Below are 57,671 nucleotides of genomic sequence, written 5' to 3' on the forward strand. Positions count from 1 at the left end.
GAATAAACCAAGCGCCTGCACTGTACGCGATTCTCGTTTCGGCGTTAATAAAAGCAAGAGAATTCCTAAAAGTGGGGAAAAAATGAAGAACGTTAATAGCAATCCATTCATCGTAAATCCCCTCCCGTATATAACAAAATAATTAGGAGCACTGCGAGCGAAACTGCTGTTACAGTTCCATACACTTGTACATTCCCGTTTTGAAGCCGTGATCCTAGGCCACTCATACCTTTAACGAATCCAGCAATTAAAACTGCGATTCCTTCTACAACGTATACTTCAAATAAGCGAAGCACATGAGCGATTCCTTTCGTAATAGGAAGCACCGTCACATTGTATAGTTCATCCACATAATATTTTTCTTTCAAAAGGTTATAAAGAGGCGTCCCTTCTCCGCCGGCCCAATCTCTAGAGATTGATTTCTTACCATATATGAAATATGCGAGGGCAATTCCCGCAAATGAAACGAGCGTCGCAACAACCATAATCCAAACAGGTCCATGCACTTCCTTCACCTTGAATCCTATATCCTTCGTCAGCCAATCCCCAAGAAACGTCCCGAACCACGGTGTATTTATATAGCCTGCCACTACCGCAAGAACACCAAGGACAATCATCGGATACGTCATGGTGCGAGGCGATTCATGCACCTCTTCCTTCGTCTTCGTTTCCCCTGTAAAGACAAGAAAGTATAGACGGAACATATAAAATGCTGTTAGAAATGCCGCAATTACTGCTAAAACGAATAGAAAGTAATTGCCATTCATCCAAGCCGCCGCTAAAATTTCATCTTTACTAAAAAATCCGGAAAGAAGAGGAACACCACTAATTGCAAGTGTGCCTATTAAAAATAGTGCACCGGTTACTTTCATCTTTTTCTGTAAACCGCCCATTTTATTAATGTTTTGCGTATGGGCTGCATGAATTACACTTCCTGCTGCCAGAAACAATAATGCTTTAAAAAAGGCGTGTGTCGTTAAGTGAAAGATACCAGCTACATAACCAGCAGAGCCTAGCGCAAGCATCATATACCCGAGCTGACTAACTGTAGAATAAGCAAGAACCCTCTTAATATCTGTTTGCACTAGACCAATAGAGGCCGCAAAGATTGCGGTGAAAGCCCCAACGATTGCCACAGTTTGCATCGCTACCGCACTTGCTGAAAATAGCGGAAACATCGTCGCTACTAAATATACGCCGGCTGCAACCATCGTTGCCGCGTGAATAAGTGCCGAAACAGGCGTCGGTCCTTCCATTGCATCTGGCAACCATGTATGAAGCGGGAACTGACCCGATTTCCCCATCGCACCGATAAAAATTAATATCGCCGTTATTGTAATCATAGAAGGAGAGAGGTCGCCCGTATGAATCGCTTTAAAAATCGCGTCATATTCAAAACTACCTGCGTGCCAAAAAATTAAAATCATCCCAACAAATAGCCCAACATCCCCAATGCGTGTCATAATAAAAGCCTTTTTCGCAGCAGCCTTCGCTTCTTCTTTAAAGAAATAAAAACCGATAAGTAAAAACGAACCAAGGCCGACTAACTCCCAAAATATATAAAGCTGTAATAAATTCGTCGATATAACTAGCCCAAGCATCGCAAATGTAAAGAGCCCTAAATATGCATAAAAGGTTGATAATCTGGCGTCACCTTTCATATAACCTTTTGAGTACACATGTACAAGAAAACTCACAAGCGTAACGATAAACAACATTAAAGCTCCTAATGCGGTAACTTCAAAACCAAATGATATATCTATATCTCCTACCCTAAGCCATACCCACTTATGCTTCACTGCCTCGGATGAAAACCGTTCTATTAGTACCACTACCGCGGATATAAAGGAGAGAAAGGTAAAGAAAATACCTAGTACACTACTTCCCTCTCTAATTTTCTTCCCGAACACAATAAGTAACAAAAACGAAACAAGCGGGAAAAGCGGTATGAGCCATGCATAATCGATCATTGTTTCCTTCCCCCTTTTCGGTCACAATGCTATCCTTTGAGCGTATCCATCTCATCTACATGAACTGTCGGGCGATTACGGTACAAAGCAATCAAAATTGCAAGACCTACCGCTGCCTCCGCTGCCGCTACAGACATCGTAAACAGCGAAAAAATTTGTCCTGTTAAATTCGGAAACAAGCCTAATTTACTAAACGCTACTAAATTTAAATTGGCCGCATTTAGCATCAATTCGATACAAACTAATACAATTACTGTATTTCGCTTTGTTAAAGCTCCAAATAAGCCGATGCAAAACAAAATAATCGCAAGTGTTAAATACGCAGAAGCTGGAACGCTACTCATGGGGAATCCTCCTCTCCCTCATCCTTCTTCGCAAGGATAATCGCTCCTACAAGTGCTACAAGTAAAAGAACTGAGGTTAACTCAAATGGAATAATATATTTTGAATAGAGAAGTGTACCGATTTGAAGTGTGTTGTTTTCATGGAGAGGTAAACTTCCTTGTGTGCTTTGATTTGAAAAATCGATACTATTAACAGCGAAATACATAACTGCTCCAAATGCTACAACCGCAAAGAAGATAATCCATTTTCGAAGAGTAAGGCGCGATTCATTTTCCGCGTTATGTTTCGTTAACATAATGCCAAAAATCATAATAATAGTGATCGCACCAGAGTAAAGTAAAATTTGTGCAACTCCGATAAATTCGGCTGATAAGAGAAAGTACAAACCCGCAATGCTAAGGAACGTAAGCACAAGGGCCAGCATCATATGCATTACTTTCGTTAAATTCAGCATAAGAACGCCGCCGATAATCGCAGACAAGGATAATATAAAGAAAGCTACAAACTCGCCATTCATGCTTTATTCTCCTTCCTGACGTTCTCGTCGTTCTCGTCAAGCCACTGCAAATTTTTAAATAAATCATCACGTGAATACTCTGCGAGTTCAAAGTTATTTGTCATTACAATCGCCTCTGTCGGGCAAACTTCTGTACATAAATCGCAAAGAATACAAATTTCAAAATTAATATCATACGTGTCGATAATTTTTCCTTTTTTTGTAGGATCAGGATGTTTTTTTCCTGTTAATTGAATGCAATCTGTCGGACAAATGTTGGAACACTGATTACAAACAATACATTTCTCTGGATAAAACTTTTGAATACCTCGAAAGCGGTCTGGTAATGGCAACGGTTGATTTGGATAATCATACGTCACCTTTTTCTTACTCAAATTACTAAGCGTATATTTTAACCCTTTAAATAGTCCTTTCATCTCTTGCTGGCACCCCCTTCATAGATTAGAAGAATAGCTCCTTAATCAATGCCGTTAAGAAAATATTTGCAAGTGCGATTGGTAATAATACTTTCCATCCAAACTCCATTAACTGGTCACCTCTTATACGCGGGAACGTAACGCGGAACCAAATCAATAGAAAGACCACACTGCTAAATTTCAAAGCAAACCATACGGCTCCTGGAATAAATCCAAGGAACATAACTGGATTCCATCCGCCTAAAAAGAGTACTGTAATTAAAGATGCCATTCCGAAAAAATATACATACTCTGAAAGCATGAAAAACGCCCAGCGAAACCCTGAGTATTCCGTATGGTATCCTGAAACAAGTTCTGACTCCGCTTCTGGTAAATCAAACGGCGTCCTATTTAACTCTGCAACTGCCGCGATTAAGAAAATGACGAAACCGATTGGCTGTGCGAAAATGTACCATACCTTCTCCTGCGCCGCTACAATTTCATTCAAGTTAAGACTACCAGCTAACAAAACGACACCAATTACACTCATCACAAGTGGAATCTCATAAGAAATCATTTGTGCCGCCGCTCGCATCCCTCCTAAAAGGGAATATTTATTATTTGATGCCCATCCCCCAGTTACGACGCCGATCGTCGTAATCCCAGAAACAGCAATGTAATACAGTAACCCTACGCCAATATCCGCGAACTGAAATTTATCAGTAAACGGGATAACCGCAAGCACCATAAATGCTGGTGCGAATGCAATAACAGGTGCTAATATAAACAACGGTTTATCAGCAGCTTTCGGAATGCTATCTTCTTTTAATAATAGTTTCAAAACATCAGCTACCGTTTGGAGTAAACCGAACCGGCCCCCAACTTGGTTTGGCCCAATCCGTCCTTGCATAAATCCCATCACTTTCCGTTCTGCCAAAATACCGTATGTAACGAAGCCAAGGACTGCAAATAATAGAAGCACCGCTAACCCGAAAAAAATGAAGAAATTCGTCCAGCTTGAAGGTGATTGTAAGAGCGTCTCAATCATTAGCCGTCAACCTCCCCAAGTACAATATCAACCCCACCTAAAATCGTAATTAAATTGGCGATATTTTCACCTTTCAATAATTTCGGTAGGATTTGCAAATTATAAAAAGACGGTCTACGAAATTTCAAACGGTACGGCTCTTTCTTTCCATCACTAGCAATATAACAGCCAATCTCTCCACGCGGTGACTCTATACGGACGAACGCTTCTCCCTTAGGTGCCTTAATAATTTTCGGGACTTTCGCCAGCACAGCGCCGTCTTTCGGGAACTGCTCGGCTGCTTGCTCAATAATTTTCAATGACTCCTCAATTTCCTCCATCCGGCAAACGTAGCGATCCCAAGCATCTCCCACGCTCCCAACAGGAACATCAAAGTCAAAACGATCATAAATAGAATACGGCTCATCTTTACGAAGATCCCATTTTACCCCCGTGCACCGTAAATTCGCTCCGCTTAAAGAATATGAAATCGCCTCTTCCGCGTTATATATACCAACGCCTTTCACACGATTTAAGAAAATTTCATTTCCGCTAACGAGATCGTGGTAACCTGCCAATTGCTCTCTCATATATGGAACAAACTCTTTCACCTTTTCAATCCAGCCGTCTGGCGCATCCCACTTCACGCCGCCAACTCTCATATAGTTAAAAGTAAGCCTTGCACCGCACAATTCAGTTAATAAATTTATAATCATCTCTCGTTCACGAAAGGCGTATAGAAACGGGCTAACCGCTCCTATATCAAGCAAGTTCGTTCCCCACCAGACGAGATGGCTCGCAACTCTCCCAAGCTCCATCGCAAGCACCCGTAAATATTCAGCACGCTCTGGAATCTCAAGATCCATCATCGTCTCTACAGCATGGCAAAGGACGTAATTATTCGTCATCGCTGATAGATAGTCCATTCGATCTGTATACGGGATAATTTGCGTATATTGTAAGCTCTCAGCGATCTTTTCTGTTCCGCGATGCAAATATCCGATAACCGGTGTAGCCTCTTTAATAATTTCCCCGTCAATCTTAATTACAAGCCGAAACACACCATGTGTACTCGGGTGCTGCGGTCCTACATTTAAGAGCATCTCTTCCGTACGGATCACAAGCTACACCTCCACATCATACGGTTCATAATCTTTCCTAAGCGGATACCCTACCCAATCATCTGGCATTAAAATGCGAGATAAATTAGGATGACCTTCAAATACAATACCGAGCAAATCATACGCTTCACGCTCCGGCCAATCTGCCCCTTTCCAAAGCGGCGTCACCGATTCTACTTGCGGCGCTTCCCTATCCAGCTTTACCTTCACTGCTACTGACTGTTTCTTTCCATATGAAAATAAATGAACATACACTTCCATATGTGTCACAAAATCCGTCGCATGTAGCTCTGACATATAATCAAAAGCAAGTCCCTCATGGGATCGTAGCAATTCCATCACTTCATAATATTTTGAAGGCTCCACCACAAGCGTTGGAACATCTTTTGAAAGCTTATTAATATAGGAATCTACTAATGCATATTCCCCTATCTTCTCCTTAACAATCTCCACATAGCGATTTAAATATGGTTGGTTAACTGATGGTTCTTCCTGCTGCGGTTCATCTTCTATCTTATTTACAGCTCCCTTTGCCCTTGCCGCAGCAGCGGCTTTCGCTTTCGCGGCTGCAATTGCCTTTGCTTTCTCATCTCCAGAATCCCCATCACCTTGCGAGGATTTCACTTTCGCCAACGCTGCCGCTTTTGCTTTTGCAGCTGCTACAGCCTTTGCCTTCGCTTTGACTTTTTCTTCGTCCGTTACTTCTTCGTTTCCTTCTCGCTTCTGCTTCGCTARTGCCGCCGCTTTTGCTTTTGCGGCTGCTGCGGCTTTCGCCTTCGCTTTGACTTTTTCTTCGTCCGTTACTTCTTCGTTTCCTTCTCGCTTCTGCTTCGCTAGTGCCGCCGCTTTTGCTTTTGCGGCTGCTGCGGCTTTCGCCTTCGCTTTGACTTTTTCTTCGTCCGTTACTTCTTCGTTTCCTTCTCGCTTCTGCTTCGCTAATGCCGCCGCTTTTGCTTTTGCGGCTGCTGCGGCTTTCGCTTTGACTTTTTCTTCGTCCGTTACTTCTTCGTTTCCTTCTCGCTTCTGCTTCGCTAATGCCGCCGCTTTTGCTTTGGCTGCTGCTGCGGCCTTCGCTTTGACCTTTTCTTCGTCCGTTACTCCTTCGTTTCCTTCTCGCTTCTGCTTCGCTAATGCCGCTGCTTTCGCTTTTGCGGCTGCTGCGGCTTTCGCCTTCGCTTCTTCTACATTAATCCCCTTATCTTTTGGTAGCGCTTTCTCTTCTTCTCGATGTTCTCCTTCAAGTTTAGACATTTCCGCCTCATGTTTCGCAGCAAGACGTTTTCGCGCTTCCTCTTTCGCATGACGGGCTGCTTCTCTTTTCATACTTTCTAAGTCTTTATTTGGATCACTCATTTATTCGTCACCTGCTTCCCGGTCCTCGCCTCGTAACGAATTTTTTCTTTTAATTTATTAATTCCATAAATTAAAGCAGCAGGATTTGGAGGGCATCCAGGAATATACACATCAACTGGTACAATTTGATCTACACCTTTCACAACAGCATACGAATTCACATACGGACCACCGGCTGTTGCACAAGACCCCATCGCAATTACCCACTTTGGTTCAGGCATTTGATCATATAAGCGCCGAACAATAGGCGCCATTTTCTTCGTTACCGTTCCTGACACAATCATGACATCCGATTGTCTTGGTGAAGTCCGAAAAAATGACCCAAATCGATCTAAATCGTAATGTGATGAGCCTACTCCCATCATTTCAATCGCACAGCATGCCAGTCCAAATGTCATCGGCCATAAAGAGTTGCTCCGCGCCCATCCCTTCAACTGTTCCAATGTAGAAAAAAAGATATTTCTTTCTAATTCCGCTCGATCCCGCGGGTGTAATTCCTCAAAATTTATAACCATTGTAACACCTTCTTTTTCCAAGCATACGCTAATCCAACTAGCAACATCACAACAAAAATGAGCATTTCAATCAGTGCAAATAAACCCAGCTTGTCATATGCAACAGCCCATGGGTATAAAAATAAAGTTTCTACATCAAAGATGACGAACAATAAAGCGAAAATATAATAACGAGCATGAAACCGAATATTTGCATCATGAAAAGGCTCAATTCCACTCTCATACGTCGTCGCTTTCGCTGCACTCGGTTTATTTGGACGCAGCATTTTTCCTAATGTAAGAGCCACTACCGGCAGCAATATACCTAATAGCAAGAAAATCAAAACGATCATATAACTATTTTCATATACACTTGCCATTGTGAAACCCTCCCCCCTGAATTAAGAACAAGTTCACATAGTAAACAATATGTCTTACTTGCATTATTTATTATTTTTAAATTTTTCTAAATAATGCAACTATTTAGTCCATTATAGCAAACTTCAAATTCCTATGTCGATATATTGGGAACAGAAACAACAATTAATACTTACTGAGCAAATCTATTTTTACAACTCATAATAAATGTGTAAAATAAATATAGAAGTTCTATATGTTTTTCAAGCAATCCTAAAAAACATAAACTACAAAAAGGTGGTTCTTATGTATATACAGTGGGTGATATAAATGAAAAAACAAACACATGTAAGTATTCTAATAAGCATTGCATTGTTGTATATAACTATTCATTACGTATCAATGCCCTTTTTATATGAATACGCACTTCCATTTCAAATATTAACTGGAATAAGTACCATATTAATTGATATTACAATTTGTAGTTATATATTTTACTTTTCCAATATGAAACAAGGGTTAGCTCGTTTATTTTGGATGATATTAACTATCGGATCTTTCTCTTATTTCATCGGCGATATAGTAGTTGCTTATCAACGCTTAATTTTGCATGACTACTATACATTCGTTGACCCATCAGACTTTTTTTACTTATTATTTTTAATTAGCTTTACATTTGCCTTTCTATATGAAATTATTTATGGCCGAGACTTATTGGAGCAGCTTTTTACGATATGTGATATTTGTATTATTGTTACAGCTCAATTTACTTTAAGCTACTATTTGCTTATTGAAAGAACCATTCATATTTTTACAACATCATATATCGACATGTTTGTTCAACTCACGTATCCCATGGCTGATTTACTCTTTCTTTTAATAGGAATCAACCTCTTATTCAGGCCATTATTCTTACTACCAAAACAAGTTGGCGCTCTTCTTGGCAGCTCTTTAATTTTGTATGCTACTACGGATGCTATTTATGCTTATATCAAATACTTCCAGCCCGAGCACTCTATGTTCACAGTTGCTCCATTATATCAAGTAACCCTAGTATTAGTAGCAATCGCTTGTATACTTCACACAAAAGAGCCTGAAAAACAAGAACAAGTATTACTAACACCTCAAGTGGGTGAATCCATCCGATTATCATTACCGTATATTTCTGTAGTGATGCTTATTGTTTTTCTATTGGTCGAAAATGTTTTTGCACCTATCGTAGTAATTGGACTTATAGTAACTTTCGCATTCGTTCTCATACGCCATACGTTAGTTCGAAGACAAAATAAAATATTATTGCTAGCACAAATGCAATTCAGCTTAGAACTCGAGAAACAAATCGAACTACGTACAGAAGATTTAGTAGAACAAAAAAATGAGTTATATCATAACCAACAAATGTTTAAATCTTTATACGAGCATCATCCAGATCCAATTTTCACATTAGATTTGTACGGTAATTTCCTCAATGTGAACAACGCTGGAACTACTTTACTCGGTTATCAAACGAATGAATTATTAAACCAACCATACTATTCACTTATGTATAAAGAAGATTTGGAAGAAATCATTAATGCCTTTCGTCACGTTAAAAAAGGGAAATCTATTTCTTTAGAAATACGGGCATATCATAAAAATAGAGATATTTACTACTTGCATGTTACAGCTGTTCCCATCTTTTTAAAGGAACATATTTCTGGGGCCTATTTAATGATTAAAGATATTACAGAAAGCAAGCATCAACAAGAACAAATTAATTTCCTAGCATATCACGATACTTTAACGGAACTTGCAAATCGCCGTTCATTTCATCAGCAGTTAGAAGAAGCACTTGCACGAGCAAAAATATCGAAAAGACCTTTTGCTGTTATGTTTCTAGACCTAGATCGCTTTAAAGTTATTAATGATACACTCGGTCACCGGGTAGGAGATCTCTTATTAATTGCAGTAGCAAAAAGGCTCGAACGAATATCAACACAGAATATGAAACTTGCTCGACTAGCTGGGGATGAGTTCACAATCCTTATCGAAAATTATCAAAAAAGGACAGATGTAAAAAGGATAGCTGATATGATTGTAGTAGCCATGAACGAACCATTCGAAATCGAAAATCAACATTTACGAATCTCACCGAGTATCGGGATTGCCATATACCCTGAAGCAGGAGAAGACCCGCTGTCTATTTTACAACATGCCGATATGGCCATGTATGAGGCAAAAAATAAAGGGAAAAATCGTAGCTCTCTTTACACGAAAGAACTATACAAGAAAATGGAACGTAAGGCTCGAATCGAAAAAGATTTGCCACTCGCTTTAGTAAACAACGAATTTTATCTCGTCTATCAACCACAAATTGATACGACAACAAATAAAATTATCGGTGCTGAAGCATTAATACGTTGGAAACATCCACTATTAGGTGACATTTCACCATGTGAGTTCATTCCAATTGTGGAAGAGACTCCGCAGGTCATCCCACTTGGACATTGGGTGCTACAAGAATCTTGTCGTCAACTAAAAATATGGCAAAGTTTTGGATACACAAACTTAAAAATGAGTGTCAATTTATCAGCGAAAGAATTTACACAAAATCAATTCATCGAAAATATTTCACGAATACTAAAGGACGTAAAGATTGACCCGAAAGATGTAACACTTGAACTAACAGAACGAATTGCGATGATTGATGAAAAGGAAACATTATCGAGACTAAAGCAATTAAAAGAATATGGTATTCAAACGTCCCTTGATGACTTCGGTACCGGCTACTCTTCTCTTGCTTATTTATCAATTTTCCCTATCGATACATTAAAGGTACCAAAAGAATTTACACAACTAGCCGATCATCGACCTGAAGAGAGAGCCATCGTTTCCACTATCCTTTCTCTTGCAAATACTTTAAATCTCTCTGTCGTTGCTGAAGGAATTGAAACAGAAAAGCAGCTTAAGTTTCTGCAAAAAAACAACTGTAAATACATGCAAGGTTACTATTTCAGTAAACCTCTAACAAGTAAACAGTTTATAAAATTTTTACAAAAAACACCCAGTATGAACCAATAGTTCACACTGGGTGTTTTTTTAAAGTGTTGGAATTTTTTTTTCGTAATATTCCTCTGCAATCTCTTCGTAAAAAGCTGCTGCCGTTGTATAAAAATATGGAATCAACCATAAAAATCCAATCCCTAATGTAATACAACTTAATATAAACCAACCAATAAAACTTAAACATAAAATGAAATACTCCATCTTATGTCCAGCCATCATACGACGACTTTCTGTAATAGCTTGATTTATTGAATACTCAGGATGATCATTTATAATAAAATACGTCATCGCATAAGAAAATGATTTAATAATGCCTGGAATAATAAATAGTAAGCACCATAAGAAAATATAAATGTTTACTACTATATATAATAAAAATGATTTTATAAACTTACTTCCTGCTGTAAACCATCTGAATATATGCCCAATACGCGCTTCTTTTTCACGAATTATATGTAGCGCTAAACAATACCCCCCTAGCGTTAAAGGCCCCAACAGCAATATTGTAATAACCTCTATTGAAAGTGAGCTATTCACTTCTTTCCACTCCCAAACCTGAGAGAGAATGAACTGAATACTAAAACTAAAAACTGAAGTAAGAATCGAAATAAGTAATGTTGCCCCAACAGCTAAGCCCCATTTTCCTTCTAGTGAATCTAGCGCTTCTCCTTTTAAATCACTAATCATAATTAGCCTCCTATACGTAACAATTCCATTAGTATAGCATGTTCCTACTGCAATTCACCTTTTGCAATATAGCGATAAAAATGTGCTGTCGTTGTACCTACATATGGACTAAGCCAAAGAAACCCTATTCCAAGAGTAAGAATCGCTAAAATAGCCCACCCTATGAAGCTAAGCCATAGAAGAAATAAATCTAGTTTATGTCCCTTCATAAGATTCTTACTTTCTTTCATCGCCTGTGAAACGCTATAATCTGGATTTTCAATCATCACATAATACGTCATCGCATAAGAAAAATACATTACAATCATGCCGACAATTGAAATAGCTAATAATACGAAGAAAGCAATTGCAAACGACGTATTCCCTTCTTCACCCAAAAACGCGAATAAACCTAGTAACAACATCGGAATCCATGTACCTGTATATAACAAAATCGCAAGCATTGCCCACATTGTTTTCATCATTCTTTTAAAGCCGCGAAATCCTTCAAATAAATAATCTACTCTAGCATCTTCTCGTTTACTAATTTGTAGCAACACATTCGTATAACCGTACGATGTAATACCATAAGATGCATTACTCAAAATGATCATTATGCAATAAAAGATCCCAAATGTAACACCTGCTCCGATTGATATTGTTTCCTCTTCAAGTGAGCCTGTTAAACCAGCAAATAAGAAAAATATAATAAGTCCTGGAATTAAAAGTATGAGCATTGCGGCCATTGAAACAACATAACTTAAAATAAAATATAAAATCGTTGATCCAACACCTAGTCCCCATTTTCCCTTTAAAGAGTGCAACGCTTCTCGTTTCATTTCACCGATCATTGATTCATCTCCTTTATGAAATATAAATTGTTGTACATTCTCTACTTATACAAACATCAATATAATTATACCGATTTTTCAAATTTATTCCATCCATTAAATTCAGTTCCAGTTTCGACATTTAAATAAAACACAGCTATGCATAACAAATAACTAACCTGCAGTTCTTTTTATTTCTTGATTTTCACCTGGCATGGGGCAGAAAAAAGCCCTGACCGCTTCTATACATGGCTAGATGCTCTCTCCTACCTAAAAAAAGGCGTTTTTTCCTCTTTTAATTTATATCCATAACAAAAAAACCGTAAAGGCAAAGCCTTTACGGTTTTTTTACTTCATATCAGAAACGTTTAAACGGTTCACAGCACGCTGTAATGCCATTTCTGCACGTCTAAAGTCAACATGTGCTTGTTTCTCTTGCATACGTTGCTCAGCGCGACGTTTCGATTCATTTGCACGATGGATGTCGATATGGTTTGCTTCTTCAGCAGATGATGATAATACAGTTACTTTATCTGGACGAACTTCGATAAAGCCACCGCTTACTGCTACATAATCAGTGTGCCCATCATGTTTCAGACGAACTGCACTAATTTTTAACGGTGCAACAGTTGGAATGTGACCTGGTAAGATCCCCATTTCCCCACTCTCTGCTTTTACACTTACCATTTCTACTTCTTTTTCGTAAACCGGTCCATCAGGAGTTACAATACTGACTGGAAATGTCTTCATAATTCGTCCCTCCTAAGGCCTTACGCCATCATTTTCTTCGCGTTTTCAATAACATCTTCAATGCTACCAACAAGACGGAATGCATCTTCTGGAAGGTCATCATATTTTCCTTCTAGAATTTCTTTGAAACCACTAACTGTATTTTTTACAGGTACGTAAGAACCTTTTTGACCTGTAAACTGCTCAGCTACGTGGAAGTTTTGAGATAAGAAGAATTGAATACGACGAGCACGATGTACAACTAACTTATCTTCTTCAGATAACTCATCCATACCTAAGATAGCGATGATATCTTGAAGCTCTTTATAACGTTGTAAAGTTTGCTGTACTTGACGAGCTACTCCATAATGCTCTTCTCCTACGATTTCTGGAGAAAGTGCACGAGATGTAGATGCTAATGGATCTACGGCTGGGTAAATACCCATTTGTGTTAAACGACGCTCTAAGTTTGTTGTTGCATCTAAGTGAGCGAACGTTGTAGCTGGTGCTGGATCCGTATAGTCATCGGCTGGTACATATACCGCTTGGATAGACGTGATAGATCCTTTATTTGTAGATGTAATACGCTCTTGTAATTGACCCATTTCTGTTGCAAGTGTTGGTTGGTAACCTACCGCAGATGGCATACGACCAAGAAGGGCAGATACTTCAGAACCTGCTTGCGTGAAACGGAAGATGTTATCGATGAACAATAGTACGTCTTGTCCTTGCTCATCACGGAAATGTTCAGCCATTGTTAAGCCTGTTAATGCAACACGTTGACGTGCTCCAGGTGGCTCGTTCATTTGTCCGAATACCATCGCAGTTTTCTTAATTACGCCAGAATCGCTCATTTCGTGGTATAAGTCATTACCCTCACGAGTACGCTCACCTACACCAGCGAATACAGAGATACCACCGTGTTCTTGTGCGATGTTGTTAATTAATTCCTGAATTAATACTGTTTTACCTACACCGGCACCACCGAATAGACCGATCTTACCACCCTTAATGTAAGGGGCAAGTAAATCTACTACTTTAATACCAGTTTCAAGAATTTCTACTTTAGTAGATAACTCTTCGAATGCAGGCGCTTGACGGTGAATTGGATCACGACGTACATCGGCAGGAACTTCACCATCTAAGTCAATTGCATCACCTAATACGTTAAATACACGACCAAGTGTTGCATCACCAACTGGTACAGAGATTGCTTTACCAGTATCTTCTACTTCTGTGCCACGAACAAGTCCATCTGTGGAAGACATCGCAACTGTACGAACTGTGTCATCACCTAAATGAAGTGCAACTTCAAATGTTAAGTTAATGCTTGCTCCGTTTTCGTTGCTTTGTTTTACCGTAAGGGCGTTGTAGATTTCTGGTAGCTTTCCGCCATCAAACTTAACGTCTACAACCGGACCCATGATTTGCGTAACGCGCCCTTTATTCATCGGGTTCCCTCCTAGCTTTCTTTTAATTAGCCAGCTTTCTAAGAGAAGTCGGCTTTTAATTTTTATTAGTTTATAGCTTACGCGACTCTCCTGTTTTGGACGAGCCGCCTACGCTTTTTATTGAATCTAGCTCCAGCGGTTAGAATGTTCGGTGGCTTCGCTTTTTCCTGCGAGGCACAAATCGCCTCTATGTCAAAAGCTCCATTCCCCTCTCATTCTGAACGAACCGCCTACGCTTTTTATTACTATTCTAACGCTGCTACTCCACCAACGATTTCCGTAATTTCTTGCGTAATCGCTGCTTGACGTGCACGGTTGAATGAAAGTGTAAGTGAATCGATAACTTCCATTGCGTTGTCTGTAGCACTCTTCATTGCTGTCATACGCGCCGCGTGCTCACTTGCTTTACCGTCTAGTAATGCACCGTACACTAAGCTTTCTGCGTATTGTGGCAATAATACTTTTAAAATTTCTTCTTCAGAAGGTTCGAATTCATAAGCTGTCGTCGGTTTGTCAGACGCCACATCCGTAAGCGGTAAAATTTTATTCTCCGTTACTTCTTGTGAAATTTTACTTACATAATGATTGTAGTAAATGTACAGCTCATCATAAGCACCATCTGCGAACATCGCAATTGCTCGAGAAGCAATATCTTTAATATCAATAAATGATGGGTGGTCAGATAATCCAACTACTTCATCAATGATGTTAAAGCCGCGACGTTTTAAATAATCACGTCCTAGTCGTCCAAGCACAATAATTGAATATTGGTTTGAATCCATATTATGACGTTCACGAATTACGTTACTTACTGTACGTAATACGTTACTGTTATAACCACCTGCTAGTCCGCGATCAGATGTAATAACGATGTATCCTGTACGCTTTACAGGACGCGCATTTAGCATTGGATGATTAATCCCTTTACTTCCTTGCGCAATGCTCGCTACTACTTCTTGAATCTTTTCCATATACGGAACGAAAGATTTAGCATTTTGCTCTGCACGGTTTAACTTAGATGCAGATACCATCTCCATCGCTTTCGTAATTTGACTCGTTTTCTTTGTCGAGTTAATCTTCGCTTTTATATCGCGTAAAGATGCCACAGGTTTTCACCACCTTTTTTCCGGAAGTTGGCACGATTAGTAAGAATCCTCTTCCTAATCTACGTTGCAAGATATTCTTGCTCATGATTGAAGGAAAAGAATAGGTGCACCTACTCTTTTCCTTTACATAACCGTCAGCAATCTCAAAAGCTGAGATGCCTTTATATGATCTAGCTAAGCCACAGTCGACTTCACTTTTATTTATCTAGCTCCAGCGGCTTGAATGCTCGGTGGCTTCACTTCTTCCTACGAGGCAAAAACCGCCTCTTCGTCAGAAGCTCCATCCCCCTCACATTCAGGACGAGCCGCTTCCGCTTTTATTTATTATTCAGAAGCTACGAATACTTTTTTAAATCCGTTAATTGCTGCTGCAAATTTGTCGTCATCCGCAAGTTTCTTAGTTGTGCGAATTTCGCTTAATAAGTCAGCTGCATTTGAATCTAACCAAGCATGGAATTCTTCTTCGAAACGAGTGATATCTACTACTGGGATATCATCTAGGAATCCACGTGTTAAAGCATAAAGAATGATAACTTGTTTCTCTACACGTAACGGTTTGTGTAATCCTTGTTTTAATACCTCAACTGTACGAGCACCACGGTTTAATTTCGCTTGTGTTGCTTTATCAAGGTCAGAACCGAACTGAGCGAACGCTTCTAACTCTCGGTAAGATGCAAGGTCAAGACGAAGTGTACCTGATACTTTACTCATTGCTTTAATCTGAGCAGATCCACCTACACGAGATACAGAAGTACCCGCATCGATCGCTGGACGTACGCCAGAGAAGAATAGGTCAGATTGTAAGAAGATTTGTCCATCCGTAATAGAGATTACGTTGGTTGGGATGTAAGCTGATACGTCCCCTGCTTGTGTTTCGATGAAAGGTAGTGCAGTTAAAGAACCGCCGCCTCTTGCATCACTTAATTTTGCTGCACGCTCTAATAAACGAGAATGTAAGTAGAATACATCCCCTGGATATGCTTCACGACCTGGAGGACGACGTAATAGTAATGAAAGCTCACGGTAAGCCGCTGCTTGTTTAGATAAGTCATCATATACTACTAATACGTGTTTACCATTGTACATAAACTCTTCACCCATTGTTACACCAGCATAAGCAGCTAGGTATAATAATGGAGCTGGTTGAGAAGCTGATGCAGTTACAACGATTGTGTAATCTAATGCACCGTGCTTACGTAGTGTTTCTACTACGTTACGTACAGTTGATTCTTTTTGTCCGATAGCTACATAGATACAAACCATATCTTCATCTTTTTGGTTAATGATTGTATCAAGTGCAACTGCTGTTTTACCTGTTTGACGGTCACCGATGATTAACTCACGTTGACCACGGCCAATTGGTACAAGAGCATCGATCGCTTTAATACCTGTTTGAAGTGGCTCATGAACAGATTTACGATCCATTACACCTGGTGCTGGACTTTCGATTGGACGAGTGTTTGTTGTATTGATTGGGCCTAAACCATCAACTGGTTGACCTAATGGGTTTACAACACGACCGATTAGTTCTTTTCCTACTGGTACTTGCATGATGCGACCAGTACGACGAACTTCGTCACCTTCACGGATTTCTGTGTAAGGTCCTAAAATAATGATACCTACGTTGTTTTCCTCTAAGTTTTGTGCTAGTCCCATAACGCCGTTAGAGAACTCTACAAGTTCACCAGCCATAACGTTATCAAGACCATGAGCACGCGCAATACCGTCACCAACTTGGATAACTGTACCAACATCACTAACTTCGATTTCAGACTGATAGTTCTCGATTTGTTGCTTTATCAGTGCGCTAATTTCTTCAGCTCTGATGCTCATGTGCTTCACCCCTATCTATTCTTCATTAATTCACGCTGAATACGTGCTAATTTTCCTTGTAAGCTTCCGTCGTAAATGCGATTTCCAATACGTACTTTAATGCCGCCTAGTAAATCTTCATCTACAACATTTTTCACGCGAATTGCATCTTTTCCTGTTTTTTTTGCAAATGCTTCTGCAACGTTAAGTTTTTCTTCTTCTGATAGAAGACGAATAGAATATACAGTTGCATCCGCTACGTTACGTTCTTCATTAGCAAGAACAACATATTCATCTGCAATTTCAGGTAGAATATCAATACGCTTGTTATCAATTAAAATATATAACGTATTTAAAATAGATTCAGAAACAGATGCGAATACGTTTGCAAGAAACGTTTTCTTCTGCTCTTTTGAAATGTTCGGTTGCGTTAAAAAGCTATGTAGTTCTCCGTTCTTTACATAAACGTTTTGTACAAGGCGTAATTCCTCTTCAAACATTTCTAATACGTGTTTTTCTTTTGCAATTTTGAAAAGAGCGACAGCATAACGTTTTGCTACAATCCCATTGCTCATCGCGCTTCTCCTACTTCTTTAATATAATCGCGAATTAACTTCACTTGATCTTCTTCTTTTAACTCTTTTTCAATTACTTTAGAAGCAATTTGAACAGATAAAGAAGCGACTTGTTCTTGTAAAGCAGCAATCGCTTGCTCTTTTTCGCGTTGAATTTCTTGTACAGCAGATGTTTTAATTGATTCTGCTTCTTCTTTCGCAGCAGCAACAATAACATCTTTTTGATCCACAGCTTGTTTTTTCGCTCTTTCGATTAACTCTTGTGCTTCAACACGCGATTGTTTTAACATTTCACGTTGTTCTTCTACTAACTTCTTCGCTTCAGTGTTACTTCTTTCTGCAGCGTCGATTTCATTAGTAACATGCTCTTCACGTTCTTTCATAATTCCCATTAAAGGACCCCACGCAAATTTGCGTAGCATTACTAATAGAAGTAAGAAAATGAACAATGTATAAGCAATCGTTCCAAATGGAATGGAAGCACCTAATAATAAAGTTGGCACAAGGATTCACTCCCTTCAAAATATCTAAATTGATCCTATGAAAAAAAAAGACATACATTTCGTTCATAAAGCAATGGCGAAGAAAGTTCGGAAAAACACTCTTCGCCATCTATGTAAGGGGAGTCTCCCTTATTTGTTCATTACGATGAAAGCAATAACTACACCGATAATTGGAAGTGCCTCAACTAATGCAACCCCGATGAACATAATTGTTTGAAGTGCGCCTTTTAATTCTGGTTGACGAGCAACACCTTCGATTGTACGTGATACGATAAGACCGTTACCAATACCTGCACCTAATGCTGATAAACCAATTGCAATTGCAGCTGCGATTACACCTAAACTCATTTAATTTGTCCTCCTTTGTATTATAAAAAAATAAATTTTTTCTTACTTAAATTATATTAATGGTCATGGCTTACTTTATGAGCCATATAAACCATCGTTAACATTACGAAAATAAATGACTGGATTGATCCAACGAATACACTGAATCCCATCCATGCTAACATCGGTACAAGTGCACCTAATGCTCCAAGGAATGATGCTCCGCCTAACTTAGCAAGTAATCCTAATAAGATTTCACCTGCATAAATGTTACCAAACAAACGAAGACCTAACGTTAATGTGTTAGCAAACTCCTCAATAACCTTTAATGGGAATAAGAATTTCATAGGTTGGAAATAACCTTTAGCATATTCTTTCGTACCCTTCATCTTAATTCCATAATAATGGGTGAGGGTAACTACCATCACGGCTAATGTTAATGCAACTGCTGGATCAGACGTTGGTGATCTCCACCATGCAATATGTTCGCCAGCCTCAACTGTTGAATACATGAATGGTAAACCAAGGAAGTTCGATACGATGATAAACATGATAAGCGTAACGCCAAGCGTTAAGAAACGTCCACCTGTTTTCCAGTCCATCGTACTATTGATAATCCCTTTCACGAAGTCAAACACCCATTCCATGAAATTTTGCATTCCGGTTGGGCGAAGCGCTAAGCTGCGAGTTCCGATAACAGCGATTAAGAAAACAATAACTGCTGCTACAGTAACCATCATAACTGATGACAAATCGAACGTTAAACCTAGAAATTCAACTAATTTACCGTGTTCCACTAGTAATTCACCTCTCTTCCCTGCTCGTATACTCTAAATAAAGAAAATCTATGATCATGACAAGGTATCCTGTCAGCAATCCTACACCTAAGCCCCACATCGCAATTAACTCTTGATATTTGGCTGCAAATAAAATTAATAACCCAATCGTGGCGAATCTTGAATATGTACTTACCGCTGTCGCCTTAAACTTCACGTTTTCTCCATTTGTTACGCGATCTAATAGCTTGTCTGTTCTACGTGCAATGATGCGCAAACTAAGAAAACTGAAAATCGTTCCGATAATCAGCCCAAGAAATACATCCTTGTAAGAGGTAATTCCCCATCCTAGCACTAGAAGCGCAAGCAAGTAGTACATATATTTCTTTTGTCTTTGGACAAGTCCATGTACGTCTATCATCATTGCTCTCCCGAATAGTAATGTTGAATGAGTCGAATCATTGCGTATACCCCTGTTCCTAACCCGAGTAATAACCCTATAATAAGAAACAACGGAAACGTTCCAACCTTATTATCAATCCATTGCCCACCAAAGATTCCAATAAGAATAGAACCAACTAACTGAGCAAGTATTCCTGACATTAAAGCATACGCTTTTATATGGCTGCGATCGTTTTTTTGCAAGGATTCATCCCTCCAATATGTAACCCTCATTCACGATGTGTTAATAATAACTCATTTTTCTGCATAAATTCTATACAAAATAAAAAGTTTACATTTTCGTCACGGAATAGATGCATTTTTGTCACTGAAAGCCCTACCATCTATCCCCGTTGTTAGCATACAATAGGGTATTAACAGTGTCAACGAGAAATCGTAAAAAATCAAAAAATTTGAGTATTAGGCATTTCCTCCCAAAAATGAAAACGTTCCCCTTCTAAATACTGGTTAGAGATATGCAATTTCTAACAGATCTCTCTTTATAATAGAAGAAAATGTTCACAAGTTTGTCACTATTATATTTTTAAGATATAGCGCTTTCCTTCCATAATATAGTGTTCTCTAGACGTAAGACTTCTATATTATATGTGATGTGTATATAACTTATGTTGTATATACCCTGTATATTTATCTCCCCCTCCCCCGTGCGCTGAGGGCGAAAAAAAAAACGAGAGGGGAATCCCCCTCTCGTCTGTTGTCTTACTTCGTTCCGAATAAACGGTCACCAGCATCACCAAGACCTGGAACTACATAACCATGGTCATTTAACTTCTCATCTAATGCTGCTATATAAATATCAACATCAGGATGCTCTTCCTGTACTACTTTTACTCCTTCTGGAGCAGCTACGATACACATTAATTTAATGTGCTTTGCACCGCGCTTTTTCAGAGAATTAATTGCTTCAGCCGCAGAACCACCTGTTGCTAGCATTGGGTCTAGTACGATAAAGTCACGCTCTTCTACATCCGTTGGAAGTTTCACATAGTATTCTACCGGTTGCAATGTTTCAGGGTCACGGTATAAACCAACGTGTCCTACTTTTGCTGCTGGAATTAATTTCAGAATTCCATCAACCATTCCTAAACCTGCACGTAAAATCGGAATTAAACCAAGTTTTTTACCAGCGATCACTTTTGTTGTCGCTTTGCTTACAGGCGTTTCAATTTCAATGTCTTTAAGTGGAAGGTCACGAGTAATCTCGAAAGCCATTAAGCTTGCTACTTCGTCCACTAATTCACGAAAATCTTTCGTACCTGTATTCTTATCGCGAATATATGTAATCTTATGTTGAATTAACGGGTGATCAAATACATACAGTTTTCCCATGTGAATCTCTCCTTTAGATGATATTCATGCGTTTACACGCTTTTTTACACTATTTACGATTGTAAAGAAAACGCTACTAATATTCAAGGGCAAATTTGGTAAAATCATGATTTTGCGATGAATCTATCTAGTATCTTTACCAATTATGGGAGCTGTATCCTTCATTATATCGCCAAAATTTATTCATCATTTGTATACATACTTTAAAAGCAATATATGTCCACAAAAAAAGACTACTAAAACAATTACGTTTCAGCAGTCTTTTTTAATCTATTATAGATTTGTATACATTGGGAATTTGCTCGTTAACGCTTCTACACGTTTGCGCGCTTCTTCTAGTTCAGCTTCATTCTCATGATTTTTTAATGTATGAGCAATAATTGCTGCAATCTCATCCATTTCTTCTGAACCGAAACCACGAGATGTTACCGCTGCTGTACCGATACGTACGCCGCTTGTTACAAATGGGCTTGCTGTTTCAAATGGAATCGTATTTTTATTCACTGTAATACCAACTTCATCTAATACGTGCTCTGCTACTTTACCTGTAATTTCTAAGTTACGAACATCAATTAAGATTAAATGATTGTCTGTTCCACCAGAAACAAGTGTAAGTCCTTCTTTTTGAAGGCCTTCAGCTAAACGATTCGCATTATTAATGATATTTTGTGCATATGTTTTAAAATCATCTTGTAGTGTCTCACCAAATGCAACAGCTTTTGCAGCAATTACATGCATAAGCGGGCCACCTTGAATACCAGGGAAGATTGATTTATCAATTTGTTTTGCAAATTGTTCTTCACATAAAATCATACCACCACGTGGGCCGCGTAATGTTTTATGTGTTGTTGTTGTAACGAAATGTGCATGCGGTACTGGATTTGGATGTAAACCAGCTGCTACTAAACCAGCGATATGTGCCATATCAACCATTAAGTATGCTCCCACTTCATCTGCAATCTCACGGAATCGTTTGAAATCGATAACACGAGGATATGCACTTGCACCTGCAACGATTAATTTTGGTTTATGTTCTTTCGCTTTTGCTAATACATCATCGTAATTAATACGATGAGATTCAGCATCCACGCCATATTCTACGAAATTATATTGTACTCCACTGAAGTTAACAGGGCTTCCGTGTGTTAAGTGACCACCATGAGATAAATTCATACCAAGTACTGTATCGCCTTGCTCTAAAATCGTGAAGTATACTGCCATGTTCGCTTGTGCACCAGAATGTGGTTGAACATTTACATGCTCTGCGCCAAAAATTTCTTTCGCGCGATCACGTGCGATATCTTCTACTACGTCTACGTGTTCACAACCACCATAGTAACGTTTTCCAGGATATCCTTCAGCATACTTATTCGTTAAAACAGAACCTTGCGCCTCCATTACTGCTTCACTTACGAAATTTTCCGAAGCAATTAACTCAATCTTTGAACGCTGTCTTCCTAGTTCTGCCTCAATTGCAGCAAATACCTTTTCATCTTGACGTTTTAAATGATTCACCAAAATCCCCCTTTTCTGAACGAATTACATCAATTCCCAATAGTTTTTTCTCATTTATTCAGAAAAAACGAAAATTCAGGTTGTAATTCTTTCGAACCTTCATGTTTTCAACTACATTCTAACATGACTTTCTATATCATAAAAGAAAAAAAAAGACCAAAATTGGTCTTTTCTTTCTTCTATTATAAAGTCAGACTACATACCTTTTACCTTTCGATATAAAGCTGTTATAAGACTTTATAATTTTTCATGTTTAACGACAAGGAATAGCTTCTTCATTTGCCGCATAAACAGCACGTGCTCCACCTATTAGTTTCCCACGTGTTTTCGCCATCGTTACATGCGCACTTCCTATTTCCTTCACACTTGTACGAACCGGTACAGCTACATGCTTTAAATGCATACCGATAAATGTATCACCGATATCCATTCCTGCATCTGCTTTAATAAACTCAATTACTACCGGATCTTTAAAATTGTGATACGCATACGTCGCTAATGCACCACCTGCTGATCTAACAGGCGTAACTGTTACAATTTCAAATTGACATTTCATCGCTACATCTCTCTCAACTACTAAAGCACGATTTAAATGCTCACAACATTGAAACGCCAATTCAATACCTGTTCGTTCTTGAAATTGTTTAAATTCAGAAAAAATCGCCTCTGCCACTTCCATCGTTCCTGATGTTCCAATTCTTTCACCTAGCACTTCGCTCGTGCTACACCCCACTACAAAAATTTGGCCTCTTTGCAGTGAAGCTTGTTCTTGGAAATCAGAAAGCGACATTTGCAGCTGTTCTCTTACCTTTACGATTTCTGTCATTACGCCTCTTCCTTTCACAGGTTGGTTCACCAAATTATATTTCATACTACTTATAGTTAGAATCTATTACTTTGTTTCGTACGTTTTAATTTTTCCTACGCGGTTTTCGTGACGGCCACCTTCATAGTCAGTTGTTAGCCAAATTTTTGCGATATCACGAGCTAGACCAGCTCCAATTACACGCTCGCCCATTGCTAACATGTTAGTGTCATTATGCTCTCTCGTCGCTTTCGCACTGAAAGTATCATGAACTAATGCACAACGAATACCATTTACTTTGTTTGCTGCGATTGACATACCAATGCCTGTCCCGCAAACTAAAATGCCACGATCCACTTCACCATTTGCGACCATTTCTGCTGCCGGAAACGCAAAATCAGGGTAATCAACAGAACCAGCTTCACATTCACAACCTAAATCAATATATTCAATATTTAACTCTTCTAATAAACTTACAAGTTCTTTACGGATATTCATACCGCCGTGATCAGATGCTACTACTACTTTCATTTTTACCCCTCCAAAGTTTCAATCAATTATCTTCATTTCACACTCGCTACCTTAATGGAACGAAGCGATCTCCAATATCGTATTATACACGAAACATCAACCTTCTGAATGTTTTTTCAGTAAAGTTTGTACAAGTTTTTCCATCTCTTCTAACGTTTCTTTATAAATAGAAAGCGATCCGCCAAATGGATCTGAAATATCCTTACTTACACCCTCAGTTAATCCATATAATGTATCCAATTTCTTTTCAACACTTGGATAATGCCCAAGTACAATTTGCTTATGGTTTTCCGTCATTGTTACTACAATATCCGCCCAATCAACCAAAGTATCGTTTACCTGCTGTGCAGCATGATCGATTACAATTCCTTTTTCAGCTAAAGCTTCCTTTACATGTACCGACGCATCGCTTCCAGGATAGGCAAAAACACCAGCAGATTGCACTTCAAATTTACCTTCTCCATAATGACGAAGCAAAGCCTCAGCCATCGGACTACGGCATGTATTTCCAGTGCAAACAAATAACACCCGTTTCATCTAAACCCACCCCTTTTTTTCTGTTTCCTACCATTTATCCCCGATTGGTGAAGGCTAATAATCAGCAGGGGATGAACACCCTCCACTGATTAAAGTTTCACTTTATCATAGCGTACATTAGAATAGAACAAAAGAAATGTGAATATACGAAAGGCGCATTTCTCTTATATTTTTTCTAAGAAAAATGCGCCTTATCCACATATATGTGAAACCCTATTTCCAAGCGCCCAAAGTATTTACCATACATAATGAACACACTACGAAACAAAATAAGGAATCCATTTCATACGAAACAGATTCCTTTCATACAATAATTATTTCATTGTAACTTTCATTACTTCTGTTGAACCTTTTGTAGCTGTTACACCTATAGTTGTCTTAATAGACTCAGCTGCATCTGTGTTTGTAATAACGATTGGAGTAATTGTGCTTTTCGCTTTTTCACGAATTAATTCTAAGTCGAATGAGATTAATTTATCTCCAGCTTTTACAGATTGTCCTTCAGAAACGTGAGCTTCGAAACCTTCACCTTCCATTTTTACAGTTTCTAATCCAACGTGGATTAAAATTTCTGTACCGTTTTTCGCTTTAATTCCAATAGCATGTTTCGTGTGGAATAATTGTACGATTTCACCATCAACTGGAGATACAACTACACCTTCAGTAGGATCGATTGCAACACCGTCACCCATCATACGACCAGCGAATACTGGATCTGGTACTTCTTCAATATTTTTCACTGCTCCAGTTAATGGAGCTACGATTGTTTCTTCATTTGTTTTTGAACCAAAACCGAATAATTTTTTAAACATAGGATAGTCCTCCTTATAATTTACCTAAAAGTTTATAGGGCAATCTCTATTCAAGATCGAAATACACGTAAGACTTCATACTTCGAATGTTATACTGTAAAAACGCTTTCGAAATAAATCATGTCGTTACTACTAGACTCTTATTGTAGCGCCTCACAAAATTCCAGTCAATTCTGATTGTCTGAATAACAATAAGAAGTTAACTTCTACTTATATTTTCTCTTTTTTTCACTTACTTGTCTAGAGGTCTTTACTACATTTTATTTTTTGTTGTTAATTTATAAAATTTCTTTCAAATTTTTATTGAAATCCACTTGACTAAAGTAAGTAACTATTTTATTATTACTTACATAAGATAAGTTAATAACTTTTAGGGGGTTTTTGAAATGATGGATATCGGTCTTCTTATTATTCGTCTTATTATAGGAATTACATTCATGGGTCACGGTGCTCAAAAATTATTCGGTTGGTTTGGTGGCTACGGGCTGAAAGGAACAGGTGGCTGGATGGAATCAATCGGCTTACGCCCTGGTGTATTTATGGCATTTATGGCTGGAGCAACTGAACTATTAGGTGGTTTCTTATTCGCAGCAGGTATTTTCACTGTAGTTGGTTCATTATTTATCGTAGGAACAATGTTAGTAGCAATCTTCACAGTTCACGGAAAAAATGGTTACTGGGTAACACAAAACGGATTTGAGTATAATTTAATGTTAATCGCTGTTGCAGTTGGTGTAGCTTTAATCGGCCCTGGTGCTTACGTTTTACTTTAATATTTATCTCTATTTCGAGATATTTACCAAAAAAGAGGTTACTTCAAATTGAGGTAATCTCTTTTTTACATCATCAAAAAAATATTATTTTCAGCAGGAGATTCCCATTGATATCTTGTAAACAAACAATAAGTATTCATATTTAGAAAGGGGATTACAACATGTTATCCATTAATCCAAACGAACAAACCGAAAAAGATAATTACAAATTACTAACAGGAAGTATCATTCCACGTCCTGTTGCATTCGTTACTTCTGTAACTAAAGATGGTGTATTGAACGGTGCGCCATATAGTTATTTCAATATCGTCGCTGCCAATCCACCACTTATCTCGGTTTCCGTACAACGCAAAGAAGGAAAACCGAAAGACACTTCCCGAAACGCAATCGAAAAAGGGGAATTTGTCGTACATATTTCTGATGAATCTTACGTAGAAGCGATCAATGAAACAGCAGCCAACCTACCTCCTAATGAAAGTGAAATCGAATTAGCAAAACTAACACCAATCGACAGTGATGTCATTTCAGTACCAGGGGTGAAAGAAGCAAACATTCGAATGGAATGCGTATTAGAACGCGCTATCCCGCTCGGCGGAACCGAAGACTCACCAGCTTGTGATCTACTAATTGGCCGCGTCGTTCGCTTCCACGTCGCAGAACACTTATACGAAAACGGTCGAATTCACGCCGAAGAACTAAAACCAATAAGCCGCCTTGCAGGACACAACTACGCAAAACTAGGAGAACAATTTGAATTAGTGAGGCCAATTTAAAAGTGGAGGCGGCTCATTCAGCTCTGACCAGCTAAGGTTCTTTCGCCCTAAAGGCGCTTTTTGCCTTTCGGGCGGAAGGTTCTTAGTGGCGAAGAGCTAGCCGCCGGAACTAGATATCAACCTAAAGGCGGAAGCGGCTCGCTCAGAATGAGAGGGGATGGAGCTTCTGACGTAGAGGCGCTTTTTGCCTCGCAGGAAGACGCGAAGCCACCGACCATTCTAGCCGCTGGAACTGGATACAACTAAAAGTGGAAGCGGCTCGTTTAGAATCGTAGGACACTTCAAGCTCTCGACCTTGAAGCGCTTTTTGCTTCTAGTGAGAGAGCGAAATGGCCGGAGATTCTAGCCGCTGGAACTGGATACAACTAAAAGCGGAACCTTAGACGCAAGGGCCTAGGAGGTGGAGCTAGATATCACCCTAAAAGCGCGACCGGCTCGTTCAGAATCATAGGGCATTGGAGTCTTTCATCATTCAAATATAAAATCCCCCGCTTAAAGCGGGGGATTTTTTCACTGTAATTCTTCCTTCTTCTCCTCTAATGCAGGTAATTTCTCTTTTTTAGATCTACCCAGCTTTATTACAAAGAAATATAAGGAAAGTAACGTAATAAGGAAAACAATTAAAAATGGATACGGTGAATAAAATGCACGCGCCGCCTCCGATTTTCCTGCAATAAATTTTAATGATTCGATATCTAAAAACTCAGCAAACATTTGTACACCGAGCATACTAAACCAAAAAACAAAAAAACTAATAATAATACCAAAAACTTGCTTTAATCTCGTCATTTGTACCATCCTTTCTATATTTGCGGAGTATTGTATTCAAATGCATAGAAAGGAATTAACTCACCATTCACGAATCAATTTAACCCAACCTAAAACCGCAATTTGCAAAATAACGCCCCAAAAGATAAGCCTACGTAACCACCTTGGAAAAAAAGTTATAAATACGACATACCATTTCAGCAACCTATTCATGTTCTCCACCCTCATATAAAATTATATAGGAAAAAGGAGATACAATCCAAACCCAACAAGAATAATACCACCTACTATTTCACCGTATGTACCAAGCATATTTTTGGCATGGCTACCAAGCAATAAACCCATCCAAGCTAGTAACATACTTATTAGTCCGAACAGTAATATCGTAATAATTGTCTCTGCTCCGTAAATTCCAAGACTAAGACCTACTGAAAAACTATCTATACTGACACCAAATGCAAATACAAATAAACTAATTCCAATTGGAGCAGTTCTAGTCTCTTCCCCTTCTAAAATAGACGAATATACGATATAAAACCCTAGCCCAATTAATAAAATAGCTCCTGCAAAATTCGCGACATCCCCATACCTCTCTGATAGAAAACGTCCTAGTACCATTCCGATAAATGGCATAATAATATGAAATATCCCAATCGTCATACCGATATAAAGGATTTGTCTTAACTTTAATGTTACCATCCCCATACCGAGGCTCACTGAAAATGCATCCATCCCCAGGGCGAATGCCATAATTATTAAAGGTATTAATTGTTCAAGTGTCATTCATATCCCCCCTCGGACGTGCTACTTCACAATATGCTTATCCGAGGAGAAATATTCTGTTTGCTAAAGGTACATTATCATTCAATAATAATCTGATGTCCCGCAGCTTTTGTTAAACGATTCATAATTGCATTTCCTATGCCTTCATCCGGGAATGATTCACTAAAAATAACATCTACTTCACTTGCATCAAACGTTCTAAGTACATCATATAACTTAGTCGCAACGCTGGCTAAATCGCTTCGCACACCACAAGACAATACAACATCTGCACTATACACATGCTGATACTCTTCTGTCGTTAATACACCTACTTTAAACCCTTCTTTCTTCCTCTCATCCACAATACGTTGAATAAACTCACGGGACCCTTCAACAATACTAAGTGGCGCTTTCGGTGCATAATGTGTATATTTCATTCCAGGTGATTTTGGTTTTTCTTTCTCATCCTTTAAAGCTGGATCTAAAGAAACATTTCCTATCACTGCTTCTAATTGCTCCTTCGTAATCCCGCCTGGACGTAAAATCGTCGGAACCTCGCTCGTACAATCAATTACAGTTGACTCAACGCCTACTCCTGTTGCCCCGCCATCAACAATACCAGCAATTTTCCCGTTTAAATCTTCATACACATGAGAAGCTAACGTTGGACTTGGGCGTCCTGAACGATTCGCACTCGGTGCCGCAACAGGCACGTTTGCCTCTTCAATAAGAGCGAGCGCTACTGGATGATCCGGCATCCTCACTCCGACTGTATTAAGTCCGGCCGTAACCCTCTCTGAAATCCCTTTTTTTCTCGGTAAAATAATTGTTAATGGTCCTGGCCAAAAATGCTCCATTAACTTTTCTGCAACCGGCGGAATTTCTCTTACGATACCATCTAACTGAGATTTTGTTCCTATGTGGACAATCAGTGGATTATCGCTCGGTCTCCCTTTCGCTTCAAAAATTTTCGCTATCGCTTCATCATCCATTGCGTTTGCTCCTAACCCATATACCGTTTCCGTTGGGAAGGCCACCGCTTCATTTTCTCTTAATAATCTCGCTGCTTCTTTTAATTGTGGATAATATTTTTTTCTTTCCACAACATTATCCACAACCCACATATTTGTATGCATTTTTTCCCACGTCCTTTTCTACCATGAAATACTTGTCTATTTTTAGTTTACTATGAGATTTATACAAAAGACAAACAAGGTTTATCCACAAAATGTGGATAAACCTTGTTAATCCGTGGATAACTTTGTGAATAGCTGACAATTTAGTATTATTGCATTTAGCTCTTTTATATTTTTACAAAAGTGTTCTAACTGTCGAATTTCCTCTGGCACTTCCTCTTTCTCTATAATGACAAAGTTAAAAAACTGAAAGATTGTCACAGATTGTGGATGATTTGTGAGTAAGTACAATTGTCGAATATCTTTTTCTTTCATATACTGCAAAAACATCTCAAAAAAATATAAGAAAGTCTGTTTATCCACATTAGGTGTGAATAAACAAGAACGGATAAGTGCATTTTCCCCACCTTGTTCATATCCAACTACCGCTCGTATTTCTCCCGCCTCTTCCAAGATCATAAATTGTGCGTACAACTCATTTATTTTATCATCTTTTTTATTAGCTTGTCCGAAAAAAGAATGCAATCTTTCTACATCTGCTTTCGTAGCAAAATACACGTTCTTCATAGTAAATCCCTCCTCATTGATATATATGAGGAAGGATTTAGTAATAGTACTATTTAGAGAATAAAGATGTAAAAACTTCGACGATAAATAATTTAACCTCTGGTTTTTCTTCTTCCTCTTCTACTGTTACATACTCATTTTCCTTTTCTTGTTTTTGCTCCACAGGTTTTTCCACTTTTTCCACAGTTGTTGTTTCTACTTTTTTTACAGGCTGTTCTTCTACTTGCGTTTCATGTTTTACTACTTTCTTTTCCTGGACTGTTACTTTTTCAGCTTTTTCCGGCTTTACTACTTTCGTTTCTTTCACCTTATCCACTTTCTTCTCCGGTACATCCACTACTTCCTCATCTGGTTGTCTCACCTGCTCCTCTTCAGGAGATTCAGCTTTCACAACATGTTCTTCTTTCCTTACAGCTGTACCACTTGAAAAATCTAAGAAACACATCGGTGGAAATAATACACACCACCAGTTTGCACCTTCACCTTTTCCAATTGTAATAAGTACCGCTTCATATTCTCCTGCCGGATAAATAAAATTCCCATATACCTTTGTAGGAAACTTCACATTCTTACCGAATTTCACTTGAAATGCCTCTTTACTTCCTTCTCTTTTCAGCGTATTCTCCACTGTCTTTTCAATTTCAGGAATATGATTTTGAATTACTTTTCGCGCTTCTTCAAATGACGTTAAATCCGCTACCCATCCATCAATTTGCGCTTTCACTTCATCACGTACTTTACGTTTTAATGCCTGATCTTCATCTGAATCACTATTTGCTAAAATCCGTAATCGAACGGCCTCTTTCGGAATAACTGAAGGCCCTTTCGCATCAGCTTTCATATATCCAAACTGCACAAGCAACTGTGCACCAATTAATAATAGAAGAAGATAAGCAATAACTTGTTTTTTCATTTCCTCCACCGTCCCTTCTACAAACAGTGTGGACAGACTTTCATCTTTCTAAACTATTAAATTCAAAATCTATGTAAAAAACCGATAGAAAAGCATTTTTTCATTGGCGAGAGGGACTGGCTATGTATAGGAGCGGTCAGGGCCTTTTCCTGCCACGCACAAAGTTTTAAAACAAAGACAGGTAACAAAGTGTATGTCCATTTTTATCTTTATGACAGCAATCTATAGGTAATAAGGTGCGTATTTTCACTGGAATAATACTCCTTACCAAAATTCCAAATGAAATGTATGGCTGAGTAGTTACGAATTTTTCATACAAAAAATAGAGTAAGGCTTATACCTTACTCCATCTCTGCAAATACCATGCGATCTTTTCCATTAATGTCAAATACAACTTCAACTTGAGCGCGCGGGAAAGTTTGCTGTAATAATGCTTTCACATCTTCACCTTGCCCTACACCAATTTCAAACGCCACAATCGCCTTTTTCTGTAATACATTCGGCAATTCCTCCATAAAACGACGATAGAAATCTAGTCCATCTTCCCCACCAACAAGCGCACGCTTCGGCTCATGCTCCTTCACAACAGTAGAAAGACCACGCCAATCTTCCTCTGGTATGTACGGAGGATTGGAAACAACAACATCTAACTTCTGACCTGTTTCATAAAACGGAGACAGTAAATCGCCGTGATAGAACGTTACATCCGCCCCTAAAGTTTTTGCATTTTCTTTTGCAACTTCAATCGACTCCTGCGCGATATCTACTGTATACACATGAAGATTTTTATTTTCTAAAGCGAGCGTAATAGAAATCGCTCCACTACCTGTTCCAATATCCGCTATGTGAAGCTCCTCATTACCGAAATGGCGCTCAATTCTCTCTAGCACCCCAACTATAAGTTCCTCTGTTTCCGGTCTTGGTATCAATACCTCTTCATTTACAAAGAATGAGCGGCCATAAAACATTTCATAACCGAGCATATATTGGATCGGAGTACCTTCTACGTGCTTGTGGATAAATTGTGCAAAACTTTTCTCTTGTTCCGCAGTTATTTCTTCACGCATATTCATGAGCATTCCGGTTCTGTTCGTCTTTAATACATGACAAAGGACAATTTCTCCCGCATTTTCATCTCGTCCATTTTCCTGTAAAAAAGAAGAAGCCCATTTCAGGGCTTCATAGACACGCATTACTCAGCTGCCTCCATCTTTTGAGCCTGATCTTCCATCACTAAGGCATTGATGAAATCATCTAACTTACCTTGTAGGATTTGATCTAGCTTTTGAATCGTTAAACCGATTCGATGGTCTGTAACACGGTTTTGCGGGAAATTATACGTACGAATACGCTCTGAACGATCTCCCGTACCAACAGCTTGTTTACGGTTTTGATCATACTCAGCTTGCGCTTCTTGTCTAAACTTATCATAAACACGTGCGCGTAATACTTTCATCGCTTTTTCTTTATTCTTAATTTGTGATTTCTCATCCTGACAAGATACAACTACACCAGTCGGTAAATGTGTTAAACGTACCGCTGACATCGTTGTATTAACGCTTTGTCCACCAGGGCCACTAGAAGCAAACGTATCAACACGAACATCTTTTTCATGAATATTAATTTCTACTTCTTCTGCCTCTGGTAATACAGCTACAGTTGCTGTAGATGTATGAATACGTCCACCAGATTCCGTTTCAGGAACACGTTGTACACGGTGAGCACCATTCTCGAATTTCAGCTTAGCGAAAGCACCTTTACCGTTAATCATAAAGATAATCTCTTTATATCCACCTAACTCTGTATAGCTCGCTTCGATAATTTCAGTTTTCCAACCTTGCACCTCAGCATAACGGCTATACATACGATATAAATCACCAGCAAATAAAGCTGCCTCGTCACCACCAGCAGCACCACGAACCTCAACGATAACGTTTTTATCATCATTAGGGTCTTTTGGAACAAGTAAAACTTTCAGACGCTCTGATAATACTTTTTCTTGACCTTCTAACTCAGAAACCTCTTCTTTTACCATGTCACGCATATCAGCGTCTAACTTATCTTCTAACATTGCTTTTGCATCTCGTAATTGCTCACGAACATCTTTATACTCACGGTACACCTCTACCGTATCCTGAATATCAGATTGCTCTTTTGAATACTCACGAAGCTTATTTGTATCGCTAATAACCTCTGGGTCACTTAACAACTCATTCAACTTCTCATAACGATCTTCTACAGCTTGCAAACGATCTAACACACCATTCACCTCTACATCCTAGTATCTAATACAAATAGTATATGGTACTTAATCAAAAAAACGCAAATTATATTTAAAAGCACAAGCGGCTCGCTCAGAATGGGAGGAGGTTGGAGCTTCTGACAGAGAGGCGCTCTTTGCCTCGCAGGAAGAAGCGAAACCACCGACCATTCTAGCCGCTGGAGCTAGATAATATTTAAAAGCGCAAGCGGCTCGCTCAGAATAGCTAAGGTTCTCTCGTACAAAAGGTGCTTTTTACCTTGAGTAGCGGAGGTTCTTAGATACGAAGAGCTCGCCACCAATCTTCATCTATTTTCGAAAAAAACCCGCTCTACATAGCGAGTTTCATTTATCTTTGTTTTGTAGGTACTGCATGACAATGACGACAACGTGGTTCATACGATTCTGAAGCCCCAACTAAAATAATTGGATCATCAAATGCCGCTGGTTCTCCATCGATTAAACGTTGCGTACGACTTGCAGGAGATCCACATTCAGAACAAACTGCCTGCAATTTAGTTACATGTTCAGCAATCGCCATCAGCTGAGGAACTTGTCCAAATGGTAGACCACGGAAATCTTGGTCTAATCCAGCTACAATGACACGATAGCCACGATTTGCCAATACTTGCACCACTTCCACAATGTCCCCATCAAAAAATTGTACCTCATCGATTGCAATAACATCCATTTCTTCTGTTACATGGTTAAATATATCTTTTGAAGCTGAAACAGGAACTGCTTTAACCTTTAATCCATTATGTGATACAACATCTTCTTCACTATAACGATTATCAATACATGGTTTAAATACAATCGCATGTTGTTTCGCAAATTGCGTACGGCGTATACGGCGGATGAGCTCTTCTGATTTTCCAGAAAACATACTCCCGCAAATCACTTCAATCCAACCATTTTGATTCATTAAGTACATTGAGCTCTCCTTTCATCTACTTTCCTAATCTAAAGTAGGGTAAAGGTTTAATATTTTCGCAAAAAAAACAGACAAGCGAATACATACACTTGCCTGTTTTATGTTCTTTATTACTTAATACCGTATTTCTTATTGAAGCGGTCAACACGTCCGTCTGCAGTAGCAAACTTCTGACGTCCAGTGTAGAATGGGTGAGAATCAGAACTGATCTCAATTTTTAGTAATGGATAAGTGTTACCATCTTCCCACTCAACAGTTTCGCTAGAGCCTTTTGTAGACCCGCTTAAGAATTTGAAGCCAGTGTTCGTGTCCATAAATACAACTTTATTGTAATTTGGATGGATTCCTGCTTTCATTCTTTTCATCTCCTTCCGCCCTGAATCATTTTCGAAACAGAGTTTTTCATCTTCAGCTGCTTACACAACTATATTGATGAAACACATATGATGAAATTATAACAAGGCTAACTCCATTTTGCAACTACCTGTTTTTGTCTTTTTAAAATTAAAAGTGGAGGCGGCTCGCTTAGCTCTGATTGGCTAAGGTTCTCTCGCACAAAAGGTGCTTTTTACCTTTAGTGCGGGAGGTTCTTAGACACGAAGAGCTAGCCGCTGGAACTGGATATCAATTAAAAGCGCAAGCGGCTCGCTCAGAATCGTAGGACACTTCAAGCTCTCGACCCAAATATGATTTTCATCCCAAAAAACAAAATTATTTCCATATATTACTCGCTCTAATATTCCCTTAAAAACATAAAAAACTCGCTTACTACGAAATAAGCGAGTCCCAATCTTTTCCCTTTACTTAGTTGCTACATACCTTTTTGAGTCTGCAACAATGTTTTGTAAAAATTCTTCATTTGTCTTTGTTTGACGAAGTTTACGTAAGAAGCCTTCAACAAAGTCTGGTGTATCACGCATTGTTTTACGAATACCCCATAGTTTGTCTAAATGTTCTTTCGGAATTAATAGGTCTTCTTTACGCGTACCAGAGCGACGAATATCAATCGCTGGGAAGATACGGCGCTCAGCTAATGAGCGATCTAAGTGAAGTTCCATATTTCCAGTTCCTTTAAACTCCTCGTAAATTACATCATCCATACGAGACCCTGTATCAACAAGCGCTGTTGCTAAAATCGTTAAGCTACCGCCCTCTTCGATATTACGCGCAGCCCCGAAGAAACGCTTCGGTCTATGAAAAGCAGCTGGATCAATACCACCCGATAAGGTTCTACCACTCGGTGGAATAACAAGGTTGTAAGCACGCGCTAAACGGGTAATACTATCCATTAAAATGACAACGTCTCTTTTATGTTCTACAAGACGCATTGCACGCTCTAATACAAGCTCAGCTACTTTAATATGATTCTCTGGCACTTCATCAAAAGTAGAACTTACAACATCACCTTTAACAGAACGTTCAATATCTGTTACTTCCTCTGGACGCTCATCAATTAAAAGTACAATTAATTCTGCTTCCGGATGATTTGTTGTAACACTGTGTGCAATTTCTTTTAACAGACTTGTTTTACCAGCCTTTGGAGGCGCAACAATTAAACCACGTTGTCCAAATCCAACTGGTGCGATTAAATCCATGATGCGTGTCGGTAACTTTTTCGTTTCCGTCTCCAATTTCATTTGGCGATCTGGATATAACGGTGTTAATGCAGGGAAATGTACACGCTCTTTTGCTGAGTCTGGATCATCTCCATTTACAGCTTCAACTTGTAGCAATCCAAAATAGCGCTCATTTTCTTTCGGAGGTCGTACTTTACCAGAAACCTTATCTCCATTACGTAAATCGAAACGACGAATTTGCGAAGCCGAGATATAAATATCTTCTGAGCTTGGAGAATAATTGATAGGACGTAAGAATCCAAATCCTTCTGATTGAATAATTTCTAATACGCCTTCCATGAAAAAGAAACCTTCTTTTTCTGCTCGAGCTTTTAAGATAGAGAAGATTAGCTCTTTTTTCGTTAACTTGCTGTAATACGAAATCTTAAATTCCTTCGCAAGCTCGTATAACTCTTTTAATTTCATGTTTTCTAATGCTGCAATTGACAAATTCATTCAGACACCACACTTTAACGTTTTTCTCTTTTCACATGGGTAAAGGGGAAAAATACGGAAGGCAAATAAATAATAATGAAAGGCAATAAGTTCAAGTAGGGTAATATTCACTATTGTAACCCTTTTATCTAGTTTTAATCAATACATTGAAACACAAATACAAGAAGCGAAGACAAGAAAATTTATCTTCGCTTTTCATATTTCTTTCTTTTTTCTACTCGCCTGATTTTAAGGCAGAATAGATAAGGCATTTTTTCTTTTATTTAATCCAGTTCCAGCGGCTAGAATCTCCGGTCATTTCGCTCTCTCACTCGAAGCAAAGAGCGCTTCAAGGTCGAGAGCTCCAATGCCCTGCGATTCTAAACGAGCCGCTTACGCTTTTTATTTAATAACCAAATTCGGTTTTTTATTTAAGCTATGGCGGCCGTCTACGAAGCGTACTGTGCCTGATTTTGCACGCATAACAAGGGATTGTGTTGTTCCGACGCTACCTTTAAATTGAACGCCTCGTAATAGTTCTCCGTCTGTTACACCTGTTGCTGCAAAGATTGCATCGTCACCTTTTACTAAGTCTTCCATACGAAGGATACGATTGATATCTTCAATACCCATTTTTTTGCAACGCGCTAATTCAGCTTCGTTTTGAGGTAAGAGCTTCCCGTGAATTTCTCCACCTAAGCATTTTAATGCAACCGCAGCTAATACACCTTCAGGTGCTCCACCAGAACCGAATAAAATATCTACACCGGTACGGTCAAATGCTGTATTGATTGCTCCAGCTACATCTCCATCGTTAATTAATTTAATACGAGCACCAGCTTTACGAATTTCTTCGATAATTGCTTGATGACGTGGACGGTTTAAAACTGTCGCTACAACATCTTCGATATCTTTATTTTTCGCTTTCGCAACTGCACGTAAGTTGTCGATAATAGGTGCGTCAATATCAACTGCACCAACCGCTTCTGGACCAACCGCTATTTTATCCATGTACATGTCAGGAGCATGTAACAAATTGCCGTGATCTGCAATTGCAATAACAGCAAGCGCATTCCAGCCGCCAGCCGCTACGATATTGGTCCCTTCTAAAGGATCAACTGCAACGTCTACGCGTGGTCCATATCCTGTACCCAATTTCTCTCCGATATATAGCATTGGCGCTTCATCCATTTCACCTTCGCCAATTACAACTGTACCTTTCATCGGAATTGTATCAAATACATCACGCATAGCTGATGTTGCTGCACCATCTGCCTCATCTTTTTTTCCGAGCCCCATCCAACGCGCTGATGATAATGCCGCAGCCTCTGTTACACGTACTAACTCCATAGATAAACTTCTTTCCACAATAATCCCTCTCCTTTAAGTCTTTATATTTCTGCCGTATTTTGTGAACCGTGTTTTTCTATAAAGTGTACTTCCGTTAGTAGTGATTCTTCGCTCCCCATTAACGGAAGTATCACCACCTTATCCCGATTGGTGAGGGCTAATAATCGGCATGGGATATCCCATACTGATTAAAGTTTCACTTTATGCATTCTTCATTTCTTCAATTTCTTGCTTTGTCATTTGTTCTCGCCAAATGTTTGCACCAAGCCCTTTAAGCTTGTCTACTATATTTTCGTAACCTCGATCAATATGATCAAGTCCCGTTACTTCTGTAATGCCATCTGCCATTAAACCCGCAATAACAAGGGACGCACCAGCTCGTAAATCACTCGCTTTCACCTTCGCACCTTGCAATAAAACAGGTCCAGTCACAATCGCTGAACGGCCTTCTACTTTAATCTGTGCGTTCATACGGCGCAATTCATCAATATGCTTGAAACGTGCGCTGTAAATTGTATCAGTTACAACTCCTGTTCCATGCGCTTTTGTTAAAAGCGTTGTAAACGGCTGTTGTAAATCTGTTGGAAACCCTGGATATACAAGCGTTTTTACATCAACTACTTTTAACTTTCTATTGCCGTTCACTGTAATTTGGTCATCGTTCGTTTCAACTTGAACACCAGCTTCTCTTAGCTTCGCAGTAACGGATTCTAAATGCTGAGGAATAACATTATCAACTGTTACTTCTCCTCCTGACGCTGCTCCTAAAATCATATACGTACCAGCTTCAATACGATCTGGAATGATAGTGTGGTGACAACCATGTAAAGAATCCACACCATCAATTCGGATTACGTCTGTACCAGCACCTTTAATACGCGCTCCCATACTCGTTAACAATGTAGCTACATCAATAATCTCTGGTTCTTTTGCTGCATTTTCAATAACAGTTCTACCTTTCGCTCGTACAGCCGCTAGCATAATATTAATCGTAGCTCCTACACTAACAACATCTAAATAAATACGCGCTCCACGTAGTTCATCTGCTCTTAAATAAATGGCACCTTGTTCATTTGTAACATGTGCCCCTAACGCTTCAAACCCTTTAATATGCTGATCAATCGGTCGTGGCCCTAAATGACATCCACCTGGAAGCCCAATAACAGCTTTTTTAAAACGGCCAAGCATTGCACCCATTAAATAATAAGAGGCGCGCAATTTTTTCACTTTTCCATTTGGTAAAGGCATCGCAACCATGTTAGAAGGATCGACTACMATCTCTTCTTCCTGCCCATAAGTTACTTTCCCTCCAATTTCCTCTAGTAAGTCTCCTAATATTTTCACGTCCGAAATATTAGGAACGCCACCGATAGTTACTGGAGTATCTGCTAAAATTGTCGCTGGAATTAGTGCAACAGCACTGTTCTTTGCACCACTCACGCGAATCATTCCATTTAAAGCTCTTCCGCCTTCAATTAGCAATTTTTCCATATTGAGCTCCCTTCTTGTGAATGTATTTATCTTCTACTTCTTTATAAGAAGAAGTAGAAGATTCCCCCTTAAGAATCTCAATCACTCTTTCCATCCTGAAACCCAATAAGTAGAAAACCATCACCTGTAGCTCCCCTGCTGTACAAATAGATGAAGATTAACTATTCATCGAATCAAATTCCTCAATTCAGATACTTACCACATTTATTAATAGGACTATGCACATTATTTTCTATATTCGCAAACCAAAAATTCACTTTATAAAATCTTTAGACTTGTTCACGCTTTCATTATACAACGAAAGGAAACCGTCTAAAAGACTAGACGGTTTCCAAAACGGAATTTTATTCTTACGCTTTACCGTTAGAACCGAACTCACGCATTTTACCAGCAACAGTTGCTTTAATAGCGTCGCGGCCAGGTCCAATATATTTACGAGGATCGTAAACTTCTTGGTCTTTGTTTAATGCTTCACGAACAGCTTTTGTAAACTCAATTTGGTTCTCAGTGTTTACGTTAATTTTTGAAGTACCTAAAGAAATAGCTTTTACGATATCAGCAGTTGGGATACCAGTACCACCGTGTAATACTAAAGGTACGCCAGTGAAGTCGCGAACTTGTTCCATTTCAGCGAATCCTAAGTTAGGCTCACCTTTGTAAGGACCGTGTACAGAACCTAAAGCTGGAGCTAGGCAATCGATACCTGTTGCTTCAACAAGGTGTTTACACTCTTCAGGATTAGCGTAGATAACGCCTTCAGCGATGATGTCATCTTCTTGTCCGCCAACTGTACCAAGCTCAGCTTCTACAGATACGTTACGAGCATGTGCGTATTCTACCACTTTTTTAGTAGTTTCAACGTTCTCATCGAATGGGTGGTGAGAAGCGTCGATCATTACAGATGTGAAACCTGCATCGATTGCTTCTTTACATTTTTCGAAGCTTGAACCATGGTCAAGGTGAATCGCTACAGGAACAGAAATGTTCATTTCTTCGATTAAAGCTTTAACCATAGCTACAACTGTTTTGAAACCAGTCATATGACGAGCTGCACCCTCAGATACACCTAAGATTACAGGAGATTTTTCTTCTTCCGCAGCAGCTAAGATAGCTTGAGTCCACTCTAAGTTGTTCATGTTGAATTGACCAACTGCGTATTTTCCTTCTAGTGCTGTGTTTAGCATTTCTTTCATAGAAACTAAAGGCATGGTGAATCCTCCTAAAAAACGTTTTTTGTATCCGATAAATTCTTATCGCTGGTAGTATGACCAGAATAAGGTAAAATATGTATATTTACATACCGGACTTCTTTCTACACTCAATAGGATAACAACTTGTACTCAAAAACTCAACTGTATTCACCTGCTCAATAGTCCATGTAAACGCTTTTTTCCATATTTTTTATAAAAAATTCATTTTTTACGCCTCTACAGCAAGCTGATCTCTCACTGCTTGACGAATCTCATCAATATCAAACGGTTTAGCAAAGTGCATTAAAGCTCCTAAATCTTTCGCTTCTTGAATCATATCCAATTCTCCATAAGCAGTCATTAAAATCACTTTAATACTCTCATCAATTTCTTTTACATGTTTTAAAATCTCTATACCATCCMTACCTGGGATTTTCATATCTAACACTACTAAATCTGGATTATCTTTTTTCACGATATCTAAAGCTTGAAATCCATTCGCTGCTTGGAACGTCTGATAACCTTCTTTTTGGAACACTTCATGCAATAAAACACGAATGCCATATTGATCATCAACGATTAAAATTTTTCCTTCCATAACTCCCAACCTTTCTGTGTAAGTACAAGATTTAAAGCTTCTTATATCTTATCGGTTTATTTTCGCTACTCTTTGCCAAATCCCTTCCTATTCTTTCTTATTTTACCGTTTCCTATTTTGTTATGCCACCCTACTATTTCCCCTTTCCAAAAAAAATAAGCTATAATGAGAACCAGCTAACACGAAAGAAAGGAGCAACAACATGTTAAAAATTTTCTCAACTCAATTAAGTGGATATTTCTCCAGAATTTCTCAAAAAGAGGAAATGAATATAGAAGATAGCGCTCGTCTACTTGCCCAGGCGTTAGTTGGCGACGGCTTTATTTACTTGCATGGTACAAACGAAATGGAGGGTATTGTTTCAGAAGCATTATTTGGCGCCGAACCAATGAAACAAGCAAAACGTTTAATAGAAAACGGTGAACTGGCGGCAGTGACTTCTGCGGACCGCGTCCTTCTTATTAGTCGTTTTTCGACAGATGAAGAAATTATAAAAACCGCGAAAAAACTTCATGAAGAAGGCCAATCTATCGTTGGAATCTCGGCTATTCAAGAAGGTGCTGAATCACTGGAACAATATACAGATGTACATATTGATACAAAGCTGTTAAAAGGTCTTATTCCAGATGATGAAGGTAACCGCTACGGGTTCCCAAGTTTAATTATAGCTTTATTTGCTTATCACGGATTGAAATTTACAATTGATGAAATGTTAAACGAATATTAAAAAAAGCGCCCTATTTCAGGCGCTTTTTTTTATTACTTGCTCTCTTTATTCGTAATAGAAGCACTTACGAAATCATGGAACAATGGTTGCGGACGGTTTGGACGAGATACAAGTTCTGGATGGAACTGTGCTGCCACGAACCAAGGATGATCTTGTAATTCAATAATTTCCACTAGACGACCGTCTGGGCTTGTACCAGAGAATACAAATCCTTCTTTTTCCATATCTGGACGGAATTGATTGTTGAACTCATAACGATGACGATGACGCTCATATATAACCGGCTCGTTGTAAGCATTGTAAGCATTTGTTTCTTCAGCAAGCTTACATGGGTATAGACCAAGGCGAAGTGTACCACCTAAATCTTCTACATCTTTTTGTTCTGGTAATAAATCGATAATTGCATAAGGTGTGTCAGGATTAATTTCAGAAGAGTTAGCTCCTTCTAATCCTAATACGTTACGTGCAAATTCGATTGATGCAAGTTGCATACCTAGGCAAATTCCTAAGAATGGAACTTTGTTTTCACGAGCATATTGAATTGCAACGATTTTACCTTCTACACCACGATCGCCGAAGCCACCTGGTACAAGGATACCATCTGTGTCGCCAACTAATTCTTTTACGTTCTCTGCTGTTACGTGCTCAGCGTTTACCCATTTCACTTCTACATCTGTGTCGAATGAATAACCTGCATGACGAAGTGCTTCTACAACAGAAATATATGCGTCTTGAAGCTCTACGTATTTACCAACAAGAGCAATTTTTGTTTTCTTAGAAAGGTTACGTACTTTATTAACTAGTGCAGTCCAATCTGTCATATCTGCAGCAGGATTGTCTAATTTTAAGTGATCGCAAACGATTTGGTCCATGTTTTGTTCTTGAAGAGCTAATGGAACCGCATATAAAGTATCTGCATCGCGTGCTTCGATAACTGCTTTTGTATCGATGTCACAGAATAATGCAAGCTTGTCTTTCATGTCCTGAGAAACAGGTAATTCTGTACGAACAACGATAATGTTCGGCTGAATACCTAAGCTGCGAAGCTCTTTAACGCTATGTTGCGTTGGTTTTGTTTTCATTTCACCCGCTGCTTTTAAGTACGGGATTAACGTACAGTGAATGTACATTACATTGTCACGACCGATGTCGCTCTTAATTTGACGAATTGCTTCTAAGAATGGTAGAGACTCGATATCACCAACAGTTCCACCGATTTCTGTAATAACAACGTCGGCGTTTGTTTCGCGCCCAGAACGATATACACGTTCTTTAATTTCGTTAGTAATGTGAGGAATAACTTGAACTGTTCCTCCTAAATATTCACCACGACGCTCTTTTTGAAGAACTGAAGAGTAAATTTTACCTGTTGTTACGTTGCTGTATTTATTTAAGTTGATGTCGATAAAACGCTCATAGTGACCTAGGTCTAAGTCCGTTTCTGCACCATCATCTGTTACGAATACCTCACCGTGTTGGTATGGGCTCATAGTCCCTGGGTCTACGTTAATGTATGGATCAAACTTTTGAATAGTTACGTTTAAACCACGATTTTTTAAAAGTCTTCCAAGAGATGCTGCTGTAATACCTTTACCTAAAGACGATACTACACCGCCTGTTACAAAAATATACTTAGTCATGAAAATACTCCCTTCTACTTCGTTGTTATATAATCACCGTTGCAAAGCGCAACGTATGTAGATAACACTGTATCTATCTTATTGTTAGGCTCTTTTTATTTTCTAAACAAAAAACAAAAAAGAAAATTGCTCCCCTCATCACATAAAGTAATAAGTAGGGAGCAATTTTCTTTTATATTTACACTTTAAAAGTATTATCGTCCTTTTTTAAAGAGCCCAAAAATGATTCTACATGGACGATAATGAAAAGTCAAGAACTAACGCTCTTCCTCTTCTTCTTCTTCAGTTTCATCGTACTCAAGTTCTTCTTCTGCGAAGTCTTCATCATCTTCTTCTACATCATCAAGATCATCTTCATCATCTGCGTCTTCTTCTTCAAGAACCTTGTCCAAATCTTCTACATCTTCTTCTTGGTCTGCATTTCCTTCTGCATCGCCGAATTCATCTTCATCTTCTTCGATGTAGTCGTCAAAACCGTCCTCTTCAACTTTACGTTTCTTCTTCGGTTTTGGCTGAGGCAGAATTTCTTCATCAATTTGCTCATATGGGTACCAGCTGCGTAGCCCCCAACGATTTTCTCCTAAATTAATGAAACGTCCATCGATGTTTAAATCTGTATAAAATTGTGCGAGTTTCGTATTAACTTGCCCTTGAGATAGTCCCAGCACTTGAGCGATTTCTTGAACCAACTCGTTGAATGTCGTTGCTTGTCTTTTATTCCCTAAAACGCTATGTACAACTTCAATCATTGAACATTCTTTTAGCTCTTCTGGTGAATATTGCTTAAAATTCACTTATGCGGCACTTCCTTTCTTCAAATATAACCTTATATACAACGGTCTGCTTAAAAAAATCCATACTATTCATTATAAACAAAAGTCGCACAAATATGCTACAAAAAAAAACGGGATAAAATTATAATTTGTCCATTCCTTATTTCGGAAACATATGCGCACCTTGCAGTACATACCTAATTTGCATTTCTGTATATTCTTCGAGAGTATACAGTTTTTGCAGGGCCCAACGTCTAAATCCCCACATTTGTCCTTGTATGAAAATATTATGTGCAAGAAGCTGTATTTCCTTTTTATTTAGTGTAAATGTCCCATTTTCCGTACACTGCTCTAAAATATTCTCAAACATCCCGACCATCTGAAACTCTTTTTCTAATACATATGGGAGTGATTCTTTCGGTAAAAAACGTACCTCTTGATACATAATTAATACTTCTTCTTGCAATTCATCCATCACTTTAAAGTAATTCGTTATCGCTATCTTTAAGCTTTCTATACTTCCCTTCTCTGTACACACTACTTCCTCTAACCGCTCTTTTACATGTTCATAAATACTATCACAAACTAAATATAATACATCATCTTTTGTGCGAATGTATTCATAAAGTGTTCCGATACTAAATCCAGCCGCTTTCGCAATTTCTCTCGTTGTTGTACGCGGGAATCCTTTTTGCTTAAACAGCTGCACCGCACCTTTAATCATTTGTTCACGCCTTAACGCAACTAATTTTTCATCTTTCACTGACGCATGTACATTATGTTTAACCATCCCTTCACCTCTCTCTATTATTTTTGGAAGTAAAAAGCGTAGGAAAATACCTACGCTTTCGTTCCTACTTCGTTAACATACGAGAAATTACAAGCCTTTGAATCTCTTGTGTTCCCTCATATATTTGTGTAATCTTTGCATCGCGCATATAACGCTCTACTGGATAATCTTTCGTATAACCATAACCACCAAATACTTGTACTGCTTCAGTCGTTACCTTCATCGCTGTATCACCTGCAAATACTTTTGACATCGCTGACTCTTTCCCGTACGGAAGCCCTTCAGATTCAAGCCAAGCCGCTTGATATGTTAAAAGACGCGCTGCCTCTACATCCGTTGCCATATCTGCAAGTTTAAAGCCAATTCCTTGTTGCGCCGCAATTGGCTTCCCAAACTGATGACGTTCTCTTGCATATTCTACAGAAGCATCTAAAGCGGATTGTGCAATCCCAACCGCTTGCGCCGCAATACCATTACGACCGCCATCTAACGTTTGCATCGCAACTTTAAATCCTTGGCCCTCTTCCCCTAGCAGATTCCTTGCAGGAATACGGCAGTCTTCAAACATAATTTCAGTCGTTGGCGAAGAGCGAATTCCTAACTTACTTTCCTTCTTCCCAACTGAAAACCCTAGCGTATCACTCTCCACAATAAATGCACTTGTGCCGCGCTGCTTCGAATCAGGATCTGTTAATGCAAAAACAACATAAATATCAGCAATGCCGCCATTTGTAATAAAGATTTTCGAACCATTTAAAATGTAATGGTCTCCATCTCGTTTTGCAGTCGTCCTCATTCCACCAGCATCTGATCCAGAGCTTGGTTCTGTTAAGCCATATGCACCAATTTTCTTCCCTTCAGCCATTGGGCGCAAAAACTTTTGTTTTTGCTCTTCCGTTCCAAATTTAAAAATTGGCCATCCAGCAAGTGAAGTATGTGCAGACAACGTTACACCTGTAGAAGCACAGACGCGGGATAATTCTTCAACGGCAATTACATACGCCAAGTAATCGCTTCCAATTCCGCCGTATTCTTCAGGCCACGGAATACCGGTCAAACCAAGCTCTGCCATTTGATCGAATAAAGCGCGATCAAATCGCTCTTCCTCATCACGCTCTGCTGCTGTCGGTGCTACTTCATTCCTTGCAAAATCCCGAACCATTTTCCTTATCATTTCATGTTCTTCTGATAATTTAAAATGCATTCCCGTCTCCCCCTCTGCCTTTTTATAAAGCTCGACTAATTACAAGCTTTTGTATTTCGCTCGTTCCTTCATATATTTGTGTGATCTTCGCATCACGGAAAAATCTTTCTACTGGATAATCTTTCGTATAACCATAACCACCAAATACTTGCACTGCTTCAATCGCAACTTCAACAGCCGTCTTAGAAGCAAATAATTTCGCAATAGAAGCTTCTTTACCGCATGGTAATCCTTGTGCTCTTAGCGATGCCGCTCTGTATACAAGTAATCGCGCTGCTTCTACGCTAGTCGCCATATCTGCAAGTTTGAATCCGATTCCTTGCTGCGCCACAATTGGCTTTCCGAATTGCTCACGCTCTTTCGCATAATCAATCGCACTTGCAAGCGCCGCTTCCGCGATTCCTAATGCCTGCGCTCCGATTCCAATTCGCCCAACATCTAAATTCGCCATTGCCACCTTAAATCCTTGTCCTTCTTCACCAAGCAAATTCTCAGCCGGCACTTTCATATCTTCAAACGTAAGTTGCACTGTACGAGAACCAAGAAGCCCCATCTTATGCTCATCTTTTCCGATGATTAAGCCTGGTGTATCTTTCTCTACTATAAATGCTGAAATCCCGCTTTTCCCCGCCTCTGGATTTGTAGACGCGAAGACGATATATGTACTTGCTTCACCACCATTTGTAATAAAGACTTTCGATCCATTAATGATGTAGTGATCGCCTTTCTTTACAGCTCTTGATTTCAAACTGCCTGCATCTGATCCTGCATTCGGTTCTGTTAGAGCAAATGCGCCTAAATATTCACCAGTCGCCAGTTTAGAAACATACTTCTGCTTCTGTTCTTCTGTTCCGAAATACAAAATCGGATTCATTCCAACTGATGTATGTACAGCTAAAATTACACCGACCGTTGCGCTTACCTTTGAAATTTCTTCAATCGCTAGAATGTAAGAAATAAAATCCATTTCTGCCCCGCCATATTTTGCAGGCGCTGGAATACCCATTAGTCCAAGCTCACCCATCTTTTGCAAAATCTCTTTTGGGAACACCCCTTGTTCCATACTAGGAACAAAGGGAGCTATTTCCTTCTGCGCAAAATCTCGAACCATTTTCCTCATTATTTGTTGCTCTTCAGTAAAGTGAAAATTCATGTACTTCGCCTCCGTTTGCTATATATCTTTTTAATAATTTGGTAAGACCACTACTTTAATAAAGGGAGGAATTTATTCGTAAACGTAGAAACCACGACCCGTTTTACGTCCTAACCATCCTGCATTCACATACTTACGTAATAATGGACATGGGCGATATTTACTATCTCCTAATCCTTCATGCAACACTTCCATAATGTATAAACACGTATCTAAACCGATAAAATCAGCTAATGTAAGTGGTCCCATCGGATGATTCATACCGAGTTTCATTACTTCATCAATCGCTTCTTTCGTCGCTACACCTTCATATAACGTATAGATTGCTTCGTTAATCATCGGTAATAAAATACGGTTCGATACAAACCCTGGGAAATCATTTACTTCAACTGGCACTTTCCCGATTTTTTTCGTAATATCCTCAATCGTTTCGTACACTGCATCATCTGTAGCTAAACCACGAATAATTTCAACGAGTTTCATAACTGGAACTGGATTCATAAAGTGCATGCCGATTACTTTCTCAGGACGTTTCGTTACCGCTGCAATTTCCGTAATTGGTAGAGATGACGTATTCGTCGCTAAAATTGCGTGTTCTGGAGCAATTTCATCTAGATTCGCAAAAATTTTCTTTTTAATATCCATTTTCTCAACAGCTGCTTCAATAATAAGATCCGCTTCTTTGACACTATTTAAATCGAGCGTCCATGTAAGACGATTTAAAGTCGCTTCTTTCTCTTCTTCCTTCATACGACCTTTTTCTACTTGGCGGGCTAAATTTTTCGAAATAACAGCTAGCCCTCTATCTAATTGCTCTTGCTTTAAATCTTGCACTTTCACATCATAGCCTGCCATTGCACACACTTGTGCGATACCTGAACCCATTTGCCCTGCACCAATTACAACTATTTTTTGTACACCCATTCTTTCTTCCCCCTTAATATAAGTTGTTAATAAACCGAAAATTTCCTGAACGTAAATTAATGAACCTCAATCATCACTGCATCACCTTGACCGCCACCGCTACAAATAGAAGCAATTCCAATTCCACCGCCGCGCTGCTTCAGTGCATGGATAAGTGTAACGATAATACGTGCTCCGCTCGCTCCAATTGGATGCCCCATTGCTACAGCACCACCATTTACATTCAATTTTTCCGGATCGATTCCTGCGATTTCTGTACTTGCAATTGCTACCGCCGCAAATGCCTCATTGATTTCAAATAGATCTATGTCTTCAATTGTCTTACCTGTCTTTTTCAGCAATTCATTAATTGCATAACCTGGTGTTCTTGGGAAATCCTTCGATTCTACCGCAATCGCCGTATGCGCCAAAATTGTCGCTAATGGCTTTCTTCCTTCTTGCTTCGCTCTGTCCTCGCTCATTAATACAAGCGCAGCACCGCCATCATTTAGTCCAGGAGCATTACCAGCTGTCACCGACGACGTCTTATCAAAAACAGGCTTTAATTTCGCTAATTTTTCAATCGTTGTATCCGCGCGTGGCGCCTCATCCTTAGCCACGACGATAGGATCGCCTTTTCTTTGCTGAATTGTTACTGGTACAATCTCCTCTTCAAAACGACCTTCCTTATGTGCCGAAACCGCACGTTGATGGCTACGATATGCCCATTCATCTTGTGCTTCGCGGGAGATCCCATCCTCGTTTGCAACTTCTCCGCCATAAACACCCATGTGTATACCTGAAAATGCGCATGTTAAACCGTCTGCAACGTTTAAATCGATAACTTCGTTGTTACCCATTCTGTATCCCCATCTTGCCCCTCGTAAAATGTAAGGGCTGTTACTCATCGATTCCATTCCACCAGCTACAATCAGTGATTGATCACCAGTACGAATAATTTGATCCGCTAACGTAACTGCGCGAAGTCCTGATGCACAAACTTTATTTACTGTTTCTGTCTGCACTTCCCAAGGAATGCCGGCCGCTCTTGCTGCTTGGCGTGATGGAATTTGTCCTTGCCCTCCTTGGATAACCGTTCCAAATATAACTTCTTCAACATCACTAGCGGAAACATTCGCTCTTTCAAGCGCTGCCTTAATTGCGATTCCTCCAAGTTCTGTTGCTTTCACGTCTTTTAAAGTTCCTCCAAATTTTCCAACCGGTGTTCTTGCAGCACTTAAAATAACTGTTTTACTCATGTTTCTTTCCCCCATTTCTTTTTTTAGCACCGAGCGCTCGCTCGGCATTCCTACGCTTAGAAGAGGTGCAATTATTGCACCTCTTTCTAAAGTTGGATGCATGCCTACAAACTACATTGCTTCTTTCTTCTGTCCGATAACTGAGCGTTCTAAAATCTCTGTTACGTCCAGAGTTTGAACTGTTTCTTCAACTTCTTTCGCTTTCGTACCGTCACTAATCATCGTTAAGCAATACGGGCATCCTGTACCGATAATTGACGGCTGCACAGCTAGCGCTTGTTCTGTACGAGCAACGTTAATACGAGAACCTGCCGTTTCTTCCATCCACATTAGGCCACCACCCGCACCACAGCACATTCCCGTTTCACGGTTACGCGCCATTTCTACAAGGTTTACACCTGGAATTGCTTTTAGAATATCGCGCGGTGCTTCGTATACTTCGTTGTATCTTCCTAAGTAACAGGAATCATGATACGTAACTGTCTCTTCAATAGAATGGACAGGTTTTAAACGTCCTTCCTTCACCCACTGAGCTAGTAATTCTGTATGATGATAGACTTCTGCTTGTAAGCCAAAGTCCGGGTACTCATTTTTAAAAGTGTTATAAGCATGAGGGTCAATCGTAACGATTTTCTTCACTCCTGCTTTTTCAAATTCTTCAATATTTTTAGTCGCCATTTCCTGGAATACAAATTCATTTCCAAGGCGGCGCGGTGTATCACCAGAGTTCTTTTCCTTATTACCAAGAATTGCGAATGAAATGCCTGCTTCGTTCATTAGCTTCGCAAATGATATCGCAATCTTCTGACTGCGATTGTCATACGAACCCATTGATCCAACCCAGAATAAGTATTCAAACTCTTCGCCAGCTTTTGATTTCTCCTTTACAGTTGGAACTGTTACTTCATCGTCACCTTGGCGCCATGTTTCACGCTCTTTACGATTCAGTCCCCACGGATTCCCTTGACGCTCAATGTTTGTCATTGCACGCTGCGCTTCCGCGTCCATCTTCCCTTCTGTTAAAACGAGATAGCGGCGTAAATCAATAATTTTGTCAACATGCTCATTCATAACTGGGCACTGGTCCTCACAGTTACGGCACGTTGTACATGCCCAAATCTCTTCTTCTGTAATAACATCTCCGATTAAACTTGGATCGTACGCTAGCGCTGTAGCCGCTGATTCTTGTTGTCCTTTTCCAGCTGCCATCATCGCTAACTGATTTCCTTGTGTATTATTAAAAGCAACAACTGGAACCCACGGTGCTTTTGATGTTACCGCTGCTCCTTTATCAGTTAAATGATCACGAAGTTTTAAAATTAAATCCATCGGTGATAACATTTTCCCTGTTCCTGTTGCCGGACACATATTTGTACAACGACCACATTCGACGCAAGAATATAAGTCGATAAGTTGATTTTGTCTAAAGTCTTCAATTTTACCAACACCGAATGTTTCTTGCGTTTCATCTTCAAAATCGATTTTTTCAAGTTTTCCTGGATTTGAAAGACGACCAAAAAATACGTTAACTGGTCCAGCAATTAAATGCGCATGTTTTGATTGTGGTACATAAACTAAAAACGTTAACAAGATTAATAGATGCACCCACCAAGAGAAATAGAACACTGAAATGGCTACGGTTTCATTTATCCCTGAGAAAACGTAAGCGATTGCAGAAGCGATTGGTTCACTCCACGAAAGCTCTTCGCCATGCCATATAATTCCCATCCCATTACCAAGTAGCACAGAAATCATTAAGCCACCGATAAAGATAAGGACAAGACCTGATTTGAAATTACGTTTTAAACGAACAAGCTTTTCAACATAGCGTCTATGAAAAGCCCAAAAGACTGCAATTAAAATAACAAGTGTGACAATTTCCTGGAAGAATGTAAATGCAGGATATAGTGGTCCAAGTGGAAGATGTGATCCTGGTGCGAGCCCTTTCCAAACGAAGTCAATTGCTCCAAATTGGACAAGAATAAATCCGTAAAAGAACATAACGTGAATGATGCCGCTCTTTTTATCTTTCAGCAGCTTTTTTTGACCGAAAACATTGACCTTAAGGAGATCCCAACGTTCTTTAAAACGACGGTCAAATTCAATCTTTTTTCCTAATTGTATGTAGGCCATCCTCGTTCGTATAAGATATACAAACAAATATCCCGCATAAGCAATAACAGCAATGGCAGCCAGCCAATTAATGATTAGTAAGCTATTCATTTTATGCTACCCCTCTCTTTGTAAGCCCTCTTCCTTTTTTAGAATCTTCGAAAATATATAATTTTCTGAATTGTATCCCCTATTCCCATTATATAATGAGTGAGCATTCAGTCAACAGTTTTTTGTTATACAACAACACATTTTTTAATAAAGCTGTTTATTTCGGTGAAACTATAAAGTGAAACTTTAATCGGCGGGGCTGTTCATACCCAATGATTATTAGCCCACACTAATCGGACTTTTACGGGCAGCCCGCAAATAGCGGGCTAAATTGAACTTTTGATTTGTAAAAAACTGATGGTGAAAAGACCGTGAAGGAGGGAATTTACTTATGTTTTTCTTATCTCTCTTGTTATTAGGTAGCGCTCTCTGGATTACAATCGACCTTTTATACGGGCGAATTGTTCATTTAAAGCGTGTACGTTCTCGTTCTTTCCCTTTACGTCAAAGTGATTTTCGCCTTTATACATACGGAAATGATCTGTACGATGCTCTCTTTACTGATATAAAACAAGCTAAACACCATGTGCACGTTTTATTTTTTATTGTAAAAAACGATGAGATAAGTCGTACGTTTTTAAAGTTACTTATCGATAAAGCACAAGAAGGAATTGAAGTAAGACTTTTACTCGACCGTTTTGGAAGTCATTATTTATCAAAAGAAGTGATTTACTCCCTACAAAAGCATGGTGTCTCTTTTTCATTTTGTCATAAAGTGAAATTTCCTTTTCCTTTCTTTTCTGCAAATCAAAGAAACCATAGAAAAATTACAGTTATTGACGGGAAAATTGGTTATATTGGTGGATTTAATATTGGCGAGGAATATTTAGGGCATAATCAAAAGTTAGGGTTATGGCGAGATTATCATTTACGTCTTACAGGAGAAGGGATACAAGATTTACAAAAACAATTTTTACATGACTGGTTTGATGATACAGACCAAAATTTATTAGATTCATCTCTTTATTTTCCTACGCAACAACCAGGGACCGTCCTACATCGTTTCATCCCTACTGATGGTGCCTATTTACAGAATACATTTTTACATTTAATCGAAAGCGCGAAAACAGAACTCTTTATCGGTACACCATATTTTATTCCTGGAAAAAAAATTATGAACGCATTATTAAAAGCACGAAAACGTGGGGTTCAAATAACTATTCTCGTTCCACAAAAGGCTGATCATGCCCTCGTTCGAGAAGCAAAATTCCCATATTGCCGAAAGTTAATACAAGCTGGTTGTAATATTTACGCTTTTCAGCAAGGGTTTTTTCACGCAAAAATTATTATAGTAGACGATCATATTTGTGATATCGGAACTGCTAATTTTGATATGAGAAGTTTATATAGTAACCATGAAATCAATTGCCTTTTATACGATAAACATTTCATACAAGAAGTAAAAAGCAAATTCGAGGAAGATTTGGGACGCTCCTCATTACTTTCCTTTGAAGATGTCAGCCCTCTCTCCATTATTGATAGAGGAAAGGAATGGATAGGAACGATACTCGCGTTCTTTTTATAGGGAAATTTCAAGAGCTAAAGAGGTGCATCACATATGATAATGCGATTTGGATATGTCTCACATGCTACGGCATTATGGGACTGTTCGCCTGCCAAAACAATGACATTTACAAGCTGGAAAAAACTAAGAAAACAAGAGCGTGAAGATAAATTATATAATGTCACACTGCAAAATCTAGAACACACAATACGCATCCTTCATTACAATATTGCACACGAAATTCCATTATATCGTTTATCATCTTCTATCGTCCCGCTTGCAACACATCCTGAAGTTGAATTTGATTACATTCAACTATTTGCTCCACTATGGCGTAAAATAGGAGCATTAATTCAAGCACACAATTTACGCGTAAGTTTTCATCCCAATCAATTTACACTATTTACAAGCGACAAACCACATATTACAAATAATGCCATTACAGATATGACCTATCATTATAACGTGTTAAATGCTATGGGAATTGCAGATTCTTCCTACATTAATATCCATGTAGGTGGCGCGTATGGAAATAAGGAGAAGGCAATCGAACGTTTTCATGAAAACATACAACAACTTCCTTACCATATAAAAAGACAAATGACTCTTGAAAATGACGATAAAACATATACAACTTCTGAAACTTTGGCTATTTGTCAAAAAGAAAAAATCCCTTTCGTGTTCGATTATCATCATCACATAGCGAACCTTTGTAATGAACCGCTAGAAGAATTACTTCCTATGATATTTAAAACTTGGTCACATACAAATGTCCTTCCTAAAGTTCATATTTCTTCTCCTAGATCTGAAAAAGAATTTAGGGCCCACGCAGATTATATTGATTTAGAGTTTATTAAACCTTTTTTGCACATTACAAAAAAAATTGATCATGATTTCGATATTATGATTGAAAGTAAACAAAAGGATTTAGCACTTCTTCAGTTAATAGATGAAATCGCTTCTATAAGAGGGATAAAAAGAAAAAACGGCGCAACGTTACAATGGTAATTTGTAACACTGCGCTATTTTTTCAAAAAAAGTAATTCTTATAGCAAAAAACATCCCAATTTATATGCTATTATTTAAATTAGCATTTTCCCCCTGCGATTCAACTTTATTGAAACGGAGTCATAATATGATTAATCAAAAAAAATATGTACAATTTGTCATGATGTATATAATTATATTTTCTCTTTGGATATTCCTTATCCCTAGGGATTTAAATATAAAAGAAATTGGAATTCTCTTCTTATTTTGTTTTGCTACACTCTTTTCTTGCTATTGCTTATATAAAGCAATTAAGAAGATGAAGCACGGTGACAAACTATTTTGGGTTCTAGTACTATGCACTTGTATATGTGGATTGGCTATGGAGATAACTTTATTTCTTCATTCACTTTCTATATATGATCAAGTCATATTCTCATATAAGGCATTGCCTTTTTTCATCATACAATATATTTTGCTCTTTTCTGGCTTTGCTATAAAGTTTATAAAACATTACTCTATTAGAGGCCTTGCACAATTTTCATTCGACAGCATCTTTATTGTTATTATGAATATTTATTTTACCTTAACTTTTATTTTGGATCTTTCGAGCTTTCGTATGTTAACAACAGATACGTGGTTTTTAATTGGATACTTTATTGCACAATCATTAGTGATTTACGCTGTTATTAGTCTATATAGAAGAGAACAATATTCTTCTAGTAGAATTTCGTTAATTATCGGCTTTACTATCATACTTGTATACGGATATATACACCTGTTCCAGTTAAACTCAGGAATGAAACCTTCTTCTGAAGTCTCTTACTTAATACATACTGCTTCAATTTTATTAATCGGTTTATCATCCATACTATATATTTTGGATAAACCCATGCAACATGAAACGAAAGCGAAATATTATCGATTCGATTATGTGCGCTTTATATTACCATATTTCAGTATAATCATTACCTTTGCCTTTATTCTTATTCAACCTTGGGATGATAAGTTCATGTTAATCGGTCTCGTATTATCACTCATCTTATTATTCCTACGACAACTTTACATGTGGAAAGATAATCAGGTACTAATCGATACGTACGAACAGTTGACTACACAACTAGAAGGAAAAGTTGAAGAAGGTGCATCTGCGTTATCAAAAAGTGAACAACGTTATACATCTTTATTCGAAGATCATCCTGATGCCGTTTTCTCTTTAAATATGAATGGCATTTTTCAACAATCTAATAAGGCTTGTGAAAGCTTATTTACTGCCTACTATTGTGAAGTCGAAAGCTATTCCCTTCTACACTTTATTGATTTAAAAGACCATGATCTACTAAAGAGAGCTTTACAAATAACTAAAGAAGGTAGACCACAAACTTTAGAGGTTCGTACAAAAGAAAAAGAAGGCTACTACTATTACCTTCACATTACACTCATCCCTACTTTCATAAATAAAGAAGTTGTTGGGATGTTTGGTATAGCACGTGATATTACAACTTTATATGAAAAACAAAAGCAAGTAGAGCATATGGCTTTCCATGATGCACTTACAGGACTACCGAATCGCCGGAAATTCGAAAAAGATTTAAAAACGATTTTAAATACAGCTCAAAACAACACTAATGACGTTGCGGTCATGTTCCTCGACTTAGATCGATTTAAAAAAATTAACGATCGACTCGGCCATGATGTCGGGGATTTATTATTAATTGAAGTAGCAAAAAGATTACGTGGATGTTTGCGTTCAAAAGATATCGTTGCCCGCCAAGGCGGAGATGAATTTACGATTCTATTACCAGATATGTACTCTGAAAAAAGTGCTTCTTTTATAGCTGAACAAATTTTAACTATTTTAAATAAGCCTTACTTTATTAAAGATGAAGAACTTTCTGTTACACCGAGTATCGGAATTGCAATGTACCCTGACTACGGAACCGATGTAACCGAATTAATGAAAAATGCAGATATGGCTATGTATCGAGCAAAGGCAAATGGAAAAAACAGATTCGTTTTCTTCTCAAAAGAAATGAGTATTGCTCAAAATGAAATACACTTCCTAGAAGGTGAGCTTTCAAAAGCACTACAACAAAATGAATTTTTCCTTGAATACCAGCCACAAGTAAACACAAAAACAAAACAAATTATCGGTTTTGAGGCGTTAATTCGTTGGAAACACCCAAAACTCGGAATTGTATCACCTGCCCAATTCATCCCTCTAGCAGAGGAGACAGGGTTTATTATTGAACTTGGTAATTGGATTTTACGTACAGCCTGCTTAGAAGCAAGGAAGTGGCATAACCAAGGATTTTCTCACTTAAAGGTTGGTGTGAATTTATCTGTTGTTCAATTTAACCGTTCAGATTTAATCCCAACTATTTCAAAAGTCTTGGAAGAAACCGAACTAAAACCTGAAGCACTAGATATTGAGATTACGGAAAGTATCGCGATTAATCAAAATCATTCTGTAATTGCTAAACTAGAAGAACTTCAAAATCTCGGTATCCAAATTTCAATTGATGACTTTGGAACTGGTTATAGTTCTTTAGCTTATTTAACGAAATATCCAATCAATACATTAAAAATTGCTCGAGAATTTATTTGTGGAATTACAAATAGCCCTTTAGAAGAAGCGATTATCGCTTCCATTATTACGCTATCAAAAGAATTAAAGTTAGAGGTTATTGCGGAAGGTGTAGAAACAGAAGAACAATGGAAGTTTTTACACGAACAAAACTGTGACCACATTCAAGGATTCCTCTTTAGCAAACCTGTTTCTAGTAAAGATGTTTGGATGTTACTCAACGAAAAAACAACCGTCTAAGTAAGACGGTTGTTTTTTAATATTCAAAAGGTAGATCTGAAGCTAATTGTACCTCTTGATTATTATGAGAAATTACCTGGCTTTTCTCTAAAGCTGTATCTCCTAATGAAATACCCCATGCCATTGCTAACGTTAATAGACTACCAATAAGTAGTTTTTTCATATTCCATCACCCACATTTTTTCTTTTAATATATCATGAAAATTTATCCATACCGTATGCAATTATGCATATCCATTTTTTAGGGTGTTTATCTGTTGATTTTATTTGCGAGCGCTTCTTTATATACATGCATTTCTAATATATCAAAAAAGAAACTTGCTTTCTTATATGCATCTTCAATCTCTGCCCCATCATGCTCTAACTTCTCTAGGCATTCACCTCTTTGATAGTATAGCTGTCCAATTAATGCCATACTATTAATCCGGCACGATATTTCAATCGCTTTATTCACTTGATAAAGTGCTTCTTCATATTGGTTATCTAAGTATAATGCTTTCGCGTGATTATATCTTACCTTCACATCGAATTCTTCATTATTATGCAATGTTTCTACTTGCTTTAATATATCCTCAAATAACTCAATACTCTTCTTAAAATAGCCATTTTCAGCATAAATATTTGCAATCGCATTTTCTATATAAAGATTTTGATACACATCTATTCCCGTTAATTGTTGATTTAGTAGCTTTTTTAACTCTAGAATACAATATTCATAATCA

The 57,671-nt window shown here is 38.5% G+C and carries 59 protein-coding genes (1 of these 59 running past the window's edge); 7 read left to right on the forward strand and 52 right to left on the reverse strand.

All coding sequences use genetic code 11. From position 1 onward, the window contains the following. Positions 1-107: 107 nt before the first annotated feature. The 9 genes from nuoL to nuoA are packed head-to-tail and all read right to left on the reverse strand — an operon-like array spanning position 108 to position 7,602. On the reverse strand, positions 108-1,970 hold the full coding sequence (gene nuoL, locus AC1DTM_RS02140; protein WP_088099719.1) for an NADH-quinone oxidoreductase subunit L: 1,863 nt from the start codon (positions 1,968-1,970) through the stop codon (positions 108-110). Between the two features lie 29 nt (positions 1,971-1,999). Next, positions 2,000-2,314: an NADH-quinone oxidoreductase subunit NuoK gene (gene nuoK, locus AC1DTM_RS02145; RefSeq protein ID WP_000100081.1), complete on the reverse strand. Its 315-nt coding sequence runs from the start codon at positions 2,312-2,314 to the stop codon at positions 2,000-2,002. Beyond that, positions 2,311-2,832 carry an NADH-quinone oxidoreductase subunit J gene (locus tag AC1DTM_RS02150; RefSeq protein WP_002159789.1) on the reverse strand — a complete coding sequence of 174 codons (522 nt, stop codon included), beginning with the start codon at positions 2,830-2,832 and terminating at the stop codon, positions 2,311-2,313. The genes nuoK and AC1DTM_RS02150 overlap by 4 nt, the downstream gene beginning before the upstream one ends. After that, on the reverse strand, positions 2,829-3,248 hold the full coding sequence (nuoI, locus tag AC1DTM_RS02155; RefSeq protein WP_000677191.1) for an NADH-quinone oxidoreductase subunit NuoI: 420 nt from the start codon (positions 3,246-3,248) through the stop codon (positions 2,829-2,831). Before nuoI ends, AC1DTM_RS02150 begins: the two co-directional genes overlap by 4 nt. A gap of 25 nt (positions 3,249-3,273) precedes the next feature. Beyond that, positions 3,274-4,275, reverse strand: coding sequence for an NADH-quinone oxidoreductase subunit NuoH (gene nuoH / locus AC1DTM_RS02160; RefSeq protein WP_002144750.1), 1,002 nt, complete (start codon positions 4,273-4,275; stop codon positions 3,274-3,276). Then, positions 4,275-5,375, reverse strand: coding sequence for an NADH-quinone oxidoreductase subunit NuoD (nuoD, locus tag AC1DTM_RS02165; RefSeq protein ID WP_070170719.1), 1,101 nt, complete (start codon positions 5,373-5,375; stop codon positions 4,275-4,277). Before nuoD ends, nuoH begins: the two co-directional genes overlap by 1 nt. Before the next feature lie 3 nt (positions 5,376-5,378). After that, positions 5,379-6,728, reverse strand: a complete 1,350-nt coding sequence (locus AC1DTM_RS02170; RefSeq protein ID WP_477000023.1) for an NADH-quinone oxidoreductase subunit C — start codon at positions 6,726-6,728, stop codon at positions 5,379-5,381. Then, a complete protein-coding gene (nuoB, locus tag AC1DTM_RS02175; RefSeq protein ID WP_002113032.1) occupies positions 6,725-7,243 on the reverse strand; it encodes an NADH-quinone oxidoreductase subunit NuoB in 519 nt (172 codons plus the stop codon). The genes AC1DTM_RS02170 and nuoB overlap by 4 nt, the downstream gene beginning before the upstream one ends. Then, positions 7,234-7,602, reverse strand: coding sequence for an NADH-quinone oxidoreductase subunit NuoA (gene nuoA / locus AC1DTM_RS02180; protein ID WP_000179270.1), 369 nt, complete (start codon positions 7,600-7,602; stop codon positions 7,234-7,236). The genes nuoB and nuoA overlap by 10 nt, the downstream gene beginning before the upstream one ends. A gap of 307 nt (positions 7,603-7,909) precedes the next feature. On the opposite strand from nuoA, the gene AC1DTM_RS02185 reads away from it, so the two are divergent. After that, the gene (locus AC1DTM_RS02185) at positions 7,910-10,639 is read left to right on the forward strand and encodes a putative bifunctional diguanylate cyclase/phosphodiesterase (RefSeq protein WP_088099722.1); all 2,730 of its coding nucleotides are present in this window, start codon (positions 7,910-7,912) and stop codon (positions 10,637-10,639) included. A gap of 18 nt (positions 10,640-10,657) precedes the next feature. Here the strand turns inward: AC1DTM_RS02185 and AC1DTM_RS02190 are convergent, their stop codons facing one another. From AC1DTM_RS02190 to AC1DTM_RS02280, 19 genes are all read right to left on the reverse strand, one after another. Then, a complete protein-coding gene (locus AC1DTM_RS02190) occupies positions 10,658-11,311 on the reverse strand; it encodes a DUF975 family protein (RefSeq protein WP_078174948.1) in 654 nt (217 codons plus the stop codon). A gap of 44 nt (positions 11,312-11,355) precedes the next feature. Continuing rightward, positions 11,356-12,141: a DUF975 family protein gene (locus AC1DTM_RS02195; RefSeq protein ID WP_002159784.1), complete on the reverse strand. Its 786-nt coding sequence runs from the start codon at positions 12,139-12,141 to the stop codon at positions 11,356-11,358. Between the two features lie 327 nt (positions 12,142-12,468). Continuing rightward, positions 12,469-12,870 (reverse strand): F0F1 ATP synthase subunit epsilon, encoded by a 402-nt coding sequence (gene atpC, locus AC1DTM_RS02200; RefSeq protein ID WP_002113040.1) that lies wholly within the window; start codon positions 12,868-12,870, stop codon positions 12,469-12,471. Positions 12,871-12,890: 20 nt separating this feature from the next. Beyond that, on the reverse strand, positions 12,891-14,300 hold the full coding sequence (gene atpD, locus AC1DTM_RS02205; RefSeq protein ID WP_002089736.1) for a F0F1 ATP synthase subunit beta: 1,410 nt from the start codon (positions 14,298-14,300) through the stop codon (positions 12,891-12,893). 245 nt (positions 14,301-14,545) lie between these two features. After that, on the reverse strand, positions 14,546-15,406 hold the full coding sequence (gene atpG, locus AC1DTM_RS02210) for a F0F1 ATP synthase subunit gamma (RefSeq protein ID WP_002159783.1): 861 nt from the start codon (positions 15,404-15,406) through the stop codon (positions 14,546-14,548). A gap of 324 nt (positions 15,407-15,730) precedes the next feature. Further along, a complete protein-coding gene (gene atpA / locus AC1DTM_RS02215) occupies positions 15,731-17,239 on the reverse strand; it encodes a F0F1 ATP synthase subunit alpha (RefSeq protein ID WP_002113043.1) in 1,509 nt (502 codons plus the stop codon). Positions 17,240-17,250: 11 nt separating this feature from the next. After that, on the reverse strand, positions 17,251-17,793 hold the full coding sequence (atpH, locus tag AC1DTM_RS02220) for a F0F1 ATP synthase subunit delta (RefSeq protein ID WP_002198770.1): 543 nt from the start codon (positions 17,791-17,793) through the stop codon (positions 17,251-17,253). Then, positions 17,790-18,296 (reverse strand): F0F1 ATP synthase subunit B, encoded by a 507-nt coding sequence (gene atpF, locus AC1DTM_RS02225; RefSeq protein WP_002113045.1) that lies wholly within the window; start codon positions 18,294-18,296, stop codon positions 17,790-17,792. Before atpF ends, atpH begins: the two co-directional genes overlap by 4 nt. A 129-nt stretch (positions 18,297-18,425) precedes the next feature. Further along, positions 18,426-18,644 carry a F0F1 ATP synthase subunit C gene (atpE, locus tag AC1DTM_RS02230; RefSeq protein ID WP_000052064.1) on the reverse strand — a complete coding sequence of 73 codons (219 nt, stop codon included), beginning with the start codon at positions 18,642-18,644 and terminating at the stop codon, positions 18,426-18,428. Positions 18,645-18,700: 56 nt separating this feature from the next. Beyond that, on the reverse strand, positions 18,701-19,420 hold the full coding sequence (atpB, locus tag AC1DTM_RS02235; protein WP_002089740.1) for a F0F1 ATP synthase subunit A: 720 nt from the start codon (positions 19,418-19,420) through the stop codon (positions 18,701-18,703). A 7-nt stretch (positions 19,421-19,427) separates the two neighbouring features. Further along, positions 19,428-19,820 (reverse strand): ATP synthase subunit I, encoded by a 393-nt coding sequence (locus AC1DTM_RS02240; RefSeq protein ID WP_002016288.1) that lies wholly within the window; start codon positions 19,818-19,820, stop codon positions 19,428-19,430. Beyond that, entirely contained in the window at positions 19,820-20,044 is a 225-nt protein-coding gene (locus AC1DTM_RS02245) for an AtpZ/AtpI family protein (protein ID WP_002089742.1), read from the reverse strand. The genes AC1DTM_RS02240 and AC1DTM_RS02245 overlap by 1 nt, the downstream gene beginning before the upstream one ends. Before the next feature lie 26 nt (positions 20,045-20,070). Next, the gene (locus AC1DTM_RS02250; protein WP_000232963.1) at positions 20,071-20,184 is read right to left on the reverse strand and encodes a DUF4024 domain-containing protein; all 114 of its coding nucleotides are present in this window, start codon (positions 20,182-20,184) and stop codon (positions 20,071-20,073) included. Between the two features lie 376 nt (positions 20,185-20,560). Next, a complete protein-coding gene (gene upp, locus AC1DTM_RS02255) occupies positions 20,561-21,190 on the reverse strand; it encodes a uracil phosphoribosyltransferase (RefSeq protein WP_002113046.1) in 630 nt (209 codons plus the stop codon). Positions 21,191-21,463: 273 nt separating this feature from the next. After that, positions 21,464-22,705, reverse strand: coding sequence for a serine hydroxymethyltransferase (gene glyA, locus AC1DTM_RS02260; RefSeq protein WP_002159781.1), 1,242 nt, complete (start codon positions 22,703-22,705; stop codon positions 21,464-21,466). 253 nt (positions 22,706-22,958) lie between these two features. Continuing rightward, the gene (locus tag AC1DTM_RS02265; protein ID WP_088099723.1) at positions 22,959-23,531 is read right to left on the reverse strand and encodes a TIGR01440 family protein; all 573 of its coding nucleotides are present in this window, start codon (positions 23,529-23,531) and stop codon (positions 22,959-22,961) included. 66 nt (positions 23,532-23,597) lie between these two features. Continuing rightward, complete coding sequence (gene rpiB / locus AC1DTM_RS02270; RefSeq protein ID WP_000869917.1) at positions 23,598-24,041, reverse strand: ribose 5-phosphate isomerase B; 444 nt, start codon at positions 24,039-24,041, stop codon at positions 23,598-23,600. Between the two features lie 96 nt (positions 24,042-24,137). Further along, on the reverse strand, positions 24,138-24,578 hold the full coding sequence (locus AC1DTM_RS02275; protein ID WP_016106715.1) for a low molecular weight protein arginine phosphatase: 441 nt from the start codon (positions 24,576-24,578) through the stop codon (positions 24,138-24,140). Between the two features lie 314 nt (positions 24,579-24,892). Continuing rightward, entirely contained in the window at positions 24,893-25,390 is a 498-nt protein-coding gene (locus AC1DTM_RS02280; RefSeq protein ID WP_002159778.1) for a PTS sugar transporter subunit IIA, read from the reverse strand. 386 nt (positions 25,391-25,776) lie between these two features. On the opposite strand from AC1DTM_RS02280, the gene AC1DTM_RS02285 reads away from it, so the two are divergent. Together AC1DTM_RS02285 and AC1DTM_RS02290 are read left to right on the forward strand one after the other, a co-directional pair. Then, positions 25,777-26,163, forward strand: coding sequence for a DoxX family protein (locus AC1DTM_RS02285; protein WP_002144734.1), 387 nt, complete (start codon positions 25,777-25,779; stop codon positions 26,161-26,163). Between the two features lie 161 nt (positions 26,164-26,324). After that, positions 26,325-26,936 carry a flavin reductase family protein gene (locus AC1DTM_RS02290; RefSeq protein WP_016106716.1) on the forward strand — a complete coding sequence of 204 codons (612 nt, stop codon included), beginning with the start codon at positions 26,325-26,327 and terminating at the stop codon, positions 26,934-26,936. A gap of 510 nt (positions 26,937-27,446) precedes the next feature. Here the strand turns inward: AC1DTM_RS02290 and AC1DTM_RS02295 are convergent. From AC1DTM_RS02295 to spo0F, 14 genes are all read right to left on the reverse strand, one after another. Beyond that, positions 27,447-27,725 (reverse strand): DUF3935 domain-containing protein, encoded by a 279-nt coding sequence (locus AC1DTM_RS02295; RefSeq protein ID WP_016106717.1) that lies wholly within the window; start codon positions 27,723-27,725, stop codon positions 27,447-27,449. Between the two features lie 213 nt (positions 27,726-27,938). After that, positions 27,939-28,487 carry a manganese efflux pump MntP gene (locus tag AC1DTM_RS02300; protein ID WP_002159774.1) on the reverse strand — a complete coding sequence of 183 codons (549 nt, stop codon included), beginning with the start codon at positions 28,485-28,487 and terminating at the stop codon, positions 27,939-27,941. A 77-nt stretch (positions 28,488-28,564) separates the two neighbouring features. Beyond that, the gene (locus tag AC1DTM_RS02305) at positions 28,565-29,605 is read right to left on the reverse strand and encodes an L-threonylcarbamoyladenylate synthase (protein ID WP_256416304.1); all 1,041 of its coding nucleotides are present in this window, start codon (positions 29,603-29,605) and stop codon (positions 28,565-28,567) included. Between the two features lie 108 nt (positions 29,606-29,713). Continuing rightward, positions 29,714-30,172, reverse strand: a complete 459-nt coding sequence (locus AC1DTM_RS02310; RefSeq protein ID WP_002123774.1) for a GNAT family N-acetyltransferase — start codon at positions 30,170-30,172, stop codon at positions 29,714-29,716. A 49-nt stretch (positions 30,173-30,221) separates the two neighbouring features. Beyond that, entirely contained in the window at positions 30,222-31,085 is an 864-nt protein-coding gene (spoIIR, locus tag AC1DTM_RS02315; protein ID WP_016106719.1) for a stage II sporulation protein R, read from the reverse strand. Between the two features lie 341 nt (positions 31,086-31,426). Beyond that, positions 31,427-32,278, reverse strand: coding sequence for a peptide chain release factor N(5)-glutamine methyltransferase (prmC, locus tag AC1DTM_RS02320; RefSeq protein WP_002159772.1), 852 nt, complete (start codon positions 32,276-32,278; stop codon positions 31,427-31,429). Next, complete coding sequence (gene prfA / locus AC1DTM_RS02325) at positions 32,278-33,345, reverse strand: peptide chain release factor 1 (RefSeq protein WP_002144724.1); 1,068 nt, start codon at positions 33,343-33,345, stop codon at positions 32,278-32,280. The genes prmC and prfA overlap by 1 nt, the downstream gene beginning before the upstream one ends. 349 nt (positions 33,346-33,694) lie before the next feature. Then, positions 33,695-34,279, reverse strand: a complete 585-nt coding sequence (locus AC1DTM_RS02330; protein WP_002016305.1) for a thymidine kinase — start codon at positions 34,277-34,279, stop codon at positions 33,695-33,697. Positions 34,280-34,389: 110 nt separating this feature from the next. Continuing rightward, positions 34,390-34,635 carry a type B 50S ribosomal protein L31 gene (locus AC1DTM_RS02335; RefSeq protein ID WP_000643447.1) on the reverse strand — a complete coding sequence of 82 codons (246 nt, stop codon included), beginning with the start codon at positions 34,633-34,635 and terminating at the stop codon, positions 34,390-34,392. A gap of 444 nt (positions 34,636-35,079) precedes the next feature. Continuing rightward, positions 35,080-36,351: a transcription termination factor Rho gene (gene rho / locus AC1DTM_RS02340; protein ID WP_002159771.1), complete on the reverse strand. Its 1,272-nt coding sequence runs from the start codon at positions 36,349-36,351 to the stop codon at positions 35,080-35,082. A 381-nt stretch (positions 36,352-36,732) separates the two neighbouring features. Continuing rightward, positions 36,733-37,698: a class II fructose-bisphosphatase gene (glpX, locus tag AC1DTM_RS02345; RefSeq protein WP_002113062.1), complete on the reverse strand. Its 966-nt coding sequence runs from the start codon at positions 37,696-37,698 to the stop codon at positions 36,733-36,735. 183 nt (positions 37,699-37,881) lie between these two features. Beyond that, positions 37,882-39,171 (reverse strand): UDP-N-acetylglucosamine 1-carboxyvinyltransferase, encoded by a 1,290-nt coding sequence (gene murA, locus AC1DTM_RS02350; RefSeq protein ID WP_477000024.1) that lies wholly within the window; start codon positions 39,169-39,171, stop codon positions 37,882-37,884. A gap of 350 nt (positions 39,172-39,521) precedes the next feature. After that, complete coding sequence (locus AC1DTM_RS02355) at positions 39,522-40,379, reverse strand: class II fructose-bisphosphate aldolase (RefSeq protein WP_002159768.1); 858 nt, start codon at positions 40,377-40,379, stop codon at positions 39,522-39,524. 211 nt (positions 40,380-40,590) lie between these two features. Continuing rightward, positions 40,591-40,959 carry a sporulation initiation phosphotransferase Spo0F gene (gene spo0F, locus AC1DTM_RS02360; protein ID WP_477000025.1) on the reverse strand — a complete coding sequence of 123 codons (369 nt, stop codon included), beginning with the start codon at positions 40,957-40,959 and terminating at the stop codon, positions 40,591-40,593. 202 nt (positions 40,960-41,161) lie between these two features. On the opposite strand from spo0F, the gene AC1DTM_RS02365 reads away from it, so the two are divergent. Then, positions 41,162-41,686, forward strand: coding sequence for a DUF2529 domain-containing protein (locus tag AC1DTM_RS02365; protein ID WP_016106721.1), 525 nt, complete (start codon positions 41,162-41,164; stop codon positions 41,684-41,686). A 32-nt stretch (positions 41,687-41,718) separates the two neighbouring features. On the opposite strand, the gene pyrG is transcribed toward AC1DTM_RS02365, so the two are convergent. The 8 genes from pyrG to AC1DTM_RS02405 all read right to left on the reverse strand — a co-directional run bounded on the left by pyrG (position 41,719) and on the right by AC1DTM_RS02405 (position 51,631). After that, a complete protein-coding gene (pyrG, locus tag AC1DTM_RS02370; RefSeq protein WP_016106722.1) occupies positions 41,719-43,326 on the reverse strand; it encodes a CTP synthase in 1,608 nt (535 codons plus the stop codon). Between the two features lie 257 nt (positions 43,327-43,583). Then, entirely contained in the window at positions 43,584-44,120 is a 537-nt protein-coding gene (gene rpoE, locus AC1DTM_RS02375) for a DNA-directed RNA polymerase subunit delta (protein WP_016106723.1), read from the reverse strand. A 139-nt stretch (positions 44,121-44,259) separates the two neighbouring features. Then, positions 44,260-44,889 carry a TetR/AcrR family transcriptional regulator gene (locus tag AC1DTM_RS02380; RefSeq protein WP_000238598.1) on the reverse strand — a complete coding sequence of 210 codons (630 nt, stop codon included), beginning with the start codon at positions 44,887-44,889 and terminating at the stop codon, positions 44,260-44,262. 64 nt (positions 44,890-44,953) lie between these two features. Then, a complete protein-coding gene (gene acdA / locus AC1DTM_RS02385) occupies positions 44,954-46,093 on the reverse strand; it encodes an acyl-CoA dehydrogenase AcdA (RefSeq protein ID WP_002113071.1) in 1,140 nt (379 codons plus the stop codon). A gap of 22 nt (positions 46,094-46,115) precedes the next feature. Further along, on the reverse strand, positions 46,116-47,246 hold the full coding sequence (locus tag AC1DTM_RS02390) for an acyl-CoA dehydrogenase (protein ID WP_256416287.1): 1,131 nt from the start codon (positions 47,244-47,246) through the stop codon (positions 46,116-46,118). Between the two features lie 72 nt (positions 47,247-47,318). Next, positions 47,319-48,170 (reverse strand): 3-hydroxybutyryl-CoA dehydrogenase, encoded by an 852-nt coding sequence (locus tag AC1DTM_RS02395; protein ID WP_002113074.1) that lies wholly within the window; start codon positions 48,168-48,170, stop codon positions 47,319-47,321. A 56-nt stretch (positions 48,171-48,226) separates the two neighbouring features. Further along, positions 48,227-49,510, reverse strand: a complete 1,284-nt coding sequence (locus AC1DTM_RS02400) for an acetyl-CoA C-acetyltransferase (RefSeq protein ID WP_070129229.1) — start codon at positions 49,508-49,510, stop codon at positions 48,227-48,229. A gap of 9 nt (positions 49,511-49,519) precedes the next feature. Further along, positions 49,520-51,631 (reverse strand): (Fe-S)-binding protein, encoded by a 2,112-nt coding sequence (locus tag AC1DTM_RS02405; RefSeq protein ID WP_002198758.1) that lies wholly within the window; start codon positions 51,629-51,631, stop codon positions 49,520-49,522. Between the two features lie 331 nt (positions 51,632-51,962). Here AC1DTM_RS02405 and cls point away from each other — a divergent pair, with 331 nt between their 5' ends. The 3 genes from cls to AC1DTM_RS02420 all read left to right on the forward strand — a co-directional run bounded on the left by cls (position 51,963) and on the right by AC1DTM_RS02420 (position 56,949). Continuing rightward, positions 51,963-53,156 (forward strand): cardiolipin synthase, encoded by a 1,194-nt coding sequence (cls, locus tag AC1DTM_RS02410; protein ID WP_016106726.1) that lies wholly within the window; start codon positions 51,963-51,965, stop codon positions 53,154-53,156. A gap of 33 nt (positions 53,157-53,189) precedes the next feature. Further along, a complete protein-coding gene (uvsE, locus tag AC1DTM_RS02415) occupies positions 53,190-54,143 on the forward strand; it encodes a UV DNA damage repair endonuclease UvsE (protein ID WP_016106727.1) in 954 nt (317 codons plus the stop codon). Between the two features lie 127 nt (positions 54,144-54,270). Next, positions 54,271-56,949 carry a DUF4084 domain-containing protein gene (locus AC1DTM_RS02420; RefSeq protein ID WP_477000026.1) on the forward strand — a complete coding sequence of 893 codons (2,679 nt, stop codon included), beginning with the start codon at positions 54,271-54,273 and terminating at the stop codon, positions 56,947-56,949. A 16-nt stretch (positions 56,950-56,965) separates the two neighbouring features. Here the strand turns inward: AC1DTM_RS02420 and AC1DTM_RS02425 are convergent, their stop codons facing one another. Both AC1DTM_RS02425 and AC1DTM_RS02430 read right to left on the reverse strand, forming a co-directional pair. Next, a complete protein-coding gene (locus AC1DTM_RS02425) occupies positions 56,966-57,112 on the reverse strand; it encodes a quorum-sensing peptide PapR (protein ID WP_033714914.1) in 147 nt (48 codons plus the stop codon). Positions 57,113-57,199: 87 nt separating this feature from the next. Next, positions 57,200-57,671: the 3' portion of a helix-turn-helix domain-containing protein gene (locus AC1DTM_RS02430; RefSeq protein ID WP_016106729.1), read on the reverse strand. The gene runs 386 nt beyond the window's last position; 472 of the gene's 858 nt are visible here — the last part of the coding sequence; its start codon lies off the right edge, out of view — the gene reads right to left on this strand; its stop codon occupies positions 57,200-57,202.

The sequence above is a fragment of the Bacillus sp. P4_D3 genome (genome assembly GCF_056401855.1).

Bases quoted from the DNA above. Each gene is read 5' to 3' on its own strand.
- nuoA (WP_000179270.1), bottom strand. From the start codon at position 7,602: ATGGCAAGTGTATATGAAAATAGTTATATGATCGTTTTGATTTTCTTG.
- AC1DTM_RS02400 (WP_070129229.1), bottom strand. From the start codon at position 49,510: ATGCATCCAACTTTAGAAAGAGGTGCAATAATTGCACCTCTTCTAAGC.
- atpE (WP_000052064.1), bottom strand. From the start codon at position 18,644: ATGAGTTTAGGTGTAATCGCAGCTGCAATTGCAATTGGTTTATCAGCA.
- cls (WP_016106726.1), top strand. From the start codon at position 51,963: ATGTTTTTCTTATCTCTCTTGTTATTAGGTAGCGCTCTCTGGATTACA.
- AC1DTM_RS02425 (WP_033714914.1), bottom strand. From the start codon at position 57,112: ATGAAAAAACTACTTATTGGTAGTCTATTAACGTTAGCAATGGCATGG.
- atpD (WP_002089736.1), bottom strand. From the start codon at position 14,300: ATGAATAAAGGGCGCGTTACGCAAATCATGGGTCCGGTTGTAGACGTT.
- AC1DTM_RS02185 (WP_088099722.1), top strand. From the start codon at position 7,910: ATGAAAAAACAAACACATGTAAGTATTCTAATAAGCATTGCATTGTTG.
- AC1DTM_RS02335 (WP_000643447.1), bottom strand. From the start codon at position 34,635: ATGAAAGCAGGAATCCATCCAAATTACAATAAAGTTGTATTTATGGAC.
- rho (WP_002159771.1), bottom strand. From the start codon at position 36,351: ATGAATTTGTCAATTGCAGCATTAGAAAACATGAAATTAAAAGAGTTA.
- AC1DTM_RS02300 (WP_002159774.1), bottom strand. From the start codon at position 28,487: ATGACACTTGAACAATTAATACCTTTAATAATTATGGCATTCGCCCTG.
- atpH (WP_002198770.1), bottom strand. From the start codon at position 17,793: ATGAGCAATGGGATTGTAGCAAAACGTTATGCTGTCGCTCTTTTCAAA.
- AC1DTM_RS02265 (WP_088099723.1), bottom strand. From the start codon at position 23,531: ATGACAGAAATCGTAAAGGTAAGAGAACAGCTGCAAATGTCGCTTTCT.
- AC1DTM_RS02390 (WP_256416287.1), bottom strand. From the start codon at position 47,246: ATGAATTTTCACTTTACTGAAGAGCAACAAATAATGAGGAAAATGGTT.
- pyrG (WP_016106722.1), bottom strand. From the start codon at position 43,326: ATGACTAAGTATATTTTTGTAACAGGCGGTGTAGTATCGTCTTTAGGT.
- nuoH (WP_002144750.1), bottom strand. From the start codon at position 4,275: ATGATTGAGACGCTCTTACAATCACCTTCAAGCTGGACGAATTTCTTC.
- AC1DTM_RS02195 (WP_002159784.1), bottom strand. From the start codon at position 12,141: ATGATCGGTGAAATGAAACGAGAAGCGTTGCACTCTTTAAAGGGAAAA.
- rpiB (WP_000869917.1), bottom strand. From the start codon at position 24,041: ATGAAAGTAGTAGTAGCATCTGATCACGGCGGTATGAATATCCGTAAA.
- AC1DTM_RS02395 (WP_002113074.1), bottom strand. From the start codon at position 48,170: ATGGGTGTACAAAAAATAGTTGTAATTGGTGCAGGGCAAATGGGTTCA.
- AC1DTM_RS02150 (WP_002159789.1), bottom strand. From the start codon at position 2,832: ATGAATGGCGAGTTTGTAGCTTTCTTTATATTATCCTTGTCTGCGATT.
- AC1DTM_RS02355 (WP_002159768.1), bottom strand. From the start codon at position 40,379: ATGCCTTTAGTTTCTATGAAAGAAATGCTAAACACAGCACTAGAAGGA.
- AC1DTM_RS02190 (WP_078174948.1), bottom strand. From the start codon at position 11,311: ATGATTAGTGATTTAAAAGGAGAAGCGCTAGATTCACTAGAAGGAAAA.
- AC1DTM_RS02280 (WP_002159778.1), bottom strand. From the start codon at position 25,390: ATGTTTAAAAAATTATTCGGTTTTGGTTCAAAAACAAATGAAGAAACA.
- AC1DTM_RS02405 (WP_002198758.1), bottom strand. From the start codon at position 51,631: ATGAATAGCTTACTAATCATTAATTGGCTGGCTGCCATTGCTGTTATT.
- prmC (WP_002159772.1), bottom strand. From the start codon at position 32,278: ATGCGTGTCTATGAAGCCCTGAAATGGGCTTCTTCTTTTTTACAGGAA.
- nuoB (WP_002113032.1), bottom strand. From the start codon at position 7,243: ATGGTTATAAATTTTGAGGAATTACACCCGCGGGATCGAGCGGAATTA.
- uvsE (WP_016106727.1), top strand. From the start codon at position 53,190: ATGATAATGCGATTTGGATATGTCTCACATGCTACGGCATTATGGGAC.
- AC1DTM_RS02275 (WP_016106715.1), bottom strand. From the start codon at position 24,578: ATGAAACGGGTGTTATTTGTTTGCACTGGAAATACATGCCGTAGTCCG.
- nuoK (WP_000100081.1), bottom strand. From the start codon at position 2,314: ATGAGTAGCGTTCCAGCTTCTGCGTATTTAACACTTGCGATTATTTTG.
- upp (WP_002113046.1), bottom strand. From the start codon at position 21,190: ATGGGAAAACTGTATGTATTTGATCACCCGTTAATTCAACATAAGATT.
- acdA (WP_002113071.1), bottom strand. From the start codon at position 46,093: ATGCATTTTAAATTATCAGAAGAACATGAAATGATAAGGAAAATGGTT.
- AC1DTM_RS02305 (WP_256416304.1), bottom strand. From the start codon at position 29,605: ATGCATACAAATATGTGGGTTGTGGATAATGTTGTGGAAAGAAAAAAA.
- spoIIR (WP_016106719.1), bottom strand. From the start codon at position 31,085: ATGAAAAAACAAGTTATTGCTTATCTTCTTCTATTATTAATTGGTGCA.
- AC1DTM_RS02240 (WP_002016288.1), bottom strand. From the start codon at position 19,820: ATGATAGACGTACATGGACTTGTCCAAAGACAAAAGAAATATATGTAC.
- nuoL (WP_088099719.1), bottom strand. From the start codon at position 1,970: ATGATCGATTATGCATGGCTCATACCGCTTTTCCCGCTTGTTTCGTTT.
- AC1DTM_RS02310 (WP_002123774.1), bottom strand. From the start codon at position 30,172: ATGAAGAACGTGTATTTTGCTACGAAAGCAGATGTAGAAAGATTGCAT.
- AC1DTM_RS02250 (WP_000232963.1), bottom strand. From the start codon at position 20,184: ATGGTAGGGCTTTCAGTGACAAAAATGCATCTATTCCGTGACGAAAAT.
- atpC (WP_002113040.1), bottom strand. From the start codon at position 12,870: ATGAAGACATTTCCAGTCAGTATTGTAACTCCTGATGGACCGGTTTAC.
- nuoI (WP_000677191.1), bottom strand. From the start codon at position 3,248: ATGAAAGGACTATTTAAAGGGTTAAAATATACGCTTAGTAATTTGAGT.
- AC1DTM_RS02380 (WP_000238598.1), bottom strand. From the start codon at position 44,889: ATGGTTAAACATAATGTACATGCGTCAGTGAAAGATGAAAAATTAGTT.
- AC1DTM_RS02420 (WP_477000026.1), top strand. From the start codon at position 54,271: ATGATTAATCAAAAAAAATATGTACAATTTGTCATGATGTATATAATT.
- AC1DTM_RS02365 (WP_016106721.1), top strand. From the start codon at position 41,162: ATGTTAAAAATTTTCTCAACTCAATTAAGTGGATATTTCTCCAGAATT.
- AC1DTM_RS02330 (WP_002016305.1), bottom strand. From the start codon at position 34,279: ATGTACTTAATGAATCAAAATGGTTGGATTGAAGTGATTTGCGGGAGT.
- atpA (WP_002113043.1), bottom strand. From the start codon at position 17,239: ATGAGCATCAGAGCTGAAGAAATTAGCGCACTGATAAAGCAACAAATC.
- AC1DTM_RS02285 (WP_002144734.1), top strand. From the start codon at position 25,777: ATGATGGATATCGGTCTTCTTATTATTCGTCTTATTATAGGAATTACA.
- AC1DTM_RS02290 (WP_016106716.1), top strand. From the start codon at position 26,325: ATGTTATCCATTAATCCAAACGAACAAACCGAAAAAGATAATTACAAA.
- AC1DTM_RS02295 (WP_016106717.1), bottom strand. From the start codon at position 27,725: ATGACGAGATTAAAGCAAGTTTTTGGTATTATTATTAGTTTTTTTGTT.